The organism is Bacillus sp. AFS017336 (assembly GCF_002555445.1).
In the GTDB taxonomy this organism is placed as follows: Bacteria; Bacillota; Bacilli; order Bacillales; family Bacillaceae_G; genus Gottfriedia.
In genome coordinates, this window is sequence record NZ_NUCO01000033.1 from 1 (window position 1) to 57,671 (window position 57,671).

Consider the following 57,671-nt stretch of genomic DNA (forward strand, 5'->3'; position numbering starts at 1 on the left):
TATATTGTTAATTTATTACCGTGGTATTTAAAAAAACTATTAATGATACTACTTTTCTTGGGGTTATGTATATTTTGTTTGTGTCATTTTATTTATGAGTAACGGATTGTTTTAGGGTGTTATATAAAAAAAAGATTACTCAATCTTATACAACTAACACATGCGTATGTTGAATAAAAAACCGGCTAAATAGTCGGTTTTTTATGAAACTAAATGGCAGTTTAGTTGCATAAGAAAAGGACTTATTTGTATCTAATAGAATATTATAGGATAGGAAAAAACAATGTTTTTAATTTCAATAATTGAAAAGTCGAAAATAATGGAGAAAAATGATATTACTAATACAATTTAATTAGGATGGGGTTAAATGAGTCGATATTCATTTATAGCAACAAATTATGAAATACCAGAAATAGATAATACGAATATAAAATTTATTACTGTAAAAGAGGCTATTGATTTAGGAATAAAGCCACATGAATTTGTACCTTGGGAGGAGATGGACCCAGATGCTAAAGTATTATTTTGTGAAAATGAAGACGATTTGGACGAATTGGTCATAACAAAAGAAGCGACATTTGGTGATTGTGGTTTTACAAATCATCCTTTCATTTATCAAATTGATTTTTTTTATTCGATAAAAAGGGTGAATCAATTACTAGAGTATCTAAAAGAAAATATTAAAGAAGGACAGGTGTTAGAACTATGGAGAGTTTGGAATAGTGATGATATGGATGAGTTAAATATACCGTTTAGTAGATGTAGTTATAATGCATTATCTCTAAATCAACTTTCACAAATGTATAATTGGCAAAATGAAAAATATAAAAAACAATGCTGTTTAATTATTGAAAGATAAAAATATATATCAAGTTATTGAACTAACGCATGCGTTAGTTGAAGATCAAGTTGTTTTGGGATGGTGATTAATAATGAAATGGAATGAGATTATAACAACTGAGGATATAAAAAAACTTCAAATGTTATTTGGAGGTTTCCATGATAGTTGTTTAAAAGAGTTATATTTGTGGACCGGTAGTTATGTAGATGATGATTTATCGATGGCTATGTCTTCAGGAACCAATGTAAGAATACTTTTTCAAAGACAGTTTGAAAATACATCAGCAATAGAACTAATGTTTGAAGGTGTTAAACAATTCCATTTGTCACCATCTCCAGAAGACTATGATTCAGTAATTTACGGAGCATCTTTGTTAATTGAAGATGGATTAATTTATTGGGCTGACGATAGTAGTTGGAGCCCAAAGAAAAATATAGATTACGATGTAAGTTGGATTTCATCTAAAGGACTCAGATGGAGAGACGTTAGTTCATGGATTGGAGAAAAAATGAGATATGGAATAATTAGTGAAGAATAACATTATTCTTCTTCAAATAACGCAATGCATTAGTTCAACAACATGAGTTGTTTCGGTGGTTCTTTTTAATAAAGTAATTAGCAGTTTAATAAATAAATAAATAATAATTGAAATTAATTTCAATCGTGGCTTATTGAAGGAAATATCATTTAAGTGCAATAATTAACATATTATGGGAAGTGGGGGTCGTGGAATACAAGTAGAATTTACTTTTTAATTTCAATTGCCTCCTTAATGAGAGTATTATTAATACTTCAAATCAAAACCCTTATTTATCAAATCCAGTTAAAAATCGTTTTAATCAATAAATGGGTTTGAAGTGACAAATTTTGGAGTGATTGCAATGAATAAATCAACAAAAGGTTGGATTAATGGTTTCCTAGGAGTACTCATCTTCAGTGGTTCGCTACCTGCGACGCGCTTGGCTGTGGCTGAATTCAATCCGTTGTTCCTAACAGTCTGCCGCGCCGCGATAGCAGGCGTATTGGCAGGAGCTCTCCTTCTAATCTTCCGGCAGAAACGACCTGACAGAAGCGACATTGTTCCACTATTTGTAGTGGCGCTTGGCGTTGTGATTGGTTTCCCTCTACTTACAGCCTTGGCCCTTCAGTATGTCACGTCCGCGCATGCTATTATCTTCATTGGATTACTTCCACTTTCGACGGCAATTTTTGGCGTACTTAGGGGTGGTGAACGCCACCGACCAGCCTTTTGGATCTTTTCAGCTATAGGCAGCTTCTTAGTTACAGGATTTGCCCTAATCCATGGTGGGGAATCATCACCAATCGGTGACGCTTTCATGTTGGCTTCAATCATTGTATGTGGTCTCGGTTATGCAGAAGGTGCTAGACTTTCACAACGGCTGGGGAACTGGCAGGTGATATCATGGGCTCTCGTACTGTCGCTGCCCCTTATGCTTCCACTTACGTTCTATTTTACTCCGGAATCGTGGGAGGACATCGGCCGTCCTGCTATCTTAAGTCTGACTTATGTATCCTTATTCAGTATGCTCGTTGGATTTGTGTTCTGGTATCGAGGTTTAGCACAGGGCGGCATTGCGGCAGTTGGACAGCTACAACTTCTCCAACCATTCTTTGGACTATTGCTTGCCTCTCTGATTCTGCACGAGAAAGTTGGTTGGTTACTTGTGGCAGTTAATATCGTCGTTGTACTATGCGTGGTAGCAGCTCGTAGATTTGCAAAGGAAAAAGGAGCCCCATTTAAAAACGAGATAGAACAGAATTAGTACACAGTTCAATCTCGTTTATAGTTTATCCAAGTCGGAGCTTATTGAACTAACGCAGTGCATTAGTTGTATAAGGAATAATATAGTCATTCTCATCGAGAGAGGATTTTTTTATTTTATCTCGAAAAAAAATCCGACAAAATCTAGATAAAAAAAGGAAAAGCGATTGAAAGTAAAGCAAATGGAACGAGCATTAGAATATGCTTTAGATGATATTGAACGTGAGATAATCGAAAAGAAATACTTGTCTCCAAATAGAATAAAAGATATTAATATTTATCCGGAACTTGGATTAAATAATGACCAATTCTATGAATATAAAAGACAAGCAATATTTTCCATTGCTGAGGCACTCAACATTGTTTGAGTGCTTTTACTTATGGATAAATTAAAGTTTTTCATGGTTGTTGAAGAAGAATTAACATTTTTGTCCAATCCTAAATTAAATAGAATCCCAATGAAATTTTCTTATTCAGTGGGATTCTATTACTCATCCATTCATTTCAGTGAAATTTTGATGAATTGTTGATTTCATTGTTCTTTTAGAGTAATGAATAAGGGCAAAACAGATTAGAAGGATACCTAGTAAACTCATTACCACTGTAATTGTAAAAAATCTAATAAAAATCCAAAAAGGATATATCCAATTGGTGTAGAACCAATTGCTACTGTCTCCAAAAGCGACATGACTCTACCTCGGTATTGGTCATCGATTTCGCTCTGTAGCTTTACGAAAATTGGAATATTAATAATTGTACAAGTTACCCCCAGTAAAAAAGACAATACTGTCATATAGATTATAGACCATACACCGTGTTCCCCGAATATGGATGGCATGCTAATGAGACTAATAATGATCCCAATGCCAATTAACCCTCCTAAGATAAAGTGGTGACTTTTTACTTGTTTTTTCACGAAACTTAACACCAGGGAGAGAAAAAGCATTCCTACAGCAAATCCACTTTCTACAATTCCTAATTGGAAACTTGATTTTTTCAAAATAGTAATTATTAGAAATGGAACGCAGACAGGATAAGCGCTCATTAAAAAATTAATTACAAAAGCTATACCCATAAGATTTTTTAAGAAAGGATTGGAATTTGAATAAACGATTCCGATTAAATAGTAGACTTCAAGGCTTTAAGAATTATTACAAAATATCCTCGAAAGCAACTAAGTGGCTAAATATAATCGACTGGTATGTGCTCGAAAGGCTCACACTTTTCTATAACAAGAAGAAGAATAACACAAATAACTATGGTAACTTTAAGAGAATTCGAGGAGAGATTGAATATTTAATTGTGAAATTAGCAAGGAATTAGCCGTAAAGCATAAGAAAGAAGAAGGTAATTAGAAGTTGATGTCTATTTTAACCATCACATTCAGATGATAATAATTAGAGAAAAGTCAAAAATTTATTGAAGTACAAAATTGATTAAACATATTGATGATTAATTGTTTTTTACTTAATTAAAACCAAATAAAGAAAAAAGGATAGAAAAGCAGAATAAACTGTTTTTTCTTTCCTTTTTTTGTATTGCAAAACATCCCGTTTACTACAACAACGTCAATTTTTCTTATTGAACTAAATCAAGCTTAGTTGAACAACCAAATGGAGATGATCATGAAATCAATCATCCTCTTATTAACATATTGTTGAACAAGCAGTTGATAAATAGGATAAATTTGGTGTGATTTTGCAAAAGTTAAATTCCATCAAACGTCAATATAATGAAAATATGAACAATCTTTTTAAAGGGAAATTAAAATCATATGTTGCTATATTACACAAAAACAATCGTAGGTGAGAAGAATGAATGCAGTTCTGTTTCAGAAGATTCAACAATGTATGAAAGAGAAAAACTTGAGAAAGACGGAATTATCTCAAAACACGGGAATTCATAACAGTGATTTAAGTCGTGTTTTTAATCATAAACAAACACTTTCTTTAAGCAATCTGGATGCTATTACGGAAGCGCTTGAATTAGTGGAAGGTGCACTGTATTCGTATTATTTGGAGGAATGTTTTAACGAAAATGGATATTTAGATAAGCGCAGAACTGTTCAGTTCTTATATAGATGTATAACTGATGATTATGAAAAGCTGAGTCGTGATCTGTTATATATTATGACAGAAGAAAAATTAGACACTATTCATGCCAACTATTTGAGCTATATTTGCTCAGTCGCTGAGAAGCTGTTTTTAGCCGGAAAAGAGGAGAAAGCATTGGCTCTGTATGACCTAATCATTGAAAAAGACCGTAATGGTTTGTCAGATCAATTGGCAATCAGTTATTTTAGGAGATTTTATATCGTAAGAATGTCTGAGGATGAGCAATATGCATTGACGTATGTATTGGAGCATTTAATGCGAATTCCAAGAAAAATCCGAAAAGATGCTTATTTGTGGATTGCAGCATTTTATTATAGACGAGAGAAATGGGAAGAAGTATTGTATTACGCTGAGAAGCTTGAGAACATGGTCGAGAATGGCGAGTATTATGGAAGAGCTCTTATGTATAAAAGTTTTGCACTTGCACGCTTGGGCGGTACACTCGAAGAAATATTGGCCTATATTGATCGATACGCTCAAGTAAATGACTACTTTGCTGAGGTAGCAGTCGGAAACCGATATATTGCACTTTTAGATTTTGGACAGTTGGACTACTCAGACGATTATCTATATTGGTTAAAAGATAGAGAGGATATTTACGTCGGCTTGCCCAGGGTACTAGAGGCATATGTCCTTCTGAATCGATTAGACGATGCAAAAAGACTTTTAGATTCGTATCGACATAGCATTGATGAAATAACTGAAAGTAAAGACCTGCGGCTAAAGCAGAAGATATATCTAGATTTTCATTACGCATTTGCTTTGTATCAGTGTAAAAGCAAGCTGTTACCAGATGGATTAGATGAACTATTGGAAGTGGCTTATTCAGCTACTCAATTAGGGAATTTGGAAAAGTTAAAAAAATGTCTTCTTGTTTACTGGGAATTTAGAGACCACGTGACTGAAGATCAAAGAAATAAATATATAGAATTATTAAGTACAAATAATATCAGGGGAAATTCTTATGGAGTATCCAAAGTAATCTCAAAAAAGCTTAATTGAGCTAGGCCAGATTAAAATATTTAAATTTTAAAAAAATTTAAACTTGATAAAATTTACAAAAAATAAAATCCTGTCAAATTTAAATATAATAAAACTATCAAGAGAGAGAGGAAGAAGGGTAACGATGAAAAAGAAAATCAAAAAAAATGTAACTACCTTGGCATTAACAACAGGACTTGCAGTTAGCGTGATTACTCCAATGCATATTACACAAAATGTTCATGCACAATCAGTTTCAAAAGTAGAACAAGTTTTATCAGCTCTAACACCAGCACAACGCGAGGCGATTAAACAATTAAAAATCAGTGACAAAACAGGACTTCAAGTATCACCTGAATTAGATTTGACGAGTGAAGCTACAACTTCTGTAATTGTCGAATTTAAGGACAAGCCAGCAAATACTGCAGTTATGGTTGCAGAAACTGAAGGAACAACTCTTTCTGAAGCAGATGCGCAAGAAAAAGTAGACGCTTCACATGAATCATTTGATCAAGATTTAAAAACGATTTTTAGTAAAGAGTTAAAAGAAGAGAAAAATCCTTACAAGATTAAGCGTTCATACAAAAAAGCATTTAATGGAGTTTCTATGACACTCCCTGCTAATAAAGTAAAAGCGTTACTTAAATCTAGTGCTGTACAGACAGTATGGAGTGATTTACAAGTTCAACTTGATGACCCAACTACTTCAGAACAAGGGTCTGGGCAACAAGGTCCAACTCACAATATGGTAACATTCCCTGGTGTTGAAAAACTTCATGAAGAAGGATACACAGGAAAAGGTGTTAAAGTTGGTATTATTGATACAGGTATCGATTATAATCACCCGGATTTAAAAGGTGCATTTAAAGGTGGATACGATTTCGTTGATAATGACAATGATCCGATGGAAACAACTTATGCTGATTGGAAGAAATCTGGAATGCCTGAAACAAATGGTGGCGAGGCTTATTATACTGAGCATGGAACGCACGTAGCTGGAATTATTGCAGGACAAGGTAAAAACAATGCAGACTATGCGGTTACAGGCGTTGCACCGGATGCTGACATTTATTCTTATCGTGTATTAGGTCGTTACGGATCGGGTTCAACCTCAGCAATTTTAGCAGGTGTTGATAGAGCAGTTTCAGACGGAATGGATATCATTAGTATGTCACTTGGAGCAAACTACAACGATCCACTATTCCCTACAGCAATTGCAGTAAATAACGCAGTCCTTTCAGGGGTAACAGCAGTTGTAGCAGCAGGGAACTCTGGTCCTGGAATGTACACATTAGGGTCTCCAGGAAATGCTCCGTTGGCAATCACAGTTGGAGCAAGTGATACTTCTGTTACGATTCCACAATATACAGCAACAGCCCATTTAGCAACAGGTGATTCACCATCTAATCTGAAGTTAGCTGCACAAGGATATTCTGATAACATTGCAGATTTCCAAGGACAAACATTGCAAATGGTAAATGTAACAGCCGGTGCGGATACATCTTATTATAAACGAGATGCAAATGGTAATTATACTATTCCAATAGATGTAAAGGGAAAAGTTGTACTTGCACAACGTGGAAACTTGAATATATCTGATATCGTTCGAATTGCTAAATCACATGGAGCGAAAGCTGTCGTCTTATACAATACACCTGGAGATACATTACAAGATGTATTTTTAGGTAACACATATGGCTATATTCCAACGTTCTTATTAAATTACCAATTAGGAAATGCTATTTCTCTTCAATTACTTACAAATGAAGCAAATAAAGGTAAAACTATCGACTTTACATTCGGTAATATGAGCCAAACTGTAACGACAGGTAATAAATTAGCTGATTTTAGTTCTAGAGGACCTTCACGTGTGTTATATGATATTAAACCAGAAGTAACAGCTCCAGGTGTTTCTGTCTTCTCAACAGTACCTGCTTATATGCACAAAGATGATAATGGAAATCCATTAACTGACTATCAAAATGCGTATGAACGCTTATCTGGTACATCGATGGCTACACCGAACGTTTCTGGAGTAGCAGCTTTATTAAAGCAAGCTCACCCAGATATGACGCCAGCTGATATTAAAGCAACACTTATGAATACGGCTGAACCATTAAATGATAAATATAGTGTTTATGAAGTAGGGGCAGGTCTTGTTAATCCATATAAAGCTGTTCATGCACAAACAGAAATTCAAGTGAAAGACAAGACGAAAACGTTAAGCAGTAACGCTAGTAATACGGATAGTACAACACTAGCAAGTAAGGGAATCAAAACAATTAAAAACATAACTGGAGCATTAAGTTTTGGTGAAATGGCAGCTAATGGAAAGGTTATTACTGATCAACGTTCAATGACTTTATTTAATAAAGGCTCTGAAGATAAAACATATGATGTAAAGGTTCAATTCCAGACATTAGACGCACGCTTCACAAATGACTCTCGAGCAGACCAAGATGCTGCTGCAAATGGCGTAACATTAGATGTAAAATCATCTATAAAAGTGAAACGATACAGCAGTGCAAATATGGATGCAACGATCAATGTTCCTAAAACAGCAAAACTTGGAACGTATGAAGGTTATGTTGTTTATACAAATCAAAAGAACCCTGATGAAACATATAAAATTCCGTTTGCAATTCATACAGTGGATGAAGGAATTGATTATGTTAAAGGAGATCCAGCTGCATTCACTTTACCATATGAAGCAGGAAGTAATGCAACAAAATGGTCAGTTGGTGTGGACTTTCAAGTGAAATCTCATATGCGTACGTTTGACTTCTTCCTTGTCGATCCAAAGACAAATGAAGAAATCGGATACCTTGGTACTGCTGATGGAATGGGTGCAGATGAAAAGATTCAATATTATTTCCGTGGCGTATTGAACAATGGTCAATATTATCCTTTAACAGGAAACCCGGATAACCCAATTACATTTGATTATAAGGAAGTTGACCCAGGATTATGGAAAATTAGAATGGTTGGCACAAACGATAAAGGTGTAACCTTCTCTAGTGACGCTCCAATTTTCTATGGACAGAAAGAGCCAAAAGTTACGATGAACTACGAAGCAGGTCAAATTGTTGAAACTGCTAATGCAACTGACAAAACGGTTACAGTAACAGGTAATGCATTTGATAAAAACATTGCTGAAATGCAAGCAGCAGGTATTACTGCTTCACAAGGCGACAATCACATGTATTATTATAATCCAAATAATTCTGCTGAAATTAACATTCCAGTAGATCAAAATGGAAATTTCAATTCGACAATTCCATTAGCAACAGCGGGTCCAAACACATTACCAATTACAGAGTATGATTTCTATGACAGAGATAAATCAACTGTAGAAAATTATGGAAGCTTTAAAGACGTATACTTTATTAAAAAAGGAACTGCTTATACAACAGCAATTTCTGATAAACAAAGAATCAACATGGGAGATTCTACAACAGTAACGTTCTCAACGAAAAATATCGCAACTCCAGTGAAAAAAGCTGAATACTCATTCTTATATCCAACTACGTACCTAGACGTTACAAATGTAAAGCCACATGGAACATATGACGGAAAATTAGATGTTCAATATACAACTAAACCTTTTAATAGTACGTACAATGTTATGACGATCACAGCAACGGCACTTGGTGACCTTGCGACGACAGGTATTACTGGAGATACTTCTTTAGTAGACGTAACATTCAAAGCAAAAGACAAATACTACAAAGGTGGTATGCAGTTCGAAGATCCAACTGGTTCATCTAGATTCTTTAAAGCTGTTTATACGAATGTGGATAATACTAGTGTAACAACTCAAGGCGTTCAACCTTATTTCTATATCACTCCTACTTATTCTCTAATGAGAAGTGCTGTTCTAGCTGAAGGACTAGCTACAGGATTTAGTAATTTAGGAAATCTAGTAATGTCTAAGATTGACTATAATAAAGCTGGTTCAAAGATTAGCGTAAAAGATTCAAATGGAAAAGAATACGGGGTAGCAGATCCGTTAGGTTATATTGTATCTGCTCCAGAAGGTTTCACATCTAGATTACCAATTACAGATAAACCATTTACATTATCAATTGACGTACCAGGACATTTCACATTCACGAAAGATTTTACAGTTGGATTGAAAGAAGACGGTAAAGTTACTGCAGGATCTAAACCAGTTGATTATAGCTATATCCCTGGTGGTGACGTGAATAAAGATAATGTAATCGACGTAAAAGATGCTCTTTACATTCAAACATATTGGGGCACAAATAAACGTGATGTAGATATTAACTATGATGGTGTAGTTGATGAAAAAGATATGCAGTATGTAATTAATAACTACCAAATGCAAAATCCATTTAACGACAATTCACCTAAGGCAGCTAAGAAATTTAAAGGTAAAACTTTAGATGATGTTTTAACTGATCTTGGATTAGAGTAATTGAATAGTTGTTAATTATTAAATAATCGGTGACGATACATTTTCGTTACCGATTATTTTTATTCCATAAATCCTATTAAAAAAAGTCTAACATCTGGAGGTCAGTTAAGCATTTATAGAAAAAGATGATATAAATTTTATACCATTCTTATGCAACTAACGCGTGCGTATGTTGTATAAAAAATCAGCTAAATAGTGGGATTTTTTTGTGAAAAAGCGAAATTCCCCCAAATTACAAATACCCGTTATATAGGTATAATTTTCCTAAAGTATTTTAAAAAGGCGTGATTAAAATAAATCTAACTCTATCTAATTTTGTGAGCTGGTTTTTTGTTTTCGTTGGTTTTAATTTTTTTCATCATTTATTTGATAAACACTATGAAAAGGAAGGCACTCGTAAAAAGATTGCTTTTGCTATTACTAGAGATAGTGCGTTTACTGTAATTATTTTTTTCTTGTTTATCTTAGTATACAAATTCATTAAAAATTATGTTTGAATGATATCTTAACCAACTAACGCATGCGTTAGTTCTATAAAGTCCACCGCTTGTATAACTAAATTTAACAATTATAAACGCCGATTTATAAATTAAATAGAGACCGGTATAACGGGGGAGAAGAAGGAGAATCATTTATGACAGAAAAATCAAAAGTAGCTTTAGCTGAAGAAATATTAAGTAAGCACAAAGAGTTGGAAGATATGAAAATTGGTCTTTATGGTACAGAAATTAAATATAAAGGTTCTTATACAATTGTAGACCGTATAGAAGGTTTAGACGTTAGATTGTATGTTCAAGAAGAAGATGGAGGTCTATCAAACTATATTAAGATACCGTTTCAAGACCTTCTTACATATTTAAATTGATTTATCCAATTGTACTTTCGATAATCCGTCAAAATTCGTAGTAAACGCTCCTTTTAAACATTACAAAGAGATCAATATTCTTACGTAACTAGCGGATGCGTCAGTTGGACATCATTTTTATTATCACTAATATAAAGCCACTTATCTGCTATAAATTTGTAAAAATAAAAGAGACTTTAAAAACAGATTTGAGATCCATAAAATTAATAATTGAGTTGTCGTTTTGTACATACAATTTTAAAAAAAGTGATTTATTTTAACTAAGCAATAAGAAAATGTATTAAAATAAAATAGATTGATTATGAGGGGGCTTATAGAATGGGAAACATAGATAATAAAAATCTCGAAAATAGTATTCAATTAGACTTTCAAAAAGAAATGTCATACGGTGATTATCTCAGCCTTGATCAGATTTTATCAAGCCAACATCGACTTTCGAACCACCATGATGAGATGCTTTTTATCATCATTCATCAAACAAGCGAGCTTTGGATGAAGCTAATTTTACATGAAATGAATTCGGCGATTGCTTGTATTCGCCGCAATGATTTAGAACCATCAATTAAAATGCTGGCACGTGTTTCCCGCATTCAACAACAGTTAATCCAGTCATGGAGCGTCCTTTCGACGTTGACACCATCTGAATATATGCAATTCCGTGACAAACTGGGCCATTCCTCTGGATTCCAATCCTATCAGAATCGCTTGATTGAATTTGCGCTAGGAAACAAAAATGCACATACGCTGGCTGTTTATCAACATCAGAAGGAGTTACATTCGATGTTGCTAAATGCTCTTCATGAACCGAGTATTTATGATGCTGCCATATCTGCACTTGTGGCGCATGGTTTATCGGTTGATAAAGAAGCTCTTGAACGTGACTGGTCACAAAGCTATGAACCAAATGAGAGTGTTGAAAATGCATGGCTGACAGTCTATCGCAATCCCGAACAATATTGGGATCTATATGAGTTGGCAGAGAAGCTAGTCGATATTGGCAACCAGCAGCAGCTGTGGCGCTTTAATCACATGTCGACGGTTGAAAGAATTATCGGAAATAAGATGGGAACAGGCGGATCTTCAGGAGTTAGTTATTTAAAAAGAGTTCTAGATCAACAATTTTTCCCGGAGCTTTTGAGTTTGCGTACAAAGCTTTAGTAGAAAAGAGGCTGACTCAGGGGAACTGAAGATGGATCAAATTGATTAAATATTAATTTTTAATAATACTGGCACCAAATTTATGCTTCTTTCGAATTTGATTACGTTGAAAAGAAAGTAATTAAATTTGATGTGAATCTAAAAATTGGAAGGGCATATGTAGAACGTGTGAAGTGTTTATCAAAACAATTTCTAGCAAAAGGTAACTTCCTTAAAGAAGTTGCCTTTTTGAGTTTCTTGTAACGAATTTTAGGTTCGTATAGCAAATAAAGGATTCTTCTTGTTCAACTAACTAATGCTTTAGTTGAATAAAAAAAGAAAACCACCTATTTTAAATATGGTTAAAATTCCTCTGAAAGTCCAATTGTTAAATATCGAATAAACTCCTACCAATCAAGTTTGCAGTAACTGGCTTTTTTCCAATTTCTCGTGACCATATAGATAATTGACCAATGTGGTGGATCTCATGGACGATAACATGCCGCATTACTTCACCGTATCTATGTGCTTCCTGTTTACCATCATCCAAGATATCAATCATTATGTGATCTTCAAGGCCATCGTTCCAATCGTAGATAAATGGAGCAAGTTCCACGTGACAACTGTTGGAAAAATCCTTTATTTTTTGTAGGCTGGCCACTTCCTCGAACAAAGGGATATTAATCGATTTTTCTAGAATCCCACCACATATCCAACCATACTCGACTGCCACAATGTGATAGAGCGTTGGAAGGATGTACCCTACACCACCATTGTGTCTTTTCATCAACTCTTCTACGCTCACATTTTCACACCAGTCGAACCAGTCATTGCGGACTTGCCAGTTATATTCGAATAGTTTCAACATTGTTGTTACCTCCTATAACGTTAACTTTGTCTATTTCAACTATAATTCGTCATATTAACCTGTTATCCTCCCCGTTAGCTTAACAGGGAGTATCAACACTTAGCGTGATTCTATAATTTTAAAAAGTTATGCAGCTAACGGGTGCGATTCTTCAATAACGAAGTATCGTTTTTCTTATGCAGCTAATGGCAGTTTAGTTGAACAAGGAAAGGACTATTTATCATTAATATAGAATAAATAATGGTAGTTAAATATAGATAAATTGTATGAAAAGTGTGATTCAAAAAGGGGTGATATATTTGCCAACAAGCGATTCTTTTTATTTAATTTTATTAATAATTTCATTCATAATTTCATTTATTACAATTTTCACTTCTTATAAAAACAAACTAAAGAAAAATTTTATTGCTGGGATTATTCTTTCGACAATAACTGGTGGATTTTTGATATTAATTTTATTTCTAACTATTTTTGACAAATAAAAAAGAATTTGTTTCTCTATTTAAACTAGAAATTAAATTAGTACTCAATTAATCATTATCGTTGTACAACTAACGCTCTGCGATAGTTCAACTGAATAAATAAATTCAGTCATAAACATGAATTAAACCCTTCGAAGGCGAGTGGTCCTATGAATGTAATATGGATTAACGGTAGCTACAAAGAAGATAATTATATTTTCGAAACACATCGGCAAGCAGAAATGTGGGCTGATGCATTATATCCAGATTTTGGTCTGTATTTACGTTCTAATACAAATGTGGGATACTCTACACCTGATGAAAAGGTGGTAAAGTGTTTGGCAAATCTTTTACCTGAATGGTTAATGCACAATAATACAAAAGGCAGAATTTGTTTACAAGAAGAAAAAATTAACGGAAAAATGATATATAAAATATGGGTAGAAAAGTAATGGATGTTTTGCAACTAATGCAGTGCATGAGTTGAATAAAAGCTGCCAATTCAGGTGGCTTTTTCTTATTCGACAAAATGGCAGATAGTTAAATAAAAGTATGTGTAAAGGAATCCCTCATAGTAATATGAATATAATTAGTTATGGAGTTTTATATGGGGGAGAAACCATGTGGGTAGGGGGCATTTTATTAGTATTGATTATAGGGCTTATTTCAATTGTTCAATTAAATATTAAATAGAAAATGGGAATTAATATATACAGCGTACGGATATGAAGACTATTTTAAGACCATTTCTAAATTGAAAGATGAAGGTGTAAAGTATAAAGTAGAATTACCAGTAAATGCTCGAAGTGATCGATTTAACGATAATACCCAATACGATATTTATGTTAAAAGGAAATAGCAAAAGTTTTGATAAAATTTTCATATGCAACTAAAGCATTGCATTAATATGCGAAAATCAACATTTTGGTTTAACATAGCCATTTAATAGTTCCTATGGATCAGGTGTAATTTTACACTTTTCATTCTTTGAGCGGTTTGCACAATATAAATTTATTGAATTTAAGATTGGTGACTATAAAAAGTTTAGCCGAGAGTTTAATGACTTTGAGGAAGTAAGTTGTATGTTGTTGAAGTTAAGTATAAAATATTAAAATCATTGCAATGAAGATGTAAAAATATAGGAATTAACTAAAATAATTTTCTACTAACCTAAACATCTCCTTTCAAAAACAAGCTAACTGTTGTTATTTCTTGGAAAAAATAATATAATTATATAAAATAATAATTAAACTTAGATCCTTTGTGAAAGGGTGTTAAACAATGAATTTCACTATTTACTTTGGGAATCATGAAGATAAAGAAGTACATACAATGGATTGTTATGTAGATGTTGAGGAAGAAACTGTTTCTTAAGAAATCGATCAAATAAGCGTAATTTCAAGGATGCGAAAAATTTCGTATCCTTTTTTCATTTTTAAGATTTACATTTTAAATAATATTGTGTATGATTAAAATATAAAACACGAACTAATGTTCTACTATATATATTTTAGTATGAAAGGAACTTGCATGATGAAAAAAACTGGAGCAACTAAAAGGAATTCTAAAACGCCTATTATATCCAATACAGGTTTTATCGGGGCAAGTTTCATTGATACGGAAGAATTGCAAGAAAATACATATTATTTCACAAGGAAACATCCATTAATTATACATGAAGTATTAAACGGCCTATTACAAGCAGCGTGTACATTGTTTCAAAAGCAAAATATTCCAGCATATATAACTTGTGAATATTTACGTACGGAAAAGAAAATTGGATTAATTTTATCAAAAAAGCCATTCGAGAAAGAAGAGGGCATTCGTTATTTTATTGAATATCTTCGTGAAATTGGCCATTTGAAAAATGAAAAAACAGTAAGGGCTGAAATTTCTAATACAGGATTTATTGGGGTAATATTCGTGGATCTATCTTATGTTACAAGGTTTACATTCGAGACGGAAATGAAAATGCTTTCTGCGTTCGCTATTAATTTCATGGAGCCGTTAAAAGAAATTTATCATCAACATAAAATACATTTATACTTGTCTGGTGTGGAACTTCAAAAGGAAGATAAACTAGGATTTGTATTATCTAAGAACCCTTATGATGAGAGAAAAGAAGCGAACTTGTACTTTAAGGAGTATTTGAGAGAAAGAGGAATGTTAAAAAATTATAAAGAAAATGTGTTTATTCAAAGACATCGAGCTTAAATATTAATCATACATATTTCAACGATCAATATTGATTTATATAATCGAATTATCGAAAAGTGAAACTGGTGGTTTTAACGGTATCTCTTTTCTTTAATTTATAAACTAAAAAAGAGGCTATCAAATTAGACAGCCGTTAATTTTAAAGAACAAAAGTATGGTTTTATTCTATAAGAATTTCATGTAGATTTTTTTAGTCTAGTTCCAATAAACGTTGTAATGAATAAAGAAACAGGATAGAAAATTAAAAAGAACAACAGTATTAATCCAACTCCGAAATTATCATCATTTAGATCATTATTTGGAAATAAAAAACCTGCTATTATAATAAACAAAACGAAATATGGAAGCCATATAACAGAAGAAAATAAAGACCAAAGTCTAGCTTCTAACCATTTTTTTGTTAGCAAAGGAACTATAATAAACGATGCAATCAAGAATATTAATGCTACTCCTAATAAAATGTTCCATATTAAATTTGAATTCAATCCTGTTAAATCGTGGATTTGTTCGCTGCTGAATAGTGAATAAATAAATAGGAATGCAAGTAACCCATAAAGAGCACTTACTGCGTTAAGTTTCAAAAAGTAATTCAAAAAATACAGCTCCAATACTAAAAGTAAATTATTTTCCAGTAATCCCATCGACCTATTAATTTAGTACTACCCGTTACTATTCATCTCGAACCCAAGCTACTCTATGTACTCAACTTCATTATTTTGACACCACGCTATCGCCAATTCTTTATAGCGTTTGTCACGATATTTATACCAATCCATTTCAATTTCAAAATCTTTGATCGTTTCTTTAAATCTTCTAAATGCTCCTTTTCCGCCGATTGTTCATAGTAGTATTCTTTGAATTTTCTCATCAGGAATCGTCAAACAAAAATCTTCTATTATTTGATATTCATTAATTTCATATTTTGTTGGCAGTTCCTTGTAATCCTCAAAATTTTCAATAATTTCATTCGCAATTTCTAAATTTTCTATTTGCCAATCATGTAAATTATTTATTGGTTTTTTCTCTTCAGCATCTATAAGATCATCTTCAGATACTGAAATTACTTCTCCAGTTCTTATATTAACGAAAGAACGATAACCATCATTTTGCATTTCCATTTCTTCAATAATATTTTTAATCTTTGCTTTATTTGCCATTTTAGAATCACCTTCTTTTTTTATATTAAGCATTCAATTGTGTTAGATAGATCCAATCATTCTACTATCTTTTACTTTATAATTCTAATAATGGAAGCTCCATTCCTTCAATATTTTAATTTTTATCTGAACAGGTATCACATTCAACTTCACTAATTATAGCATTCACTTTTGCTCTTAAACTGCCATTTACTTTTTAAAAAATGTGCGACTTAATAGATGATCAAGTTGTACAACTAATGCCTGCGTTCGAGTAGAATAAATACAGGATGAATCTTCATTTTCCGTTCGTCACAGTTGAAGAAGGTTTAAGGTAATACATTAACGAATGTACCAAGAAAAATAAAAAGGGTAAGGATACTATGATAAATATACAATCCCCGCGTACAGGTTTAAGAGTTAGGTGCGAAAAAGGCGTAGAACCAAGTGTTAGACAATCTTGTTTAGATTTTGCTGCGTGGTTACGTTTAAAAATGAAATTTCCGATAAGAGTTGTTGTTTATCTGAAAAAAGCTTATCAAATAAAAGCAATTGATAAAGAAATGGTTAGTGCAACTTTTTTTGGACCGTATGATAAAAATGAAGAACCATTTATTAGAGTTGCAACAGGAGACTATGAAGAACTAGTTTTGGAAATTGGAGAAGGGAATGCTATTTACGCAATTCTAAATTGTATGGCTCACGAAATTATTCACTATCTACAATGGCTTAAAGATCCTAACTTTGATGTTGAAATGGCAGAAGTTGAAGCTGAGAGTGGTAGTATAAAATTAGTGGATGAGTTTTATGGTTATGACTTCATAAACGAGATAATTGAACAGCAAAAAGTATGGACGATTAAAAATAATGAAGGCATTCCGACCACTTCAAGTGACAGGGAAGAATCAATGCCGTTTTGGTCGTCAAAATTAAGAACTGAGACTGTTATTAAAAGTATACCTGTATACCATGATTATCAAGTTCTAGAGATGTCTTTAGAAACGTTCAAAAATGTTTGGTTACCTCGCCTTGATAAAGATGGACTATATATTGCAGCCAATTTAAGTGGGGAAAGTTTAGTAGGGAATGACTGGACGCCTGAGGAGTTGTCTGAACAAATACAATTTAAACTTGATGTCGACTGAATGCATTTGTTCAAAATGCGGTGAATTTGAAGGAGAAATAATAGAATATAACTGAAGAATTTATCTAAAACAGAAGGTTTCATACATAAATGAGAATTGAGTATTCCCAGCAGTACTATTTTTACATAAGGGTGAAGGTTTAACTATACCTAGAAAACAATTATTCATACCAGATATTCAACCATTTTCTCCTATATATTTTTTTAGTTCCTTCTCGTAAGATAAAACTAGAGAATTAAATTAGGAGTGTTCATTTTGAGGGAATTATTAAAGAAAGTGTCTGCTGCAATTGGTTTCACAATGCTAGTTACAAGTCCCATTATCTTTCCAATGTTGTTTTTTTTATTTGTGATGTCTACTGACGCCGATGGTACCGGGGCTGGTGGAGAATTATCAGGATCCTTTTACTTTACAAAGTATTTCTTAGGCTATTTTGTTGCGATCTTACTGATTACTTGTGTCATTACACGATTGATAATCAATAAAAGTACAAATTTTAAGCTTATTAGCTGTATTGGAGTGTTTTTTTTATACGTAATTTTACAGAAAATCCCTTACACTAGTACGTATAGTTTCTTATTAATTCCATTTGGAGTTTTCTTATTAATGACTATAGCAATCTATGACAAGCTTGATTCGTGGAAAAAGCCTTTTATATGGTTTTTAATACTCTTTCCTTATATTATTTTCGCACTTATGCTTTTTGGTAGCTTAAGTATTTAAGAGATATGAATTACATATAAACGAATTCAAATAAACCTCTTCCGTAATATGGTCGAGGTTTATTTTCTATATCCATAGTGAACAAATTATTTAAAAAAGTTCACAATTTGGTTAAAGTTATACTCTTACATAAATCATTCCAATGCATAAGATAAAGAAAGGAAATTGTTAAAAATTAACGAATTAAGTAGTGTAGGACAAACTAAAAAGGTGGCAAAAATATGACGAATAATGGAAAATATGTAGATTGGTTAAGCGAAATTGTTAAACGTCATGAAGAAGAAGGTGGGTTTGAAGATTTACCTGGATTAGGTAAGCCGTTACCTAAAGAGCTACTAAAAGATGATTTATTAACAACAGTCATTAAAAAGTCGGGTTATAAACCAGATTGGGTAGATCAGCAGAAGAAAATATATAAGAAGCTACAATCTATTTTAGAAAAATTAAAAACAGGTTCTAAAAGTAAAGATGTCACAAAAATGATTTCAGAAGTAAATGATGATATTAAAAAATATAACTTAGGCTGTCCTTTTTCAATGCAAAAAAATTATATTAATAAGGATAATATAGAGAAACAATTGATTTTTTGGAATTAAGTTTGTGAAAATATGAACGATTATGTTTGATGTTTGTACTAATAGAATAGTATAAACATCTTTTATTTTTTGCCGGATAGCAATATGAATCGAATGCATGAAGATGTTAAATCTAGGAAAAAAATTAAAATTAGTGTTAATGTAAAATAAAGTACAAAAGAACTAATAGTTGTATTGGGGGAATAGATATGGGAGCTACTCTTGAAATCCGACGATTAGATCGGAATTTTCCTTTTTGTTTATTTTCAAATGACGGAGCTACTTTAGTCAGTCATCATTGGCATAAAGAGGTAGAAATTATTTATGTTCAAAAAGGTATTTTAAAAATTGGAGTAAATGATGAATTGCTTCATTTAGAAGAAGGGGAATTTTACATTATTAATAGTGGAGACATTCATTATTTTTTATCTTCACCAAATAGTATGAGATTAGTCGTGCAATTTGATTTTACAATTTTCGAAGATGTACAGTTTTTAAAGAAACATAATTTAGAATTAATTGAACTGTTTAATTGCATTCAAAAATCTAGTGTACTTTGGAATGAAGAAGTTAAACAGAAAATGATTATATATCTTAATGAACTTGAGAGTGAATTTATCACTAAAAATGAAGGTTATGAATTAGCGATTAGAGCTAGACTTTATGATATTTTACTACTAATCTATCGCGAACTCCCTCATACAGAAAACAATAAGCTGAACTATCCTAATAAGAAAGCTAGTTTATTAAAATTAGAAAAAATATTTCATTATATAGAAGAAAATTATATGAATGACATTACTCTAAATGATATTGCAAATTATATTGGGTTTACGAATACGTATTTTGCTAAGTTTTTTAAAAAATACACAGGTTCGACTTTTTGTCATTTTGTTAATCAATACAGAATTACGAAAGCACAATGGTATTTATTTAATGAAGATCTGCCAATTACTGAAATTGCGTATAATGTTGGTTTCATGAATGTGAAAACGTTTAACAGATTATTTAAAAATGAGGTTGGATTATCTCCGACTCAATATAAAAAAAAGACAATATTTGAGAAGTTTTAGGCAAGGAGTATGGAAGATTCGAACGGAATTTTTCTATAAACTGGAAATGTAAATAACATTTCTGGAGGTTTTCATAATGAAATTAAAAGTTGGAATTATCGGTTGTGGCGGAATTGCAAATGGTAAACATATGCCAAGTTTAGCAGCATTAGATAATGTAGAAATGGTAGCTTTTTGTGACATTATTGAAGAACGCGCTATTAAAGCGAAGAAGCAATTTGGTACTGAAGAAGCTAAAACTTATACAGATTATAAGGAATTATTAAAAGATCAATCGATTGATGTCATGCACGTTTGTACACCAAATAAATCTCATTCTTTTATTACAATTGATTCTTTAGAAGCAGATAAACATGTCATGTGTGAAAAGCCGATGGCAAAAACCTCTGCAGAAGCAAAAGCAATGGTAGAAGCTTCAAAACGCACTGGTAAAAAATTAACGATTGGATATCAAAATCGTTTTCGAAGCGATTCACAGTATTTAAGTCAAGTTTGCCAAAATAATGAATTAGGTGAAATATACTTTGCGAAAGCACACGCAATTAGAAGAAGAGCGGTTCCAACTTGGGGAGTATTTTTAAATGAGGATGAACAAGGTGGAGGTCCATTAATTGATATAGGTACACATGCATTAGATTTAACGTTATGGTTAATGGATAATTATAAACCTAAATTTGTTGTTGGAAACGTTTACCATGAATTATCGCAAAATGAAAATGCTGCGAATGCATTTGGACCATGGGATCCAAAGGAGTTTAAAGTGGAAGACTCTGCTTTTGGATTTGTTACGATGGAGAATGGTGCAACCGTTTTCCTGGAATCAAGCTGGGCATTAAATACTCTTGAAGTTGGAGAAGCTCAAGCTACGCTTTGTGGAACTGAAGGTGGAGCTGATATGAAAGATGGCCTTCGAATTAATGGAGAAGCTTATGGAAGACTATATGATAAAAAAGTTGATATACATACGGGCGGCGTAGCTTTTTATGAAGGCGCAACAGATACTGCTGAAGTACTGGAAGCAAGACAATGGATTGACTGTATTATTAATGATACGGAACCGGTTGTTAAACCTGAGCAAGCATTAGTTGTAACTCAAATTTTAGAAGCAATCTACGAATCTTCAAAATCAAAGAAACCAGTATTCTTTAACTAATTAGAATTGGAGATGAAATAAATGACTCTACCAATTGCACTACAATTATGGAGTGTGAAAGAAGACGCAGAATTAGACTTTTTCGGTACATTAGAAAAAGTAGCAAAAATGGGATACGACGGTGTTGAATTTGCTGGATATTATGGTAAAAGTGCATCTGAAATAAAAGCTGTATTAAATAAGTTAGGATTAAAAGCTGCCGGAGCTCATGTAAGTGCAGATCAGATCCTTCATCAAATTGATGATGTAATCGCTTTTGAAACAGAATTAGGAAATAAATATATAGTTTGTCCATGGGCAAATTTTAATAGTTTAGAAGAATGGAAGGAATTTGCAGAACAATTACAACATTCTGGTAAGAAACTTTCGGAAGCTGGACTATCGTTAGTTTATCACAATCACGCTCATGAATTAGTTGCTGTAGAGAATGAATATATTCTCGATATTCTGTTAAACGCAGTTCCAAGTAATCTCTTAAAAGCAGAATTGGATGCTTATTGGTTAGAATTTGCAGGTGTTGATGCCGTTGAATTTATGAGTAAGTATAAGGGAAGAACGCCATTAATTCATGTGAAGGATATGGCTCAATCCAAAGAGGAAAGTACTGAAATAGGAAATGGAATCATGAATATAAAAGGCATTGTACAACAAGCAAAGCTAAATTCAGTCGAATGGTTAATTGTTGAGCAAGAAGCGTTTACGAAACCGCAATTGGTAAGTGTTGAAATCGGATTGAATAACTTAAAGAAAATTTTAGCTGAAGCTTAAGTTGCTAGTAAAATAAGAAAATTTATCGAGATGGGTGAGTCATATGGTAAAAGTAACGGTTTGGAATGAAAATAGACATGAACAAAAAAATCCAGTTGTAAAAAGTATTTATCCAAACGGTATACACTCAACAATTGCGAGTTTTTTAGAAGAAGCAGGATATGACACATTAACTGCTACTTTAGAACAACCTGAACATGGTTTAACATACGAAGTGTTAGAAAATACGGATGTATTAATTTGGTGGGGGCATCTTGCTCATAACGAAGTAGAAGATGAAATTGTTCAAAAAGTTTATGAAAAAGTATTGCAAGGCATGGGGTTAATTGTTCTTCATTCCGGACATTTTTCGAAGATTTTCAAAAAGTTAATGGGCACTAGCTGTGATTTAAAATGGCGTGAAGCAGCGGAAACCGAGAGACTTTGGGTTGTAGATCCAACTCATCCAATAGTAGAGGGAATTGGTGAATATATTGAGATTGAACATGAAGAAATGTATGGTGAACATTTTGATATACCAACACCAGATGAACTAGTACTTGTAAGTTGGTTTAAAGGTGGAGAAGTATTTAGAAGTGGCTGTACTTTTAAAAGAGGAAACGGGAAAATTTTTTACTTTAGACCAGGCCATGAAACTTATCCAACATATCATCAAAAAGAGGTTCAAAAAATCATTACTAATGCCGTAAGTTGGGCAAACAGATCAAAGCGAAATTATCCTTCATATGGACATCATGAGCCAATTGAGTCATTAAAAGTTTAATAGATTGGGGAGAAAAAACGATGAAACTAGGCGTATTCACAGTATTATTTGCAGAAAAATCGTTTGAAGAAATGCTTGATAAAGTTGCAGACGCAGGATTAAAGGCTGTAGAAATCGGAACAGGCTGTTACCCTGGTAATGCTCATTGTCCTTTAGATGAATTATTAGAAAGTGAGCAACTTAGAAAAGAATATATTGAAAAAGTTGAAAAACGTGGATTAATCATTAGTGCGTTTAGCTGTCACGGAAACCCAATTTCACCTGATAAAGCATTTGCGGAAGAATCTCATGATGTTCTTGCTAAAACGATTAAACTGGCATCACTATTAGAAGTTCCAGTTGTAAACTGTTTTTCTGGTACAAGTGGTGACCATGAAGGCGCTAAATACCCGAGTTGGCCTGTAACCGCTTGGCCAAATGAATATGGAGATGTACTGAACTGGCAATGGGAAGAAAAGCTAATACCTTATTGGAAAGAAATGGGTAAATTTGCAAAAGACCATCAAGTAAAAATTGGGTTAGAGCTCCATGGAGGATTTTTAGTTCATACACCTTATACATTATTAAAGTTACGCAATGAAACATGTGATGCGATTGGCGCGAACTTAGATCCTAGCCATCTTTGGTGGCAAGGTATCGATCCGGTAGCTGCTATTAAAATACTTGGTAAAGAAAATGCAATCCATCATTTCCATGCGAAGGATACATATATCGATCAAGATAATGTAAATATGTATGGTTTAACCGATATGCAGCCATATGGTGAAGTTCAAACTAGAGCGTGGACATTCCGTTCTGTAGGTTGTGGCCATAGTTTAAAAGAGTGGTCAGATATGATGAGTGCACTTCGTACTTTTGGATATGATTATGTCGTTAGTATAGAGCATGAAGATCCAATCATGTCAATTGAAGAAGGATTTACTCGTGCCGTTAGGAATTTACAGACTGTATTGATAAATGAAGAACCATCGCAAATGTGGTGGACTTAATAGTTAGCTAATCATTCCAAATAAAGTTGGTGTAAAAATGAGGAAATTAAGAGTTGCGATTATTGGTTGCGGAAATATTTTCTTAATGCACGCCCAACCTGCTTTTATAAGAGAAAATGTAGAATTGGTTGCGGTTTGTGATAATAAGGAAGAAAGAGCAAAAGAGAAGGCTGAACAATTCAATTGTGCTTATTATACGAATTATCTTGAACTATTTGAGAAAGAAAATTTAGATGTAATCCATATATGTTTACCGCATTATCTACATGCACCTGTTGCAATCGAAGCGGCTAAACGAAAAATACATGTTCTTACTGAAAAGCCAATGTCTATTCATTATTCTGATGCACAAGAAATGGTGGAAACGGCTAAAAACAATGGAGTGGCATTAGGTGTCATTTTCCAAAATAGGTATAATCCAGGATCGGTATTAATTAAAGAAATGCTACAAAATGGTACGTTAGGTAAAGTGAAATCTGGAAAACTTTCAGTTACTTGGGACCGTTCGGATGAGTACTATTTGAAAAGTGATTGGAAAGGTACATGGGAAAAAGAAGGCGGCGGTGTAGTCATCGACCAGGCGATACATACGATGGATTTAATGCGTTGGTTTGTTGACGATGAGATTGAATACGTTGACGCTACGATAAGCAATCGAGCGCATGAAATCATTGAAGTGGAGGATTGTGCTGAAGGCGTTATTAAATATAGAAATGGAGTAGTAACAGCATTTCATACAATAAATTATTATTCTTATGATGCACCAGTTACGATTGAACTTCATTGTGAAAATGGCATTGCTAAAATGATCGCTGACCGTGGTATTGTTACCTTAAATGATGGTAGAGAGTTTACTGCTGATAACAACCCAAATGAAACTTTTGACTACGGAAATGGAGCAAAAGGGTACTGGGGTGTAAGCCATGTTAAACAGATTAATAATTTCTACGAAGCATTAGAAAATAAATGTGAGATTCATATAACTGGTGAAGAAGCGATGAAGACTCAAAAAATGATTTGTGCTGTATATGATTCAGGTAAGAAAAAAGAGAGAATTTATTTATAATTGATTAAATTTCCCCAAAAATTTAATCATTAGACTTATTAAAAAGTAAATGACGTGGAGCTAAATGTTCCATGTTGTTTACTTTTTTTATTTTCTTAGAGTAATCACTGACTAATTTGAAATATTAGAAGAATTTAATTTTATAGATGAAATTGGTTGACCCTCAATATGAAAACGCATATAATTTTAAATATAATCAGGTGAAACGTTTCGATAAGTGTTTTTATGCTATTTTAATTGACTAAAAAGAATTCGGGGAGGAAATCACAATGGATATTGCTCAAATGGAGTCCATCATTAAAGAAATGACTTTAGATGAAAAAATATCACAATTAATGCAGTTAGCAGGAAATTTCTATTACGGATTAGCAGGTGAAATTACTGGGCCATTCGCAGAGATGGGTATTAGTGAAAATATTATTAATAATAGTGGCTCTGTACTAGGCGTATCTGGTGCAAAGGATGCTATTAAAATTCAGGAAGAGTACTTAAAAAACAATCGCCATGGAATTCCTTTAGTTTTTATGGCAGATGTTGTCCACGGATATAAAACGATTTTCCCAATCCCATTAGCAATTGGATGTTCATGGGACATGGAATTGGCAGAAAAAAGTGCAGAAGTCGCTGCCAGGGAAGCTTCAGTTTCAGGTGTTCATGTTACTTTTGCTCCGATGGTTGATTTAGTACGCGATCCGAGATGGGGACGCGTTTTAGAGACTACTGGTGAAGATCCTTATTTAAATAGTTTGTTTGCGAAAGCTTTTGTGCGTGGATTCCAGGGAAATGACTTAACGAATGATTTGGAAAGAGTTGCAGCATGCGTTAAGCACTTTGCAGCATATGGTGCTCCTGAAGGTGGACGAGATTATAACACTGTAAATATGTCGGAACGTCAACTTCGAGAATCGTATCTTCCAGCTTATAAAGCAGCATTGGATGAAGGTTGTGAGATGGTGATGACTTCCTTTAATACGATTGACGGCATTCCAGCTACAGGGAATAAATGGCTAATGAGAGATGTGCTTCGAAACGAATGGGGTTTTGAAGGAGTACTTATATCCGATTGGGGTTCTGTGAAAGAAATGATTCCTCATGGAGTTGCTGAAGATGAAGCAGAAGCAGCTTTAAAGGCAATTCATGCTGGAGTAGATTTAGAAATGATGACTCCTTGTTATGTCCATGAATTAAAAAATTTAGTAGAAAGCGGAGAAGTAAAGGAAGCTTTAATTGATGAGGCGGTACTTCGAATATTAAAACTAAAATCTAATCTAGGATTATTTGAAAACCCTTACCGTGGTGCGGATGTTCAGAAAGAGAAAAAAGTGATTCTTTCAGAAAATCATAGAACGGTCTCTAGAAAACTAGCAGAAAAATCTTGTGTTTTACTAAAAAATGAAAAAGTTCTTCCTCTTGATGCTAATCAAAAAATTGCATTAATCGGCCCGCTCGCTCAAAGTGGTGACTTGTTAGGTGCCTGGTCATGGAAAGGGCAAGTAGAAAATACAGTGCATTTATATGATGCAATGAAGTTAAAAACTCCAAATCTAACGGTTGCAAAAGGTAGTGATATTGAAGAAATTACTGAAGATCAAATTACCGAAGCGATAAAAGCTGCCGAAAACTCGGATGTTGTTGTGTTAGCAGTTGGTGAATACGTTTCAATGAGTGGTGAAGCTTGTTGTCGTTCAGACATTCAATTGCCAAAAGCTCAGTTAGAATTAATTTCGCATATTAAGAAATTAAATAAACCTTTAGTAGTTGTTTTATTTAATGGTCGTCCACTTGATTTACATGGGGTGCTAGATGAAGCGGATGCTGTTTTAGAAGCATGGTTTCCAGGGACTGAAGGGGCTGTTGCAGTTTCAAATATTCTTTTCGGAGAAGTCAACCCCTCAGGAAAACTGACAATGTCTTTCCCATATTCAGTTGGTCAAATACCAATCTATTACAATTCATTTAATACAGGTCGCCCATTTAATGAGTTTAGTCCTGATCATTATGTTTCTAAATATTTAGATATTCCTAATGAACCGCTTTTACCATTTGGCTTTGGATTAAGCTACACAAACTTCTACTTTAGTGAGATGAATCTATCATCCGAATGCATGACGACAGTAAATCCAATAGAAATTTCAATAAATGTAAAGAATACAGGGGAAATTGCAGGTGATGAGACTGTACAACTTTACATTCGTGATCTTTCTGGTGATGTTGTTCGTCCTGTAAAAGAATTAAAAGACTTCCAGAAAGTAAGGCTAGAACCAGGTGAAACCAAGAAAGTTAAGTTTATTTTAAAAGAAGAACAATTACGTTACTATCATTCAAATTTAGAATTTGAAAGTGATAAAGGTTTTTTTGAAATATTTGTTGGAACAAATAGTGTTGAAGTATTAACTGCGAAATTTCAATTACTGAAAGAAGATACGAAAATCTAAATGGTAATAAAATGAGTAAGTTTAGTTCTAATAGAGGAGGATCCAACATGCTTAATTTGAAAAATAAAGAAAAGTATCAGTATCATTTGAATTCTGGTCAAACAACAGTTACATTTTTAAACTCTGGTGATTTGTATGAACTGACACATGGCACAACGATGATTAATCAACTTCGAGCAAATCTGATTGATGGAGCACTTAGCAATTTATACTTACGCATTTTTACGCAGGAAGGTATAGAAGTATATCCTTTATTAGGAATTCAATCGAATAGTAAAGTTAAATTTTCCAAAACTCAAGTTATTTGGGAAGGTAAGGTAGCAAATATTGACTATACAGTTATTTTCACATTAACAACTCAATCAGTTTGGTTTTGGGATATATCCTTTGAAGGTCCACAAGTTGAGTTTGATGTTATTTACGGTCAAGATATTGGACTAGCTAATCGAGGGATGATCCAATCGAATGAGGCTTATGTTAGTCAGTATATAGATCATGCAGTATTTGAGACTGAAGATATGGGATACATTGTATGTTCAAGGCAAAATCAGCCACAAGATGGAAAGTTCCCGTACTTACAACTGGGATCACTTTCTAAAGTAAGAAGTTTTTCTACTGATGGATATCAATTTTTTGGATTATCTTATAAGGAAACAGATTTACCTGAAGCTCTATTTACAGAAACACTTGCAAATGAAGTATATCAGTATGAATTTGCTTATATTGGATTGCAATCCGAGAAAATGCTATTAAATAAAAAAGTAAATCTAGTATTTTATGGTTTATCAAAGGAAAATCACGAAGCTTCTATAACGGAGCTAGAATATAAGAATGAAATTTATGAGGCTTGGAATGAAGTTATTAATTCGAATGAATTCGATGAAGTTGAAAAATTAAGTAAAAATCCAAAACTTAGCACTCCACTTCAAACATTATCAATGAGTAAAGAAGAGATAGATCAATACTTTCCAAACCGATGTCATGAAGAATTAGAAGACGATACATTACTATCATTTTTTACAGATACACATGAGCACATCGTTTTAAAGGAAAAAGAAAGATTAGTAGAAAGATCACATGGTCATATTATTTTAAGTGGCGAAAATTTAAAAATTAATGAAGAAATTATTACGTCAACATCGTATATGTATGGATTATTTAATGCGCAAGTTGTAGTAGGTAATACATCAATGAATAAAATGATGTCAAATGCCAGAAATAGTTTAAACATAATGAAAACGTCTGGACAGCGTATTTATGTTGAAATTGATGATCAATACCATTTACTCACAATGCCATCGATGTATGAAATGGGTTTTAATTATGCACGTTGGTACTATAAAACGGATGATGAACTATTTATCATTTCAAACTTCACGACAACAGAACTGCCAGAAATTCGTCTACATGCACAAACTGCAAGTGGAAAAAAATATCGATTCATTGTTACAAATCAAATTACAATGAACGGAAATGAATATGAAGTCCCATTTGGAATGAAACAAGAAGGACAATTATTATCGTTCTATGTAGACGAATCTTGTTTTGTAGCGAATACTTATCCAAATCTTTGTTACCATATGGATCTCGAAGGAGCAAAAATGGTCGTAACTGATGAACGTATGCTCATTAATGGTGCCGCGCCTTTACCTGCTTCATTAGTAGTACTAGATTTGGAAGAAACGAACGAATTTACAATAACAATACAAGGTCATATTAATGGTGGAGAATTCATTCAAGCTGATCGAAAACTAGAAGCGGAGATTAGTAAGTACCGAAATTTCTATCATAATGTAATGAATGGTTTTAAACTTTCAATAAATAACAATATTCCAACAGAATTAGGTAAATTAAACACATTAACTTGGTGGTATACTCACAATATGCTTATTCATTATCTAGTACCACATGGATTAGAACAATATGGTGGTGCGGCCTGGGGGACACGAGATGTTTGCCAAGGTCCAACAGAATACTTTATGGCTACAGGTAAATATGGAATAGTAAGACAGATCTTACTGACTGTATTCTCTCATCAATATGAAGATGATGGAAATTGGCCACAATGGTTTATGTTTGATAAATATTTTAGTATTCAAGCTAGTGAAAGCCACGGAGATATCATTGTTTGGCCATTAAAAGCATTGAGTGAGTATCTACTAGCTACGAAGGATTTTAGCATTTTAAATGAAGAAATTTCATTTACCGAACGTGATTCATTTAGGTTAACTGAAAGAAAAACTAGCTTACTAGAACATGTAAAGAAAGAAATAAACTATATAAAAGATCATTTCTTACATGATACGTTCTTATCTTCATATGGTGATGGGGATTGGGATGATACGCTACAGCCAGCAAACGCCCAATTAAAAAAATATATGGTAAGTAGCTGGACCGTTGCTCTTACGTACCAAACATTAAAACAGTTCGCAGCTGTTATAAAAGAAATTGATGAAACAGAGTTTGAAGAGATAACTCATTTAGTAAATGGAATCGCAGCGGACTTTAAAACATTTATATTAAATACTGAAGTGATTCCTGGTTTTATCTATTTAGAGGATCCAAATAGTGCAGAGATGATGATTCATCCATCAGACCAAAAAACTGGCATTCAATATCGATTATTGCCAATGACGCGCAGTATGATTGCAGAATTATTTACATTAGAAGAAGCAAATTATCATTATGAAATTATTAAAGAGCATTTACAGCATCCAGATGGTGTCCGTCTTATGAATAAACCTGCAACTTATGCTGGTGGAGTGAGTAAAAACTTTAAACGTGCAGAGCAAGCTTCAAACTTCGGACGAGAAATCGGATTACAATATGTTCATGCACATATCAGGTTCATTGAAGCCATGGCAAAATTAGGGAAAGAAAATGAAGTATGGCACGCGCTTTCTGTCATTAATCCTATTAATCTAAAAGAAGTAGTTCCAAATGCTGAATACCGCCAAAGTAATACTTATTTTAGTAGTTCCGATGGTAAATTTAATAATCGTTATGAAGCGCAAGAACAATTTACAAGTCTGAAAAATGGAACAGTTGCTGTTAAAGGTGGTTGGCGAATTTATTCTAGCGGACCTGGCATTTATTTAAATCAACTAATTTCTAATAGCTTAGGTATTCGCCGTTTTGATAAGAATTTAGTGATTGATCCAGTGCTCCCTAATGAACTAAATGGTCTCCAATTTGAATTTGAAATAGATGGCTATAAAATAACCTTTAATTATTTTATAAATGATCAAGTTGAGAAAAAGGTAGTAATAAATAATAAGTTAGTAGATTTTGAAAGAACGGGGAATCGATACCGTGAAGGTGGGTTTGTCATTCAGTTGGATGATCTAATTCCGCATTTACATGATGGTATAAACAATATTGATATTTATATTTAATCTTAATCGGATGATGGGCAGCATGTATAATTGCCCATCATCCGATTTGTTTTTTATTTTCCATTTAATTTCTTATTTACTTAAATGGCAGATTTATTAAATCGGTATTGTAGCGGAATATTTAAAATATAGGAAATTTTCTTAAAAATATTGTATAATTTTGCTAGATAATCTTTGGGCTAATTAATGCAATTTAATCTAATTTGTAGAACATAAGGAGAAAGTAAAATGGAAAAACCAAAAAACTACAAAAAAACTAAAAAGAAAAGACTGCTAAAGTATCTTTCCTTATTATTTATTATTGTTCTTTGTATAGTTATTGGGTACAAAGGATTCGTTACTTATTCTGAATTACATAAGATGACTAATGGTGTTGAAATTGAATCAAAACTTAGAACTACTAAAGTTGAAATCCAAAAAGATCCGGTGTCTATTCTATTTTTAGGACTTGAAGATTATGCTACAAAAGGAGTTAATGGACGAACTGATGCGATTATCCTTGTAACATATAATCCTAAAGATAAATCGTTTAAAACTTTAAGTATCCCAAGAGATACATATGTAAATATCGCTAATTTTAATGTTACTTCCAAAATTAATGGTGCATATGCTCGAGGAGGAATTCAAACTACGATCCAAACTGTTGAAAATTTCTTGAAAGTTCCAATTGATTATTATGTAACTGTAAATTTTGATGGATTTAAAAATATAGTCGATGAAGTTGGTGGAGTGAATGTCAATGTTCCTTTCGATTTTTGGGAAAACACTGATACTAAACCAAGAAAAAAGATCTATTTTACTAAAGGGGAACAACACTTAAATGGTTTAGAGGCACTTGCATATTCACGTATGAGAAAGCGAGATATTAACAATGATTTCGGGCGACAAGAACGACAAAGACAGGTTCTTACCGCAATTATAAAAGAATTAAAATCCCCAAAGTCGATTTTAAAAACTGATACATATGCTAAAGAGTTCAGTAAAAACATTCATACAAATATAGGAATCAGAGATGCGCTTTCATTATATAGTAGTTTGCCAAAAGATATAACTTCTCATATTGAGCCATTAAATTATGAAGGTGAAAATGAAAAAATTAATGGAATCTATTATTATGTGGCTGAACCAAAAAGCGTAGAAGATATTTCATCAGCAATTAGAAATCACCTTGGTTTGAATGTAGATCAAGTAGGAAAAGTAACTCAATAAATTATAAAATTTATAAAAATAATCATTATTTAAGCCATACATAAGAACTGGGAGCTGTTAATCGGCTCCTTTTTAAATTCTAGCAGGTTAGTTAAAATAAATGGAGAATGTCTTAATTATACTATTTGATTTATTATTTGGAGGAATTAGATGGACGACACTAGGAAAGTGTTAAGAACAAGTAAAACACTTAATGGCCCCTTTCCTGAGTTTAATATTAACACTGCGTCAGAATATCCAAATGAGCTTTTTTTAGAATGGTTCCAAGAAGCAGTTGATAATGGTGTACTTGAACCACACTCAATGACTCTTTCAACAACAGATCATAATGGGTTTCCTGATGCTAGGGTATTAATTATTAAAGATGTGGATCAAGACGGGTGGTATTTTGCAACAAGTTCACAAAGTGAAAAAGGTAAACAGATCGATTTTAATCCCAATGTTGCTATGCTTTTTATTGGTCACTAATTGGTAGACAAGTCAGAATACGTGGTAGAGCAATAAAAATGGAAAAAGAATTAAGTACCCAAGACTTTTTAGCCAGAGGTACCGTAGCGCGATCAGTAGCGTTGATTGGCAAACAAAGTTCAATTTTAAAGGTGCATTCTGAGTTCGATGAGGCGCTAAATAAACAAATTGAAATTTTACAACAAAATCCAAATTTAGTGTTTCCATCGTGGACTTTGTATCGAGTAGCTGCAAAAGAAGTGGAGTTTTGGCAGGCTGATGAAAATCGAAGGCATATACGATTAAAATATTGCTTTGAAGGAGATAGATGGTTAAAAAAACTTTTATGGCCGTAGTTTAATTTTAATTGATTAATCTTTTAATAAGGTTAAATATCCTTTTAATAAATTTCTACTTTAGGGATAAATGAATAATTAATTTAGCGAAGTTATTTACTTCAGAAGAGGAGAAAAATATGAAAAAAGAAGCATTTCGAATTAACGGTTACATCGTTTTGGCATTAATAATATTATTATTACTAATTAGCGCAGTTACTTCATTAGCTAGTGATAATCTATTTTTCATAATTGCTTCATTTTTATTCGTCTGTTTGATTTCAACTGGATTTGTCATTAATCAACCTAATGTAGCAGTTGCTATGGTATTTATGGGGAAATATTTAGGGACAATCTATGAAGATGGATTCTATTGTACGATTCCATTTACAAGTAAATCAAAAGTTAATCTAAAAGCTGTTAACTTCAATAGCGATGTATTGAAAGTTAATGATATCGACGGGAATCCGATTGAGATTGCTGCAGTTGTAGTATACAGTGTAGTTGATGTTGAAAAAGCCATGTTTGAAGTTACAGATTATCAAAAATTTGTAATGATTCAAAGCGAAACAGCAATCCGTCATATTGCAACGAAGTACGCTTATGACACAACAAATAAAGATGAATTTTCTTTAAGAGGGAATGCAGAAGAGATAGCTGATGAATTACAAATTGAGCTACAGGAACGGCTTCAAAAAAGTGGAGTAAAAGTTCATGAAGCACGATTAAGTCATCTTGCTTATGCACCTGAGATAGCAAGTAGTATGTTACAAAGACAACAAGCGAAAGCAGTTGTTCAAGCTAAAAGAGAAATTGTAGAAGGCGCAGTCGGTATGGTAGAAGATGCTTTAAAAATGCTCGAAGAAAAAGGATTATTAACCGCAACAGACAGTCAAAAAGCCGATATGGTTACTAGTTTACTTGTAACCATTATTTCTGAAAAAGGTGCCCAACCTGTTATAAGTGCAATGAAAAAATAGAGGAATTGACCAGTTAAATATAATTAAGAAAAAATTGAATTATTTTAGAATCTAATCGGCTGTTTAGTCGATTTTTTTTGTTGACCTATTGTCAGTATGGTTAACGATTTTATGTTAGAAAAGGAAAATTGTAGAATTTAGTAGAATCTATTTAAGTAAATAGAATTGAGGGCAAATAACAATGGCCAAACCGAGTATTCTTGTTCTAGGAACTGCACATTTAAATAATCCTGATAATGGAGATTTATTTAAAATAAAAACAGATGATATTCTGAGTGAACATAAACAATTAGAAATTAAAGGAGTAGTTGATTCTTTAAAGAAGTTTGAACCAACAAAGATTGCATTAGAAATCTTACCAGATGATCATGTATATACAAATAAAACTTATAATGACTTTTTACTAGGAGAATACGAATTAACTAGAAATGAATATCATCAAATTGGTTTTCGACTAGCAAAAGAAATGAATCACAAAGAAGTATTTTGTGTTGATTGGAATAACTCTGAGCCGGATATTCCTGATATCGAATTATGGACTAAAGAGCACGCTTCAGAAAAGTATAATGACATTGCAAAAGAATTGGAAAATACAATTGCAAAAACAGAAGATTTTTTACGTAGCCATTCAATTAGAGATTTCTTACTATATTTGAATCATAATGATTTCAATAAGGCAAACCAAAAATTTTATATGAATTTTGCTCTTATGGGTAATAAAAGCAATCCAGTGGGTGCTATGTGGACAGCTAAATATTGGTATTATAGAAATTTACTTATCTATAAGAACATAGTTGAACTAATCGAGTCAGATGCTGAAAGAATTTTTGTTTTATACGGTGCAGGACATATTCATTTACTTAATCAATTTATAAATGAAAGTGAACTTTTTGAAGTTCATAAGGTTATAGATTATATATAACAATTGAAAAAAGTTATGTAGCCCTATAATTTTGATTGGAGCAGTCAGAAAACAAATAAAACGTTATTACTTTTAAGTTTATATTCCAATTATGCTAAAATTTCAATTGTACTAAGCGATGCTTTAAGTGGGAAGCTGGATGCAAGTAAATCTAATACAACCAAACTGCCTTGAAGTTGATAGATAAATAGCATAAGTCCATCTAAAAAAGGAATTTTTTATTTCAAAGAGAATCTAATTACAAAGGATTTTTTATATAAAGGATGAAGCGGATGAGTAAAAATTTTAATGAAATTGCTAAAGATTTATTAAATACAAATTTTAATAATTATTGGCCAGGTTTTGAATCAGTTGCATACGCATTATATGATAAAAGTTATGTATATCTTTTCAATCATCCTAGAATGACGAAAACAGAGCAAAATCAATATCAAATTTTACAGCGGGACGATCAATTTAATGGTTGTACACTTATTCTTTATGATGATTATCCAACAGCAATCGTAGATCTCGAATTTTACGAGGATTATGGAAGTTTATTTTCGATTCTTGTACACGAATTATTTCACGGTTTTCAATATATTAAGGGTGAAAAAAGGTTTGCGAATGAAACGATGGGAATTACATATCCCTTATTAAAAGAAAATGTGGAATTAAGAAAACAGGAAAGAGCTAGCCTTTTTAGTGCAGTGTTAGAAAACAATGTTCTTAAAAAGAAACAATATCTTAATAGTTTCATAGCACTTAGAGAAAAAAGAGCTTCTATAATAAAGGAACATTTAGTGTACGAACATTTAATTGAAACGATTGAAGGGCCGGCATGGTTTGTTGAACTAAATGCTTATTCGGAAAAAAGCTCAAATTCATATAATTCGATTATAGAAAAATATGGACAACAACTTATGGACAATTACGAATCCACCTCAGATATTCGAAAGAGTTGTTATAGTTCTGGTTTGTTTATGTGTTTATTACTTGATGAGTTTTCACCTAGTTGGAAAGAAAGCTTTTTAGAAAAAGAAGAAACACTTTATGAGTTAATAAAAAAGCTTTCCGATGGAACGAAAGAAGTAAGTAATCTTGAAATAACTCCTGAAACAGATGCTGTAATAAATTATGTATCTCAAAATAGAAAAAATACAGTTGAAGAATTTGAGCAACAAAAAGGAATTCATCTATTTATTGAAGGTGAAATAACTTCAAAATCCTTTGATCCGATGAATGTCATTCCATATCAAGATAAACTTTTACACAAAAACTTTTTAAAAGTAAGAATGAATAATGAAGACTACCTTATTCAGCAACCTGTTATTACCAATTGGAAAGATAGAATTCAAAATATTGTTAGATTACATCTAATAGTAAAAGATAGTCCCATTGTAAAAACGGATTCTATTGCAGTCGAGGGTATAGGAGAGATAAAGGGAAATTTAAATATAAATGAAAATGCTATTTATTTATATTTAAATTAATAAAAAATACCTGAAGGTTGTCTAATTAATTAGACAGCTTCTTTTTTATTTAAAAATCAATATTTAGTTTAGCAGTATCATAATCTAAGAAAATTTTAAAACTTTAAATAAATCTCGACAAAAAAGATATTAAATTCTTTTTGAAAAAGTATTGAAAACGCATACATAAGTGTGTACAATTTTACTTATAAAAACGTTTCGATTAAGATGCACTTATATTTTTTTGCTAAGTGAAACGTTTCGAAAAGGTAATTAATAATATGAGGAGGTAGATTTATGAGCAAGTTTATGAAAGTTGCAATGGCTACAACTCTAGTGTTTACTTTAGCAGCGTGCGGGAAAGAAAAATCATCTGGTACAGCAAAAAGCAAAGAAAAGATTATTATTAAATACGCGAACTGGAATAACGGTCCAGAAAATGAAAAAAATCTTGAACGAATGATGATCAGTGCATACGAGAAAAAGCATAAGAATGTTGATATTCAAGTTGATGTACTAGATGGTGATTGGAACCAGGCATTAGGTACATTGGCAAGTGCTGGGAAATTACCAGATGTATTCATGCAAAATAATATTCCAACTGGTTTAGCAAATAACTGGCTATTAGATATTTCTAAATATGCTAATGAAGACGAAGAATTTTCTAAGATTACTGATACAGTACGAAATGCTTCCACAGTAGAGGGGAAAGTATTTGGAATTCCATTTGCTCAATTTTTTATGGGCTACTTTGTGAATAAGAATATTCTTGATAGTTTAAATTTAGACATACCAAAAAGTGGCTATTCAATTGACAATTTTTTAAATATCGCAAAAAAGGCAACGAATCTTGAAAATAAAACAGTCGGAATTGATAGTACTCAAGGTTTAGTTGAGTGGTACCCTGGTGCTGCAAATCCAAAACTAGGATGGTATACTTATGCAGATGGTTCATTTCATTTAGATTCAAAAGAAATGATTGATGGAATGAATAAAATGAAAGAGTTAGCATCAAATGGATATGCATACTCTCAATTAAATAAGGAACAGCAAGAAGGACTAAGTGGAGAAGATGCGGGACTAGCATTTGAATCTGGACAAATTGCACTCTACTATAGTAGTACATACAATATTCCTAATTTTATGAAAAAATTAAACTTTGATTGGGATTATATCGGAATTCCAGGCGGAAGAGCAGCGATTGTTAATGACTTTTTAGGGATTTCTAAAAATACGAAACATCCTAAAGAAGCGTATGATTTTGCAAAGTTTATGTCATTTGGTAAAGAGGGCTTCAAAGAACGTATGAATTTAAGTGTAAAAAATGGACAAGATTTAACAACATTACCTATTTCTTCTGACAAAGAAATATTAGATAAGTACTGGGAAATTTATAGCATTCCTGGTATTCAAGATACTTACAATCACTTAAATAATGCATTAGTAGATCCAATGAAAACATTACCTGGATATATATCAGCCCGTTGGGAAGCTAAAATTGGTGTGAAAATCGCTGATAAAGACGATCCAAATGTGTGGGACTTATTCAATTTCGCATCACAAGGTTTAGTGCAATATCAAGATTATGCGAAGCAATTAAATGAACTGGCTAATAAAAGCCATAAAGATGCAGTAGATGTGATTACGAAAGCAATTAAATAATAGTTAAAATCTAGTAAACTGTTTTTATCAAAAAAATTTTACTAAAAATCGAAACGTTTCTAGAAAGGTGGTTCATTCGCCTTTTTAGAATTTTTAAGGAGTGATTAGATGGTAGATGTACAAAATAAACAAATTCTAATTGATGGAAAGCCAGTCATCATATCTTGTGGAGAAATACATTATTATCGATTGGATAAAGAAGATTGGCAAGATCGAATTGATAAATTAAAGCAAACTGGTTGTAATGCAGTAGCATCATATGTACCTTGGATTTGTCACGAGCCCATAGAGGGAGAATTCGATGTTGATGGGAGAACTCGCCCTGAATTGAACATCGGTGCATTCATTGATTTGTGTCAGGAAAACGATTTGTATTTTTTTGTTCGTCCGGGTCCATTCATAATGGCGGAAATGAAAAATGAAGGGATTCCTTTTTGGGTATACGAGAAATATCCTGAAGTGATACCAGTTGGATGGGACAATAAACCCGCAGAAACGAAAACATTGGATTATTTAGCTCCTAATTTCCTTCTTGCAACTAAGAAATGGTATGAAGTAATTATGAAAGAAGTTAAGCCACGTCTACAAACAAATGGCGGGAATATTATCGGGGTTCAACTTGATAATGAAATTGGTATGTTGTCTTGGGTTTCAAATACACCAGATTTAACTGATGGTTTAATAGAAGATTTTGTTAAGTGGTTAAAAGAAAAATACGACGATAAAACATTAACTAATCGTTATCCGTTTGATTTTGAAGATTATCATAATCGAACTCAGTTTATACGTTCTCCAAAAGAAGAATACGCTAGTGAACTGCATTTTGATTTAGGCTATTATATGAGAAATCGTTTTGCAAGATATGTCCATGAGTTACGTAGTTATTGTGAAGAATTCGGAGTAAAGGATATTCCATTTGTTGTTAATATACATGGTACTGGTGGCGGACGTGGATTTACTTATCCAATTGGTATTAGTCAATTATATGAAACTTATACTCAAGCACCTGGTTATATTTCTGGTTCAGATATTTATTTCGGCAATTTAAATATGGATAGTTTCCAAGATTTGTATTTAATTAATGGGTTTATGGATGCGGTCCATAACGAAGATCAACCACTTACATCAGTTGAATTTGCTTGTGGTGACGCAAACTATGGTGAGACATTTGGAGGACGATTAGATGTTTCAGCTGCGGACTTTAAACATAGAATGTGCATTGCTCAAGGAAATAGACTAATCAACTATTACTTAATGACAGGTGGTAGGAACTATCGATTAGATCAAAAAGTGAATGATGGAAACGATCGAGTTGCATTTACAGGTGAAAGACATGGATTTGCTGCACCAATTAGTCCTGAAGGCGAACTAAATTATACGTATCCTCGTATGACTAGAGGAATCAAGACTGTAATGGCAGTTGAAGAAAAAGTAGCAACGATGAATGAAGAACATGATAATGTAGCTTTTGCTTTCATTCCAGATTATTACATGACAGAGTCTCGTTATCCAAATAGTGAAAAGATGAAAGAAATCTATTCAAATATTGAAATGAATCGTTCATATGGTGCATGGGAAATAATGGGTAGAGCAATGTTATTAGCTGGTTACCGATTCGGTTCAATTGACATTCAAAATAGGTCAATAAATCCAGAAAAAATTAATGTGATTGTACTACCATCTGCTAAATATTTACACAAGCATATTCAACAGAAATTAGCCGATTATGTAAAAGCTGGTGGTTCATTACTTATTTATGGTCAACTACCTTTATTCGATATTGAAGGTAATGAATGTACGATATTAATTGATGCTTTAGAAATAGAGCCTAATGGTGATGTTTATGAAGAACGATATCATTATCTATCAATCTATCCGAATAATTGGGCAAAGCCTCGACCAGAAGTTCGTTCAAATAGAGCACAAACTTTTAAACTGACTAAAGGACAACCAGTGTTTCATGTATACGGAACAGATGCAGTCTGTGGCTTTGACGTAAATGTTGGTAAAGGTAGAGTAATAGCTTTTACAATGTCCTATCGATGTGATATTGACTTGTTTAAAACTGCACTTGAAAAACTTGGATCGTCGCCTAAACTTACGCATGACTTTGTACATCACGGGATTTTTATGACGTCAACTGTTAATGAAGAAAGTGAACGATTTATTCATATTCTAAACTTGGATGATTTTGATAAACAATTCCATATAAACGATCATGATACACAGTTATTCGACGGTCGACTATTTACTCTTAATAGTAAAGACGGTGTGATGCTTCCAATTAATGTAAAGATAAATGGTCTACTTATTGAGTATTCGACTGCAGAAATTCAAAGCATTGAAGATCAATCAATTTTATTCCGATTAACACAAGCGGAAGATGTCATTAAACTTAGTACAAAAAAAGAAATTTTACCAAGTGATGAATATGAATTAGAAAAACAAGGGGAATCAATTCTAATTAAATCTAAAAAACACGGTAAGGTAGATGATCAATTAAAAATTTATTTTCAATAAGCAAAAGAAACAGGACTTCTCTAGAAATTCCTGTTTCTTCTATTAATATGGCAAAATTTAACCTATTAAAATGGAGCTGACTTATAAAATGATAGAAATTAAAAATGAAAAAGTCATAATAAATGGAAAAGAAGTCATTTTATTCGGTGGGGAGTTGCATTATTTTCGACTACCAAAAAGCGAATGGAAAAATCGAATTAAACAAATAAAAGCAGCCGGAGCAAATATGGTAAGTACATATATTCCTTGGCAGTTTCATGAAAAAACAGAAGGTGAAATTGATTTAACTGGAAAATCAAGGCCTGAAAAAGATATAAGAGCTTTTCTTCAAATGATTAAAGATGAAAATATGTACTGTTTAGTTCGACCAGGTCCATATGTAATGGCGGAAATAGTTGATCATGGTGTACCGTCATGGCTGATTGACAATTATGATGAAGCATTAGCTAAAAATGAAAAAGGAGAAAGTCATCCAGTACGTTTAGTCAGCTATATGCACCCTATTTATTTAGAAAAAACACAAAAATGGTATAAACATGTATGTGAAATTATAGCCCCACTTCAAGTGACGAATGGTGGTCCGGTTATCATGTTCCAGCTTGATAATGAAGTAGGAATGTTCCACTGGGTTACAAATCAAGGTGACTATAATGATGTAACTCTTAAATACTTTCAAGAGTATTTAGAACAAAAATACACTTTAAATGAGTTTCAAAAAATATTAACTGATGAAGTGTTGAGTATCGAAGAATTTGTCCAGAAAAAGGTTAAAAAAGTTGAAGAAGGTTTTTCATTCGCTTTACAAAATGAATATAGCTTATTTATGCGCGAACATTATCGTACATATATTGAAAAATTAAAGGAATTTGCAGAGAAAAATCAAATTTCTGTTCCGTTTGTTGTTAATATCCATGGATTTGATACAGTTGGAGGTATTTTAAAGCGCGGAATGAAATATCCAATTGGCATATCACAATTAATTGAGACGACAAAAATAGAAAATGTAATTATTGCCGGAGATTACTATATTGGTAACTTAGAATACGATAATTATTCAGATGTTATAATAGCAAACGCATTTACTAGAGCAGTTCAATCGAAGGATCAGCCATTATTTTCAGCGGAATTCCAAGGTGGTTGTATAACTGATAAACCAAGGCTACAACCATCTGCATTTGATTTAATTACAAGACTAAGCTTTGCGAATGGTATGAATGCTGTTAATTATTATATGTTTGTAAGTGGTGAAAATTATGAAGATATAGGATTGTTTGGAAAAAGACATGAATGGCAAGCACCACTTTCAGCATATGGAAAAGAGAGAGCACATTATAAGCCAATTCAACATTTAGGGAAAATGTTTCAAGTATATAATGATGAACTCTTAAAGACAAAACCTGAATATAATACCCACTTAGCGTTTTATCCAGATTATTTTATGACAGAATTTCATAATGAGTATACAGAAGGAATGATGAGAGAAATAGAGCAATGGAGAGAAGCGTTTTTATTTAATGGAATTGCTAAAGGTTTAACTATAAACAATATTGCATATGATGGGTATAATTTACTTGAAACTAGTGAAATTGAATTGATAAAAATCCCATCATTGTGGGTATTTTCTACAAAGTGGATGGATGCTAATATCCAGCAAAAACTAGTAAACTATGTTAAAAATGGTGGGGATCTGATTATTTTTCCAACTTTACCGACTGAAACTATGAAACGTATTCCATGTACGATTTTGAAAGATTTTATAGAAGTAGAACAAAAAGAAATCAAACATGGTTTTGCTATTGTTGAAGAAATGGAAAACATTGCAGCAATGATGCAGACATATGGCCAAACTGAAGGAGCGTTTGCTTGGACAGAGGATGATGAAAAAGATGTAGTTGCCTTTGAAAAAGATTGTGGTAACGGTAAAGTTGTTGTGATTGGATTAGGTATGGAATTACAGTTTGATTATCAATTAGAGGCTATTAAAAAGATTGCAAATAAGATAGGGATCTATAGTAGTTTTGCATTTGATGAAAAAATAGAAGCTGTAGACGCTTTTGCTCGTATTTCAGAAAAAAATGGCAAATTCATATTTTTGCACAACTTTGATGAATATGAAAAAGAGACAAGTATTTCATTTGAAGATAAATTGTTATTCAAAGGTAAGAAGCTTACGATTCCGCCTAGAAGTGGATTAATGCTTCCAATTCAAGTCAAACTTACAGATGATATTTTTATAGAATACGGATCTGGTGAAATCTTTGAAATTGAAAAACGAGAAAATGAGATTAAAGTAAATGTAAAAGTTATGCAAGATGAAGAATTTTTATTTACTTCGTCTAAATGGGCTCCACAAGAAAGTAATTGTATTAAAGTAGAAAAAATTGATGAAATCCAATACATTGTAAACATAAACAAGGCAGAAAAAGTTGCAGAATTAAAATTCGTTAATTGTATGTAGTATAAAGAAACCATTTGAGAGCCCCAGCTCAAGTGGTTTCTTTTATATAAAAATAAAGTTATTAATAAATTGTTAAAAAAATTCGACAATATTAAAAATTATTTACAAAAAATATGAAATTCGATTGAAAGCGATTACTGTATTATGTATAATAATTTCATAGAAACGTTTCGATAACCCTGATTATATGACTAGATTTAGGAGGAAATAGAAAAATGAAAAAAATTCTGAAAATTGTCGCCGCAACGTCAGTCGCATTAACGATGGCAGCCTGTAACAATAAAACTTCTTCAACCTCAGCAGATAAAAAAATAGTTTTAAATTATGCAAACTGGAATCTTGGTACTGAATCTGAAAAAAATCTAGAACGTTTAATGATCGAAGCTTATGAAAAAACACACAAAAACATCGATATAAAAATTGATGAGAATATTACAACCGACGATTGGAAGGGCTCGTTATCAACAGCAGCAAGTGCTGGTAAACTGCCGGATGTGTTTATGTTATCAGATATTCCATCTGGTGTAACAAATGATTGGTTGCTTGATTTATCTGATTTAGTAAATAAAGATAAAGAGTTTACTAGTTTACCAGAATCAATTAAAGAATCAACGAAAAGCAGTGACAAAACGTTTGCAATTCCATTTGCACAACATTTTATGGGGTATTACGTAAACAAAGATATTTTTAATAATGCAAACATAGACGCACCAGAATATGGCATTTCTTTACCTAATTTTATTAATGGGGTAAAAGAAACAACTGACTTAGGTAAAGGAATTGTAGGGATCAATTCAACGACAGATTTCGTTGATTGGTACTCAGGAGCTAAAAATCAAAACGTAAATTGGTTTACATATGGAAATGGTAAATATCACTTAGATTCACCTGAAATGTTTGAAGGTGTAAAATTAGCAAAAGATTTAGGAACAAATGGTTATGCATATGAAGGTTTAAACAAAGAACAAAAAGATCAATTAAGTGGCGATGATATGGGGGCCGCTTTTAAAGCAGGGCAACTAGCCTATTTTTGGAATGGCACATGGATGAATAGTGATTTTTCAAAAAATGTAGATTTTGATTGGGATTTTGTTGGGATTCCCGGTGGTAGAACTGCGATTGCTGTTGACTACTTAGGTGTAGCAAAGAGTACGAAACATACAAAAGAAGCTTATGATTTTGCCAAATTTATGTCATTTGGAAAAGAAGGTTTTTTAAAAAGAATGGATATAAGTAATGAAACTGGTACAGAGATTAATACATTACCAATTACTACTGACTCAGAAGTTTTAGCAAAATACTGGGATATGATTAGTGTACCAGGAGTTCAAAAAGCATATGAAAATTTAGATCATGCAATGATTGATCCAATTAAATTCGTACCAGGCTACGCAGCATCACGTTGGGAAGCAGCAACAGGAATTAAAATTGGAGACAATGATAATGCAAAAATTGTTGATTTGTTAAAGGATAGTGTTTACGGATCAGTTAATTATCAAGACTATGCGAAGCAATTAAATAATTTAGCACAACAACAATACGATGATGCAGTTAATGCAATGAAAAAATAATTGCATAAATAGCTTGGAAGGATCGATGACATTGGTATCTAAACTAAGTAAATGGTTATCAGTTGTATTATTAGTTAGTAGTATCAATTTTTTATATGTTTCAGCTGTTCGTGCAGAAGGAACAAAAAAAACCAATTCTGCTACTGATCTAAAATCAAGTGAACAGAATTTAGTAGAAAAACAATTTCATCAAGTCCTGAAAAAATGGGAGAAAAAAGTTAAAAACAGCACTTCATTTGAAAGTGCTGTTTCTCCTAATTTATTTAAAAATGTAAATGAGAATGATTACATTTCAGTAAATAATAGTCGGGACTATAATGAAAGCGTTATTAATTTTTCGAATCACAAGTCGGTCAATATCGAGCTAAATATACCTCAAGATGCACTTTATGAAATTGGGTTCGATTATTATGGTTTAAGTAAGGAGATTGCGAATCCAGAACTTTCTATTAAAATAAATGGACAATTTGAATTTTATGAGAGTAGAAGGATAGTAGCCCCAATTAATTGGAAAGATAAAGATAAAAAATTTGAAAAAAACAACTATGGTAATGAACTCATTCCTGAGCAAGTTCAAATTAAGGAATGGAATCACATCATGGCTCAAGATCCTAGTAATTTACAACCAGAACCATTGCGTTTTCTTTTGAAAAAGGGAAAAAATGTTATAACGCTAACAAATACAAGTGGAAGTATGCTACTCGGGAGAGTTTACGTACAATCACCGAAAAAGTTATTTTCGTATGAAAAATATAAAGAAAAATATTTTAACGAAAAAGTACAATCAGATCTGATAACAATAGAGGCTGAGCATCCATACATTAAAAACACTTCAAGAATTCGGCCTGTTACAATCAAAAGTCCAGATGTAATTCCATATAAAAGTAATGAATTGTTACTGAATTCGCTATATGGAGGAGAATCTGCAGGAGAAAGTGTTACATGGAAAGTAAATGTGAAAAAAGACGGGAAATATGCACTTTCATTCAAAACATTACAAAATGCTAAATCCGGTTCCCCGGTGTTTAGAAGTTTATTAATAGACGGTAAAGTTCCATTTAAAGAAGTAGAACATTACAAGTTTGATTTTTCAGAAAAGTGGCAAAACAAAACATTAACTGATGAGAAAAATAAACGATATTACTTCTATTTAGATAAAGGAGAGCATGAGGTTACATTAGTAGCAGACGCATCTCCGGTTGAACCAGTAATACATAATTTAAAAGACATTATGGATGAAATAAATGATTTAAGCTTATCAATTAAAAAATTAACAGGTAATTCAACTGATAGTAATCGTGATTGGAAAATTACTGAATACTTACCAGATATAAAAGATCAATTAACTTCATGGACTAAAAAGTTAAATGAAAATAAAAAAGAGTTGCAAAAAATATACGGAGTTACAAATGATTCAAAATCATTAGAAGAAGTTGATTTGTCTTTAATTATTTCAAAATTAAATAAGCTGAAAAATGATCCAGATAAAATTCCAAAGCGGTTAACGGACTTAACAGACGGATCGAATTCAGCGACACAAATTTTAGGTAATATTCAAAGTTCGCTTCAAACACAACCATTATTAATTGATCGGGTATATGTAAATGGTGATACTAAACTACCTAAAGCTACTACTAGTTTTTTCGATAAATTTACAAGCAAAATTAAGGAATTCTATTATTCTTTTACTAAAAAAACATACGACACTTCTTCAGTTGATAAAGATACCGTAGAGGTTTGGGTAAATCGGAATCAACAATATGTGGAATTAATGCAAAATATGGCTGATAGTACTTTTACAGCAGAAACCGGTATCAAAGTTAAGTTTTCAGTAATGCCAAACGAGCAAAAATTAATACTTGCGAATGCTGGAAATCAACAGCCTGATGTTGCATTAGGTATTAGTGTTGGTACTCCATATGAATTAGCGATGCGCGGGGCGGCAACTGATTTGAGTAAATTCAAAGATTTTAAAGAGTATATCCAAAAGTTTTCTCCAGGTGCATTTATGCCTATGATGATTGACAACAAAGTATATGCTTTACCAGAAACACAGGATTTTTACGTACTATATTATCGCAAAGACATATTAAATAAACTAAATATTCCAATTCCAAATACGTGGACTGATGTGAAAGAAATGCTACCTGAATTACAAAGATATGGACTAAATTTCTTTGTTCCATTATCAGGTACTTCGGCTAATAAAGCATTTATGTTTACAGCTCCATTTATTTATCAGCAAGGTGGAGATCTATATGCAAAGGATGGAATGAGTACAGCAATTGATTCGGAGGAATCGATTGAAGGTCTGAAATTAATGACCGATTTGTACACAATGTATAGCTTACCTCTACAAGTACCTAATTTTTATAATTCATTCCGTTATGGTTCAATACCGATTGGAATATCAAATTTTGAGACATATGTAAAATTAACATCTGCTGCGCCAGAAATTGCAGGCTCTTGGGATATTGCATTATACCCGGGTGTTGAGCAAAAAGATGGATCAGTTTCTAGATGGGCAACAGGGTCTGCTCAATCAGCAATGATGTTTGAAAAAAGCAAAAAACAAGAGCAATCTTGGAAACTTTTAAAATGGTGGATGTCTACAAAGACTCAGACCGATTTCGCAACGAATCTTCAAACGATTTATGGAACAGAATATATGTGGAATTCTGCTAATTTGGAAGCGTTTAAAAATGCTCCATTACCAGCAGGTCATAAAAAAGTCATTCTAGAGCAATGGAAATACTTAATGGAAGTTCCAAAAACACCAGGAGCATATATGATTGAGCGCGAGATTAGTAATTCTTGGAATAAAGTGGTGTTTAACGGTGCAAATTTACGGGCTTCTATAGATGATTCCACCATCATCGTTGATCGGGAAATTAGAAGGAAAATGGAGGAGTTTGGCTATATGAAAGATGGTAAAGTTGTCAAACCATATATTCTTCCAAGATTAGAAACTGTCAAAAAATGGGTAGGTACGAATAATGAATAAGAAAAAAATTGATTATAACACGTGGGTCTTTCTTGGCCCATATATTCTTCTATTTTTAATATTTATTATCGTGCCTGTTTTAATCGCCATTGGATTATCTTTTACTTATTTTAACTCGATCGAATTTCCAAAATTTATCGGATTAAAAAACTATGTAAGTTTATTAACGCAAGATGCGGTTTTTATGCAAAACGTAGTACCGAATACGCTTAAGTTTTCTCTAATTGTTGGTCCAGGAGGATATATTTTATCTTTTTTAATGGCGTGGATGCTAGCACAAATTCCGCATAAGCCTAGAACAGTTTTGGCGCTAATACTTTATTCACCATCAATGACTGCCGGTGTTGCGATGACCGTTTTGTGGACAGTTATTTTTAGTGGGGATGCATCAGGCTATTTAAATGGAATACTACTAAACTTAAATTTAATAACTGAACCAATTCAATGGTTACAATCCCCAGAGTATTTAATGACAATCATGATTATTGTAACGCTATGGACAAGTATGGGCGTAGGATTTTTAGCGATGTTGTCGGGGATTTTAAATATTAATCCTGAAATATATGAAGCAGGTTATATCGATGGGGTCAAAAACCGTTTTCAAGAAATAATCTACATCACAATCCCATCTATGAAACCTCAAATGTTATTTGGTGCTGTAATGGCAGTAGTTAATACATTTCAGGCCGGAGCAATCGGTGTCGCACTTTCAGGAACAAATCCAACACCTCAAAATGCAGGCCAGTTGATGGTCAATCATATCGATGATTATGGATTTATTCGTTATGAAATGGGTTATGCTGCAGCAATTTCTGTCGTTTTATTATTAGTAGTTTACTTGTTTTCAAAGGTAGCAAGAAGATTATTTGAGGAGAGAGATTAATTAAACTACGTAGATAAGGAGGGATCAGATGGCTTCTTTTCAAGGGACACAAATCAATCCTAAGAAATTTCATAAAAGTCAAATAAAGTTTTATCTCATTTTAATTCCGATGGCAATTTTAATGGGTTCACCAATCGTTTATATAGTTAATCATGCGTTTAAACCAATCGATGAGTTATTTGCTTTTCCACCACGTTTTTTTGTACAAAAGCCAACAATGCAAAACTTCCTTAATTTATTAGATAGTGGAAATGTAGGTGGAACACCAATTACAAGATACTTATTTAATAGTATTGTCGTAACAATCGTAGTTGTAGTGCTAATTATTCTAATAAGCGCTATGGCTGGATATGCATTGTCAAAGAAACAATTCAAGCTGAAAAATACAATTTTCGAGGTTAATACATTAGCTCTAATGTTTGTTCCAGCGGCAGTCGCGATACCTCGATATATTATTATTGAAAAATTACATTTAATTAATACTTTTACGGTTCATATTCTACCATTACTTGCTCTTCCAGTAGGATTGTTTCTTGTAAAGCAATTTATCGATCAAATTCCTAATGAATTACTTGAAGCAGCAAGGATGGACGGTGCATCGGATTTGCAAATATTTTTTCGTATTATTATTCCTAACATTAAACCCGCATTAGCAACCGTTGCAATTTTAGCATTCCAAGTAGTGTGGAATAACATTGAAACGTCAGATCTATATGTAAATAATGAAGGAATTAAAACATTTGCATTTTATATGAGTTCGTTATCAACTGCTAGTGGGAATACAGTTGCCGGAACAGGTTTAACTGCAGCAGCATCATTAATCATGTTTATTCCTAATTTAGTTATTTTTATATTTATGCAAAAACAAGTAATGGATACGATGGCTCATTCAGGTATTAAGTAAATGCTAGGAGCGAGATAGTAAATGAAAAATTATAAAAATCTTTTTAAATTACTATTAATTATGATAGCGATGATCATGATGTTTCCAGCAGATACTTATGCAGCTGATGCCTATAAAACATATACAATCTCGATTGATGGAGAAGAAATTAAAACACAAACTGCGTATGAGGCTGTTGGAATCCTTTCGAATGATCAAATGATTAAACCAGAGAATCTATTTATTGATCTAAATGACAATATATATGTTGCAGATTCTGGAAGTAAAGAGATTATTGTATTTAACAAATATGGAAAATTAATTAGAACGATTGGAAAAGGGATCTTAGAGAAGCCTGTTGGTATTTCAGTTGGAGTTGGCAATAAACTTTATGTTGCCGATGTAATTAAAGAAAAGGTTTATTGTTTTTCTTCAGACGGTAAATTACATGCAGAGTATGGAAAACCTGATTCACCGCTATTTGGAAAAGGTCAACCTTTTAAACCACTAAAATTATCTGTGGATGTTAGAGGCAATATGTATATTATTGGCGAAGGAGCTGCCAATGGGATTATTCAGCTTAATAAAGACGGCGAATTTCTAGGCTATTTTGGCGCAAATAGGGCTTCCACTTCTTTTTATCAAACTTTTAAAAATTACATTATGTCTAAAACTGGTGTAAGAAAAGGCTTTATGAATGTACCAATTGCTTCTACCGGTATTGACATTGATCAAAGAGGAATTGTTTATACCGTTACAAATGGTTTAGATAGTGAAGCCATAAAAAAGCTAAATGTAGCAGGTTCAAATATGCTTACTGATGGAGTTTATGCATCAAGTTCTGCAATTGATATAGTGGTAGGCAATCAAGGCAATTTTTATGTCCTGAGTTCAAATGGTTATGTTTACGAATATGACAGCACAGGGAACTTATTATTTAAATTCGGAAGCAAGGAATCAAACGCACAACGTCAAGGGATTTTTAAGCAACCATCAGGAATTAGTGTTGATACAAAAGGGGATCTATATGTTGCAGATGCCGAGCAAGGAATCATTCACATATTTGAACCTACCGAATTTACTAATAAGTTACACCAAGGCTTATCTTACTTTGAAGAAGGTCTATATGTGAAAAGTCAAAAGTATTGGCAAGATGTACTTCAATTAAATTCATCATTTTCATTAGCACATATTGCGATGGGACAAGCTTATTATAAACAACAAGAGTATAAGGAATCGTTAAACGAGTTTAAATTAGCAAAAAATAAAGAAGGATATTCACAGTCATTCTGGGAGATTCGCCATAAACTTATGGAGAAACATACCGGTACAGTATTAACCTTTGTCATTTTAGGTATTTTCGTATATTACATAGTTCGATATTTAAATCGCAAAAAAGACTATTTTAAAGGGATTAAAATTGCATTTAATAGTTTTAAAAATATCAAACTTGTAAGTGAATTATTCCTTCTATTTAAACTATTTAGACATCCTATCGACACCTTTTATGAAATTAAAAAATTGAAAAAAGCTTCTGTATTTTCAGCTACAATTTTTTATTTACTATTCTTCATTGAATATTTAATTTCACTTAAATTTACTGGTTTCATTTTCAACACCGAACTATTAGAACGCTTTAGTTTATTTTTAATCATCTCGATTTTTTTCGGTGCACTGGCGCTATTCGTCATTATGAACTATTTAATTAGTACGATTAATGATGGTGAAGGTAGCTTTAAAAATGTCTATATCGGGACAATCTATTCACTTGCTCCGTATTTAGTGTTTAGTATTCCAGTTACACTACTATCAAGAATTATAACAATAAATGAATCTTTCCTCTTTACATTTACAACTCAAATTATGATTGGTTGGTCACTTATAATTTTGTTTATCATGATCAAAGAAATCCATAATTTTACAATAGGAGAAACAATAAAGAATATCCTACTCACATTATTTAGTTGTGTCATTACAATTGTTGTTCTATTTGTTCTTTATATTTTATTAAATCAAGTGATCGATTTCGTTTATTCAGTAATCCAGGAGGTAATGATTCGTGTATAAGAAAATTATACTGTGTGGTTCATTGTTACTGTTATCAATACAACCAAATGTATATGCCGAAAAAAATAATGACCTAATTAATTCTGTCAACGAAAATACGCAGAAGTTTACCTCCAATCAGTTTACACAAATGGAAGTACATAAAAATAATATTAAAAGTTTCAATGATTCATTAACTGGTTTTGAAAAGATAGCGGAAAATGAAAAACTAGCATTATATGTTAATAGTGAATCTCTAGCGATTAAAGTTAAGAATAAATCGAACGGTTATGTATGGAGTTCTACACTCGATCACATGGAAAATTACAAGTTAAATAGTACTTGGAAACAATTTGTGGAATCTGCCATAACGATTGAATACTTAAATATGCAAGGCAAGCTAAGAAAAGAAAGTATTACAACCAATTCTGCAAATATAAACCTTAAAAAGAAAGCAGACGGGTTTGATGCAAATATATCTTTTAGACAAGCGAAAATAAAAATGAAACTTTCAGTACAGTTAACTGAGAATGATATTGTAGTTACTATACCTGAAACAAATATTATCGAAATGGGTAAAGTGAAAATTGTTTCGGCAAATGTCTATCCGTTTTTGGGAGCTTCAAAAGAAGATGACATTCCTGGTTATATGTTTATACCAGATGGATCCGGAGCGTTAATACGATATGAAAAGAGCGGCGTAAAAATGGAGTCACCTTATAGTGCAACTATATATGGTGAAGACAAGGGAATCACTTCAACGATTCCATCAGAAGATACAAATGAAAGTTATAAAGCAAGCATACCGGTATTTGGAGTTGTTCATGGGGATAATCAAAATGCTTTACTCGGAATTATCGAAAAAGGAGATAACTATGCGAGAATTGATGCGTATAAAGCAGGTCTATCTACTGAGTTTAATTGGGTTACTTCCCATTTCACATACCGTTATGCTTATAAGCAACCGACTAGTAAAAATCAAAAAAGTGGTAAAGCAATGGATTTAATCCAAAAGAAGCGGAACAAATTCGATATTAAATTACATTATAAAATACTAGATCATAAAAATGCTAATTATGTAGGGATGGCTAAAAGTTGTCAATCTTACCTAATAAAAACAGGGATTTTAAAAGACAAGTCATCTAATCATCCAATGCTACGCTTAGAATTTTTGGGCGGTGAGAAAAAAGAAGGATTATTTTGGGATTCAGTTGTATCAATGACTCCAATTAGCAAGCTTCCAAAATACGTAAATGAGCTAGAGAAAAAGGGAGTAGATGATTTTTTTATCGTCTATAAAGGCTGGAATAAAAACGGACTGACTGGCACATTTCCAAAAAAGTTTCCATTTGAACGAAAACTCGGTAGTAAAAGCGATGTAAAAGATACTGTTAAAGAGCTAAAGAAAAAGGATATCCCTTTATTCTTTTATACAGATTACACGAAAGCATATGAAGGCTCATCAAGTCTATTTGGTGCTAGTAATATAGCTAAACAAGTAAATACAAAAGCAATCATGGGCGTCGAGAATGGATATAACTACTATTATTTACATCCTGAAAAATCGATTGACTATGCAAAAAAAGATAAAAAGAAATACAAGAAATATGGTATGGAAAACTTGGCTGTTGATGGGGTAGGAAACGAACTATATTCAGCATTTAATGATCGCCACACATCAACACGAGAAAAAAGTAAAAAATCGATAAAAAAGGTTCTTAATGTTTTAAATAGTGGTGATGTAGATAAGACGGCACTTTATGAACCAAATGCTTATGCTTGGGGTATGACAGATAAATATTTGGATATTCCAATGGGATCATCAAACTACTTGTACGTTTCAGATACAGTTCCATTTTTGCAAATCCTATTAAAAGGATATGTTGACTACTATGCTCCGTTTTCTAATTTTTGGTCAAATCAAGAAGAAGAGCTTTTGAAATTAATCGATTATGGTGCATATCCATCTTTTTACTTAACTGAAAAAAAATCGTATTTACTTTCTGAAACACCTTCAAGAGATTTATATACTTCAGAATTTAAAGCTTGGAAAAAAGAAGTTATTAAACAATATGATGTTATTCAAAAAAGTTTGAAGCTAGTAAAAGACGATTCAATTGTAAGTAGAGATGTTTTGAGTGAAGGTGTCGTAAAAGTTACTTATTCAAATAATATAAGTTTTATCATTAATTATACAAATACTCCTTATAAAAATGGTGGCCTTACAGTTGCAGCAAAAGATTTTGCTGTAATGAAGGGGGAATTTAGCAATGAATAACATTTTCTCAAAATTTAACAACAAAAAGACAGTAGGCTACGTCTTTATTTTGCCATGGGTGATTGGCTTTGCTGTTTTTACAGCCTATCCAATTTTCTATTCACTCTATTTAAGTTTCTTTCATGTCATTATTACAACTGATGGTATTCAAACAAAATTTGCTAAATGGTCAAACTACCAGGATGCATTTACAACTGACGTAGAGTTTTTAAAGCAAATAGGGGACTTTGCAGCACATGTTGTTGTGTCAGTTCCAATCATAGTAATTATAGCTTTAATAATCGCGATTCTATTAAATCAACCGATTAAATTTCGGGGATTCTTTCGAACAATCTTTTTCTTGCCAGTTATTATTAGTAGTGGTGCTGTATTGACTAAGTTAACAGAGCAAGGAGTAACTGCAATTCCTGAAATAAAACAATATGCTTTTTATAAAATAGCTGCTGCAAATCCTAATTTTTTTAGTAATTTATTTTTATACATTATGGATAATATGGTTTTGTTATTGTGGTTTACCGGCGTTCAAATTTTAATTTTTATTGCAGCCCTCCAAAAAGTTGATACGCAAATATATGAAGCTGCAAAAATTGATGGTGCATCTACATGGGAAATCTTTTGGAAAATTACGTTGCCAACTTTATTTCCTATGATTCTAGTAAATATTATCTATACGACCGTTATGTATTCTATTTCCACAATGAATCCGATTATAGACCTTATTAAGAAAAACATGTTTAAAATTGAAACTGGATTTGGATATGCTTCAGCACTTTCTTGGGTTTATTTCGTGATCATCACTATTATTCTATTAATTATGGTATGGACTGTGGTTTTACTTGAAAGAAAAAAATAATATAGGGGGGAGTAAAGTGAGTCAACGACTTAAAAAGGACATTGCACCGAAAGTAAGAAGAATCTTACTAGGCATGCAGGGGAATGATGGATTACTTGTAAAAATTCTAATGTATGCTTTGTTGATCGGAATAGGTTTTGTATTCTTATACCCTATATTATATATGCTTTCGTATAGCTTTAAGGATATTAATGATCTACTAAATTCGCTAGTGAACTGGATCCCAACAAAGTTGTATACAGATAACTATAAGCGAGCATTAGATGTATTAGATTATTGGCCAATATTACTACAAACTATCTATGTAACTGTATTGCCGTCAGTTTTACAAGCATTTGTTGCTTCAATAATCGGTTATGGATTTGCTAGATTTCAATTTAAAGGTAAAAATATTTTATTTATTTTAGTTCTTGCAACTTTTGTAATTCCGCCACAGGTTACCGTCATACCAAGATATATTTTGTTTAATAAAATTCATATTTTAGATAGTATTTCTGCCTATGTATTACCAGCAATATTTGGTCAAGGTTTAAATAGCGCGATTTTTATTTTGATTTTTTATCAAATATTTAGATCGATTCCTACATCATTAGAAGAAGCTGCTCAACTTGATGGAGCGGGACATTTCAAGATTTTCTTTAAGATTGCTGTACCAATGGCATCCGCTGGCTATATTATTTCGTTTTTATTTTCACTTGTATGGTATTGGAACGAAACTTACTTAGCATCAATCTATTTCGGTGAAAATTTATCAACTTTACCACTTCAGCTACAAAAGTTCGTAGCGACTTACAGCAAATTATTCCCTGCTCAAGGTGGAGCAAGTGGCACAAGTATTAATGAAGGAATTGAATTAGCAGGTACATTGCTTACTATAATTCCTTTACTAGTTATCTACTTTATTACACAAAGATGGTTTGTTGAAAGTGTTGATCGCTCAGGTATAACAGGTGAATAAGAATTTAAACAGCTTAATTGGATTTAACACTATTTTAGTGTTTTAATAAAAAATCAGATTTAGAGGTGTAGAAAATGGATAAAAGAATTTTAGACTTGGAAGCTAAAGGATGTTTTGATTTTTTCTGGAACGAAGCTAATACTGATAAAAACAGTCCAGGATATGGTTTAGTTCGTGATAACACAGCTGAATCAAATAGAGATATGGCTAGCATCGCCTCCGTTGGTTTTGGGCTAAGTGCCATCATTATCGGGATTGAAAAGAAGTGGATTTCATACGAAGAAGGGTATGAAAGAACGTTAGGTACATTAAATACATTTTTAAATAACGTAGAGGAATCTGAAGGATTTTTCTTTCACTTCCTTCATATGGAAACGGCAAAAAAGTTTGAAGCATTTTATGATTGTGCATCAATTATTGATACATCTCTTTTTCTGAATGGTGCAGTAACATCTGCAGAATACTTTGGTGGAGAAATTAAAATTGTTTTTGAATTAATCTTTAAACGTGTCAATTGGCAAAAGTATTATGATCAAGAACATAATATGTATTTTATGGGGTATCATCCTGAAACAGGTGGATTTGGTCACTGGGATATGTATGCGGAGCAGTTAATGCAATACATATTTGGAGTTGCTTCTCCGACTCACCCAGTTCCAAAGGAAATCTACAAAGGATTTAGAAGAGATTTAGTAAAATATGGTGAGAATGAATTTTATCATTCACCTGGAGGAGCGTTATTTACACATCAATATTCACATGCTTGGTTTAATTTTGAAAATATTGTTGATGAAGATGGGATCAATTGGTTTGATAACTCTGTAAAAGCATCTTTAGCGGCAAAACAATATTGTAATGATAATGCCCAAGGTTTTAAAACCTTTGCAGACAGTGAACATGCATGGGGATTAACGGCATGTGATGGTCCACACGGATATAAAGCATATGGAGCTGGACCATTTCATCCAAACTGTGACGAATTTATGAATGATGGTACGATTGCACCTGCAGCCGCTGCTGGATCTATTGTCTTTACACCTAAAGAATCAATTAATGCTTTAAATTATTTCTATGAAAATGTACCTGAATTATGGAGTAAATATGGTTTTCTAGATTCATATAATCGCGATGTCGCTTCAAATTGGGTGTCGGACAGAGTAATTGGTATTGATAAAGGTGCAACATTACTAATGATTGAAAACTATGAAACCGGATTAATTTGGGATTTATACTTAAAAAACGAATACATAAAAAAAGGATCAAAAATGTTGGGCTGGAAAAATAGCAAATTAGTTACTCCATAATAACTAAATAGACAAGCTAAAGTGAATTAAAAGGTGGGCAAAAGAAGTCAAAAATACTTCTGTGCTCACCTTTTGTGAGTAAAAATAACCCATTCAAAGGATAGGTAAAAAGAATGAAAAAAAAGTAGGAAAAGTTTACTTAATTTTGATAATATTAATTTAAGCATTATAATTTAAACAATATTTAAATGAATCGTAATAAACGAAACAATAAAGACGAAATTTGCTTTTTGGTATCAATAGAATGGAGGATATGGGATGGCAGGAATAAAAGATATTGCCAAAGAAGCTGGAGTTTCCATTTCAACAGTATCATATGCGTTAAATGGTAGCCCAAAGGTAACTGAAGAAACACGAAGCAGAATTTTAAAGATTGCAAATAGATTAGGATATGTTCCAAATGCAGCTGCAAGAATGTTAAAGGTTAAAGAAACAAAAATTATTGGGGTATTTTTAGCTGATTATGGTGGATATTTTTACGGGCCATTATTAAGAGGAATGAGACAAGCATTAAACGATAAAGGCTATGAATTAATAGCATGTTCTGGCGTACAATCACATCGATTATTACTTGAAAAAGTAATAGATGGTGGAATTATATTAGATCAGGCGTTTTCAGATAAAGAGCTTTTAGATTATGCAGAAAAAAATTATAAAATGGTCGTGATGGATCGAGAATTACAACACAAAAATATTAAAGGTGTCTTAATAAATAATAAAAGTGGTGCACAATTAGCTATAAAAGAACTTCTTAAAAACGATGTAAAAAAAGTATATGCATTAACAGGTCCAGAAGGTTCATACGATTCAACAAAACGTATGGAAGGTGTAAGAGAAGAATTATCTAACTATCAAGATATTGAGTTTATTGAAATCGCTGGAAATTTCATGAAGGATTCTGGTGAACAAGCAGCGAAACAAATTTTTACAAATTATAACGAGCCAAGTGCAATCTTTTGTTTAAATGATGAGATGGCAGTA

The 57,671-nt window shown here is 32.5% G+C and carries 46 protein-coding genes and 1 pseudogene (1 of these 47 running past the window's edge); 42 read left to right on the top strand and 5 right to left on the bottom strand.

From position 1 onward, the window contains the following. Positions 1-367: 367 nt before the first annotated feature. The 4 genes and pseudogenes from CN601_RS18715 to CN601_RS18730 form a co-directional block, all read left to right on the top strand. A complete protein-coding gene (locus CN601_RS18715) occupies positions 368-859 on the top strand; it encodes a magnesium transporter (RefSeq protein WP_098171918.1) in 492 nt (163 codons plus the stop codon). A gap of 73 nt (positions 860-932) precedes the next feature. Beyond that, the gene (locus CN601_RS18720) at positions 933-1,379 is read left to right on the top strand and encodes a hypothetical protein (RefSeq protein WP_098171919.1); all 447 of its coding nucleotides are present in this window, start codon (positions 933-935) and stop codon (positions 1,377-1,379) included. 343 nt (positions 1,380-1,722) lie between these two features. Next, the gene (locus CN601_RS18725) at positions 1,723-2,625 is read left to right on the top strand and encodes a DMT family transporter (RefSeq protein WP_098171920.1); all 903 of its coding nucleotides are present in this window, start codon (positions 1,723-1,725) and stop codon (positions 2,623-2,625) included. A gap of 166 nt (positions 2,626-2,791) precedes the next feature. After that, a pseudogene (locus CN601_RS18730) lies at positions 2,792-2,992 on the top strand (ArpU family phage packaging/lysis transcriptional regulator); the annotation flags it as partial. Between the two features lie 227 nt (positions 2,993-3,219). Here the strand turns inward: CN601_RS18730 and CN601_RS18735 are convergent. Continuing rightward, positions 3,220-3,540 carry a hypothetical protein gene (locus CN601_RS18735; protein WP_098171921.1) on the bottom strand — a complete coding sequence of 107 codons (321 nt, stop codon included), beginning with the start codon at positions 3,538-3,540 and terminating at the stop codon, positions 3,220-3,222. A gap of 858 nt (positions 3,541-4,398) precedes the next feature. Here CN601_RS18735 and CN601_RS27615 point away from each other — a divergent pair. The 5 genes from CN601_RS27615 to kynA all read left to right on the top strand — a co-directional run bounded on the left by CN601_RS27615 (position 4,399) and on the right by kynA (position 12,180). Next, on the top strand, positions 4,399-4,530 hold the full coding sequence (locus CN601_RS27615; protein ID WP_257131745.1) for a hypothetical protein: 132 nt from the start codon (positions 4,399-4,401) through the stop codon (positions 4,528-4,530). Continuing rightward, positions 4,490-5,740 (top strand): helix-turn-helix domain-containing protein, encoded by a 1,251-nt coding sequence (locus CN601_RS18740; protein ID WP_179865608.1) that lies wholly within the window; start codon positions 4,490-4,492, stop codon positions 5,738-5,740. The genes CN601_RS27615 and CN601_RS18740 overlap by 41 nt, the downstream gene beginning before the upstream one ends. Before the next feature lie 124 nt (positions 5,741-5,864). Then, a complete protein-coding gene (locus CN601_RS18745) occupies positions 5,865-10,157 on the top strand; it encodes a S8 family serine peptidase (RefSeq protein WP_098171923.1) in 4,293 nt (1,430 codons plus the stop codon). 634 nt (positions 10,158-10,791) lie between these two features. Then, positions 10,792-11,022, top strand: a complete 231-nt coding sequence (locus CN601_RS18750) for a hypothetical protein (RefSeq protein WP_098171924.1) — start codon at positions 10,792-10,794, stop codon at positions 11,020-11,022. 318 nt (positions 11,023-11,340) lie between these two features. After that, positions 11,341-12,180, top strand: coding sequence for a tryptophan 2,3-dioxygenase (gene kynA, locus CN601_RS18755; RefSeq protein ID WP_098118486.1), 840 nt, complete (start codon positions 11,341-11,343; stop codon positions 12,178-12,180). A 367-nt stretch (positions 12,181-12,547) separates the two neighbouring features. Here the strand turns inward: kynA and CN601_RS18760 are convergent, their stop codons facing one another. Further along, positions 12,548-13,027 (bottom strand): DinB family protein, encoded by a 480-nt coding sequence (locus tag CN601_RS18760; protein WP_098171925.1) that lies wholly within the window; start codon positions 13,025-13,027, stop codon positions 12,548-12,550. Positions 13,028-13,658: 631 nt separating this feature from the next. On the opposite strand from CN601_RS18760, the gene CN601_RS18770 reads away from it, so the two are divergent. The 3 genes from CN601_RS18770 to CN601_RS18780 all read left to right on the top strand — a co-directional run bounded on the left by CN601_RS18770 (position 13,659) and on the right by CN601_RS18780 (position 15,702). Then, the gene (locus tag CN601_RS18770) at positions 13,659-13,940 is read left to right on the top strand and encodes a hypothetical protein (protein WP_098118483.1); all 282 of its coding nucleotides are present in this window, start codon (positions 13,659-13,661) and stop codon (positions 13,938-13,940) included. Between the two features lie 516 nt (positions 13,941-14,456). Further along, complete coding sequence (locus CN601_RS28035; RefSeq protein WP_142317374.1) at positions 14,457-14,600, top strand: YxiJ family protein; 144 nt, start codon at positions 14,457-14,459, stop codon at positions 14,598-14,600. A 421-nt stretch (positions 14,601-15,021) separates the two neighbouring features. Continuing rightward, positions 15,022-15,702 (top strand): hypothetical protein, encoded by a 681-nt coding sequence (locus CN601_RS18780; protein ID WP_257131746.1) that lies wholly within the window; start codon positions 15,022-15,024, stop codon positions 15,700-15,702. Positions 15,703-15,881: 179 nt separating this feature from the next. Here CN601_RS18780 and CN601_RS18785 read toward each other — a convergent pair whose 3' ends face one another. From CN601_RS18785 to CN601_RS18795, 3 genes are all read right to left on the bottom strand, one after another. Further along, entirely contained in the window at positions 15,882-16,298 is a 417-nt protein-coding gene (locus tag CN601_RS18785; RefSeq protein ID WP_098171927.1) for a hypothetical protein, read from the bottom strand. A gap of 96 nt (positions 16,299-16,394) precedes the next feature. Next, entirely contained in the window at positions 16,395-16,541 is a 147-nt protein-coding gene (locus CN601_RS28040) for a UPF0158 family protein (protein ID WP_098171928.1), read from the bottom strand. Between the two features lie 3 nt (positions 16,542-16,544). Further along, positions 16,545-16,862, bottom strand: a complete 318-nt coding sequence (locus CN601_RS18795; RefSeq protein ID WP_098171929.1) for a hypothetical protein — start codon at positions 16,860-16,862, stop codon at positions 16,545-16,547. Positions 16,863-17,224: 362 nt separating this feature from the next. Here CN601_RS18795 and CN601_RS27010 point away from each other — a divergent pair, with 362 nt between their 5' ends. The 30 genes from CN601_RS27010 to CN601_RS18940 form a co-directional block, all read left to right on the top strand. Further along, on the top strand, positions 17,225-17,986 hold the full coding sequence (locus tag CN601_RS27010; protein WP_179865609.1) for a DUF2750 domain-containing protein: 762 nt from the start codon (positions 17,225-17,227) through the stop codon (positions 17,984-17,986). A 255-nt stretch (positions 17,987-18,241) separates the two neighbouring features. Then, on the top strand, positions 18,242-18,709 hold the full coding sequence (locus CN601_RS18805) for a hypothetical protein (protein ID WP_098171930.1): 468 nt from the start codon (positions 18,242-18,244) through the stop codon (positions 18,707-18,709). A gap of 221 nt (positions 18,710-18,930) precedes the next feature. Further along, on the top strand, positions 18,931-19,305 hold the full coding sequence (locus tag CN601_RS18810; protein WP_098171931.1) for a DnaJ family domain-containing protein: 375 nt from the start codon (positions 18,931-18,933) through the stop codon (positions 19,303-19,305). A 188-nt stretch (positions 19,306-19,493) separates the two neighbouring features. Further along, positions 19,494-20,357 (top strand): helix-turn-helix transcriptional regulator, encoded by an 864-nt coding sequence (locus CN601_RS18815; RefSeq protein WP_098118474.1) that lies wholly within the window; start codon positions 19,494-19,496, stop codon positions 20,355-20,357. Between the two features lie 76 nt (positions 20,358-20,433). After that, positions 20,434-21,510: a Gfo/Idh/MocA family protein gene (locus tag CN601_RS18820; protein WP_098171932.1), complete on the top strand. Its 1,077-nt coding sequence runs from the start codon at positions 20,434-20,436 to the stop codon at positions 21,508-21,510. Positions 21,511-21,531: 21 nt separating this feature from the next. After that, the gene (locus CN601_RS18825; RefSeq protein ID WP_098171933.1) at positions 21,532-22,278 is read left to right on the top strand and encodes a sugar phosphate isomerase/epimerase family protein; all 747 of its coding nucleotides are present in this window, start codon (positions 21,532-21,534) and stop codon (positions 22,276-22,278) included. Positions 22,279-22,321: 43 nt separating this feature from the next. Continuing rightward, positions 22,322-23,041, top strand: a complete 720-nt coding sequence (locus CN601_RS18830) for a ThuA domain-containing protein (RefSeq protein WP_098171934.1) — start codon at positions 22,322-22,324, stop codon at positions 23,039-23,041. Between the two features lie 20 nt (positions 23,042-23,061). Continuing rightward, positions 23,062-24,030, top strand: a complete 969-nt coding sequence (locus CN601_RS18835) for a sugar phosphate isomerase/epimerase family protein (protein WP_098171935.1) — start codon at positions 23,062-23,064, stop codon at positions 24,028-24,030. 37 nt (positions 24,031-24,067) lie between these two features. Then, positions 24,068-25,096: a Gfo/Idh/MocA family protein gene (locus tag CN601_RS18840; RefSeq protein WP_098171936.1), complete on the top strand. Its 1,029-nt coding sequence runs from the start codon at positions 24,068-24,070 to the stop codon at positions 25,094-25,096. A gap of 269 nt (positions 25,097-25,365) precedes the next feature. Beyond that, positions 25,366-27,531, top strand: a complete 2,166-nt coding sequence (bglX, locus tag CN601_RS18845) for a beta-glucosidase BglX (RefSeq protein WP_098171937.1) — start codon at positions 25,366-25,368, stop codon at positions 27,529-27,531. 47 nt (positions 27,532-27,578) lie between these two features. After that, positions 27,579-30,926 carry a GH36-type glycosyl hydrolase domain-containing protein gene (locus CN601_RS18850; protein ID WP_098171938.1) on the top strand — a complete coding sequence of 1,116 codons (3,348 nt, stop codon included), beginning with the start codon at positions 27,579-27,581 and terminating at the stop codon, positions 30,924-30,926. A gap of 228 nt (positions 30,927-31,154) precedes the next feature. Continuing rightward, complete coding sequence (locus CN601_RS18855; protein ID WP_098171939.1) at positions 31,155-32,135, top strand: LCP family protein; 981 nt, start codon at positions 31,155-31,157, stop codon at positions 32,133-32,135. Between the two features lie 150 nt (positions 32,136-32,285). Then, the gene (locus tag CN601_RS27620; protein ID WP_257131747.1) at positions 32,286-32,603 is read left to right on the top strand and encodes a pyridoxamine 5'-phosphate oxidase family protein; all 318 of its coding nucleotides are present in this window, start codon (positions 32,286-32,288) and stop codon (positions 32,601-32,603) included. A 38-nt stretch (positions 32,604-32,641) separates the two neighbouring features. Further along, on the top strand, positions 32,642-32,938 hold the full coding sequence (locus tag CN601_RS27625; RefSeq protein ID WP_257131748.1) for a pyridoxine 5'-phosphate oxidase C-terminal domain-containing protein: 297 nt from the start codon (positions 32,642-32,644) through the stop codon (positions 32,936-32,938). A gap of 119 nt (positions 32,939-33,057) precedes the next feature. Next, entirely contained in the window at positions 33,058-33,897 is an 840-nt protein-coding gene (locus CN601_RS18865) for an SPFH domain-containing protein (protein WP_098171940.1), read from the top strand. A 181-nt stretch (positions 33,898-34,078) separates the two neighbouring features. Continuing rightward, positions 34,079-34,819, top strand: coding sequence for a DUF5694 domain-containing protein (locus CN601_RS18870; RefSeq protein ID WP_098171941.1), 741 nt, complete (start codon positions 34,079-34,081; stop codon positions 34,817-34,819). A gap of 272 nt (positions 34,820-35,091) precedes the next feature. Next, on the top strand, positions 35,092-36,291 hold the full coding sequence (locus tag CN601_RS18875) for a hypothetical protein (RefSeq protein WP_098171942.1): 1,200 nt from the start codon (positions 35,092-35,094) through the stop codon (positions 36,289-36,291). 276 nt (positions 36,292-36,567) lie between these two features. Next, positions 36,568-37,932 (top strand): ABC transporter substrate-binding protein, encoded by a 1,365-nt coding sequence (locus tag CN601_RS18880; RefSeq protein WP_098171943.1) that lies wholly within the window; start codon positions 36,568-36,570, stop codon positions 37,930-37,932. A 108-nt stretch (positions 37,933-38,040) separates the two neighbouring features. Further along, the gene (locus tag CN601_RS18885) at positions 38,041-40,452 is read left to right on the top strand and encodes a beta-galactosidase (RefSeq protein ID WP_098171944.1); all 2,412 of its coding nucleotides are present in this window, start codon (positions 38,041-38,043) and stop codon (positions 40,450-40,452) included. A gap of 88 nt (positions 40,453-40,540) precedes the next feature. After that, on the top strand, positions 40,541-42,910 hold the full coding sequence (locus CN601_RS18890) for a beta-galactosidase (protein WP_098171945.1): 2,370 nt from the start codon (positions 40,541-40,543) through the stop codon (positions 42,908-42,910). A gap of 215 nt (positions 42,911-43,125) precedes the next feature. After that, positions 43,126-44,481: an ABC transporter substrate-binding protein gene (locus CN601_RS18895; protein ID WP_098171946.1), complete on the top strand. Its 1,356-nt coding sequence runs from the start codon at positions 43,126-43,128 to the stop codon at positions 44,479-44,481. Positions 44,482-44,506: 25 nt separating this feature from the next. Beyond that, positions 44,507-47,485, top strand: a complete 2,979-nt coding sequence (locus CN601_RS18900; RefSeq protein ID WP_098171947.1) for an extracellular solute-binding protein — start codon at positions 44,507-44,509, stop codon at positions 47,483-47,485. Then, positions 47,478-48,368, top strand: coding sequence for a carbohydrate ABC transporter permease (locus CN601_RS18905; RefSeq protein ID WP_098118455.1), 891 nt, complete (start codon positions 47,478-47,480; stop codon positions 48,366-48,368). The genes CN601_RS18900 and CN601_RS18905 overlap by 8 nt, the downstream gene beginning before the upstream one ends. A gap of 28 nt (positions 48,369-48,396) precedes the next feature. Further along, complete coding sequence (locus tag CN601_RS18910) at positions 48,397-49,272, top strand: carbohydrate ABC transporter permease (RefSeq protein ID WP_098171948.1); 876 nt, start codon at positions 48,397-48,399, stop codon at positions 49,270-49,272. Between the two features lie 21 nt (positions 49,273-49,293). Then, the gene (locus CN601_RS18915) at positions 49,294-51,318 is read left to right on the top strand and encodes a YIP1 family protein (protein ID WP_098171949.1); all 2,025 of its coding nucleotides are present in this window, start codon (positions 49,294-49,296) and stop codon (positions 51,316-51,318) included. Beyond that, positions 51,311-53,575 (top strand): DUF5696 domain-containing protein, encoded by a 2,265-nt coding sequence (locus CN601_RS18920; RefSeq protein ID WP_098171950.1) that lies wholly within the window; start codon positions 51,311-51,313, stop codon positions 53,573-53,575. Before CN601_RS18915 ends, CN601_RS18920 begins: the two co-directional genes overlap by 8 nt. Then, positions 53,568-54,428: a carbohydrate ABC transporter permease gene (locus tag CN601_RS18925; RefSeq protein WP_098171951.1), complete on the top strand. Its 861-nt coding sequence runs from the start codon at positions 53,568-53,570 to the stop codon at positions 54,426-54,428. Before CN601_RS18920 ends, CN601_RS18925 begins: the two co-directional genes overlap by 8 nt. A gap of 16 nt (positions 54,429-54,444) precedes the next feature. Next, positions 54,445-55,386 (top strand): carbohydrate ABC transporter permease, encoded by a 942-nt coding sequence (locus CN601_RS18930; RefSeq protein WP_257131749.1) that lies wholly within the window; start codon positions 54,445-54,447, stop codon positions 55,384-55,386. A 74-nt stretch (positions 55,387-55,460) separates the two neighbouring features. Further along, entirely contained in the window at positions 55,461-56,690 is a 1,230-nt protein-coding gene (locus CN601_RS18935) for a glucoamylase family protein (protein WP_098171952.1), read from the top strand. A 258-nt stretch (positions 56,691-56,948) separates the two neighbouring features. Further along, positions 56,949-57,671 carry the 5' portion of a LacI family DNA-binding transcriptional regulator gene (locus tag CN601_RS18940; RefSeq protein WP_098118449.1) on the top strand. It continues 234 nt past the right edge of the window, so 723 of the gene's 957 nt are visible here — the first part of the coding sequence; its start codon is at positions 56,949-56,951; its stop codon lies beyond the right edge, outside the window.

Bases quoted from the DNA above. Each gene is read 5' to 3' on its own strand.
- CN601_RS18725 (WP_098171920.1), top strand. From the start codon at position 1,723: ATGAATAAATCAACAAAAGGTTGGATTAATGGTTTCCTAGGAGTACTC.
- CN601_RS18780 (WP_257131746.1), top strand. From the start codon at position 15,022: ATGAAAAAAACTGGAGCAACTAAAAGGAATTCTAAAACGCCTATTATA.
- CN601_RS27620 (WP_257131747.1), top strand. From the start codon at position 32,286: ATGGACGACACTAGGAAAGTGTTAAGAACAAGTAAAACACTTAATGGC.
- CN601_RS27010 (WP_179865609.1), top strand. From the start codon at position 17,225: ATGATAAATATACAATCCCCGCGTACAGGTTTAAGAGTTAGGTGCGAA.
- CN601_RS18795 (WP_098171929.1), bottom strand. From the start codon at position 16,862: ATGGCAAATAAAGCAAAGATTAAAAATATTATTGAAGAAATGGAAATG.
- CN601_RS18720 (WP_098171919.1), top strand. From the start codon at position 933: ATGAAATGGAATGAGATTATAACAACTGAGGATATAAAAAAACTTCAA.
- CN601_RS18865 (WP_098171940.1), top strand. From the start codon at position 33,058: ATGAAAAAAGAAGCATTTCGAATTAACGGTTACATCGTTTTGGCATTA.
- CN601_RS18900 (WP_098171947.1), top strand. From the start codon at position 44,507: ATGACATTGGTATCTAAACTAAGTAAATGGTTATCAGTTGTATTATTA.
- CN601_RS18890 (WP_098171945.1), top strand. From the start codon at position 40,541: ATGATAGAAATTAAAAATGAAAAAGTCATAATAAATGGAAAAGAAGTC.
- CN601_RS18715 (WP_098171918.1), top strand. From the start codon at position 368: ATGAGTCGATATTCATTTATAGCAACAAATTATGAAATACCAGAAATA.
- CN601_RS18830 (WP_098171934.1), top strand. From the start codon at position 22,322: ATGGTAAAAGTAACGGTTTGGAATGAAAATAGACATGAACAAAAAAAT.
- CN601_RS18905 (WP_098118455.1), top strand. From the start codon at position 47,478: ATGAATAAGAAAAAAATTGATTATAACACGTGGGTCTTTCTTGGCCCA.
- CN601_RS18925 (WP_098171951.1), top strand. From the start codon at position 53,568: ATGAATAACATTTTCTCAAAATTTAACAACAAAAAGACAGTAGGCTAC.
- kynA (WP_098118486.1), top strand. From the start codon at position 11,341: ATGGGAAACATAGATAATAAAAATCTCGAAAATAGTATTCAATTAGAC.
- CN601_RS18840 (WP_098171936.1), top strand. From the start codon at position 24,068: ATGAGGAAATTAAGAGTTGCGATTATTGGTTGCGGAAATATTTTCTTA.
- CN601_RS18760 (WP_098171925.1), bottom strand. From the start codon at position 13,027: ATGTTGAAACTATTCGAATATAACTGGCAAGTCCGCAATGACTGGTTC.
- CN601_RS18895 (WP_098171946.1), top strand. From the start codon at position 43,126: ATGAAAAAAATTCTGAAAATTGTCGCCGCAACGTCAGTCGCATTAACG.
- CN601_RS18810 (WP_098171931.1), top strand. From the start codon at position 18,931: ATGACGAATAATGGAAAATATGTAGATTGGTTAAGCGAAATTGTTAAA.
- CN601_RS18850 (WP_098171938.1), top strand. From the start codon at position 27,579: ATGCTTAATTTGAAAAATAAAGAAAAGTATCAGTATCATTTGAATTCT.
- CN601_RS18875 (WP_098171942.1), top strand. From the start codon at position 35,092: ATGAGTAAAAATTTTAATGAAATTGCTAAAGATTTATTAAATACAAAT.
- CN601_RS18935 (WP_098171952.1), top strand. From the start codon at position 55,461: ATGGATAAAAGAATTTTAGACTTGGAAGCTAAAGGATGTTTTGATTTT.
- CN601_RS27625 (WP_257131748.1), top strand. From the start codon at position 32,642: ATGGAAAAAGAATTAAGTACCCAAGACTTTTTAGCCAGAGGTACCGTA.
- CN601_RS18885 (WP_098171944.1), top strand. From the start codon at position 38,041: ATGGTAGATGTACAAAATAAACAAATTCTAATTGATGGAAAGCCAGTC.
- CN601_RS18870 (WP_098171941.1), top strand. From the start codon at position 34,079: ATGGCCAAACCGAGTATTCTTGTTCTAGGAACTGCACATTTAAATAAT.
- CN601_RS18750 (WP_098171924.1), top strand. From the start codon at position 10,792: ATGACAGAAAAATCAAAAGTAGCTTTAGCTGAAGAAATATTAAGTAAG.
- CN601_RS27615 (WP_257131745.1), top strand. From the start codon at position 4,399: ATGTTGCTATATTACACAAAAACAATCGTAGGTGAGAAGAATGAATGC.
- bglX (WP_098171937.1), top strand. From the start codon at position 25,366: ATGGATATTGCTCAAATGGAGTCCATCATTAAAGAAATGACTTTAGAT.
- CN601_RS18910 (WP_098171948.1), top strand. From the start codon at position 48,397: ATGGCTTCTTTTCAAGGGACACAAATCAATCCTAAGAAATTTCATAAA.
- CN601_RS18745 (WP_098171923.1), top strand. From the start codon at position 5,865: ATGAAAAAGAAAATCAAAAAAAATGTAACTACCTTGGCATTAACAACA.
- CN601_RS18915 (WP_098171949.1), top strand. From the start codon at position 49,294: ATGAAAAATTATAAAAATCTTTTTAAATTACTATTAATTATGATAGCG.
- CN601_RS18770 (WP_098118483.1), top strand. From the start codon at position 13,659: ATGAATGTAATATGGATTAACGGTAGCTACAAAGAAGATAATTATATT.
- CN601_RS18825 (WP_098171933.1), top strand. From the start codon at position 21,532: ATGACTCTACCAATTGCACTACAATTATGGAGTGTGAAAGAAGACGCA.
- CN601_RS18815 (WP_098118474.1), top strand. From the start codon at position 19,494: ATGGGAGCTACTCTTGAAATCCGACGATTAGATCGGAATTTTCCTTTT.
- CN601_RS18835 (WP_098171935.1), top strand. From the start codon at position 23,062: ATGAAACTAGGCGTATTCACAGTATTATTTGCAGAAAAATCGTTTGAA.
- CN601_RS18820 (WP_098171932.1), top strand. From the start codon at position 20,434: ATGAAATTAAAAGTTGGAATTATCGGTTGTGGCGGAATTGCAAATGGT.
- CN601_RS18855 (WP_098171939.1), top strand. From the start codon at position 31,155: ATGGAAAAACCAAAAAACTACAAAAAAACTAAAAAGAAAAGACTGCTA.
- CN601_RS18880 (WP_098171943.1), top strand. From the start codon at position 36,568: ATGAGCAAGTTTATGAAAGTTGCAATGGCTACAACTCTAGTGTTTACT.